Below are 56,541 nucleotides of genomic sequence, written 5' to 3'. Positions count from 1 at the left end.
GCGGGACGTGGTGGCGTGGTGGGCGGCATCGCCGGCGCATTCTCCGGCGGCGCCGCCGGTTCCTCTCCCACCACGATCATCTTGTTTGCGGACTGGTCGGGCTGAGCGGAGCAGGCGGCGAGCAGAAGGCTGGAGAGCAGGATCAGGCGTTTCATGACTGCCACGAACGGACCGACGGAAGGCCAGTTCCTCCCTTTCCCCCTGCGCGGCTTTCTGCAACAGCGGAGCGAACATCAGACCGTAAGGGGCGTCATGGACTTCGACCTCACCGACCGCCAAGCCCACTTCCGCGACCGGGTTCGCGCCTTCATCGAGCGCGATGTCCGGCCGGCCGTCCCGGAGCTCGCCGCCGAGCTCAACTCGGGCGATCGCTGGCATCATCTGGAACGCCTCGAACCCTTGAAGGCCAAGGCCAAGGCCGAGGGCCTGTGGAACCTGTTCATGCCGCCGGGCGGGGCGCTGCGCCATGTCGACGAAAGCTTCCCGTTCGAAGGCGAGCAGCTCACAAACCTCGAATATGCGCTGTGCGCGGAGGAAATGGGCCGGGTCGGCTTTGCGAGCGAAGTGTTCAACTGCTCGGCGCCCGACACCGGCAACATGGAAGTGCTGCACCGCTACGGCACGCGCGCGCAGAAGGACCAGTGGCTCAGCCCCCTGATGCGCGGCGAGATCCGCTCGGCCTTCCTGATGACCGAGCCCGCCGTGGCGAGTTCGGACGCGACCAACATCCAGTGCGAAATCCGCCGTGACGGCGATCATTACGTCATCAACGGCCGCAAATGGTGGTCGAGCGGCGCCGGCGATCCGCGCTGCAAGGTGGCGATCGTGATGGGCAAGACCGACCCCGAAGCCCGCCGCCACGCGCAGCAGTCGATGGTGCTGATGCCGATGGACGCGGCCGGGATCACCGTCGAACGGGCGCTTACCGTCTACGGCTATGATGATGCGCCGCACGGGCACATGGAGATCGAACTCAAGGACGTGCGGATCCCGGCGGAGAATTTGCTGCTCGGCGAGGGCCGCGGGTTCGAGATCGCGCAAGGGCGCCTCGGGCCGGGCCGCATCCACCATTGCATGCGGACCATCGGCGCCGCCGAAGAAGCGCTCGAACTGATGGTCCGGCGCCTCCAGTCGCGCACCGCCTTCGGCAAGAAGATCAGCGAGCAGAGCGTGTGGGAACAGCGCGTCGCCGAAGCCCGGATCGAGATCGACTGCACCCGCCTCCTCTGCCTCAAGGCCGCCGACCTGATGGACAAGGCCGGCAACAAGGCGGCCAAGGCCGAGATCGCGATGATCAAGGTCAAGGCGCCGCGGATGGCGCTGCAGATCATCGACGATGCGATCCAGGCGCACGGCGGCATGGGCGTCAGCCAGGACACCAGCCTTGCGCACAGCTGGGCCGGAATCCGCACCTTGCGCCTCGCCGACGGGCCGGACGAGGTCCACAACCGCAGCATCGCGATGATCGAATATGGCAAGTTCCCGCCGATCGATCCGATGGTACCGTGAACCCACTCCCATCTCGTTCGTGCTGAGCGAAGTCGAAGCACGTTTACGCCAAGGCCCTTCGACTTCGCTCAGGGCGAACGGAGTTCAAGAATGAGCAATCTTTTCGACCTGACCGGCAAGACCGCCATCGTCACTGGTTCCTCGCGCGGGATTGGTCGCGCGATCGCCGAGGAGATGGCGGCGCACGGGGCCAATGTCGTCATTTCCAGTCGCAAGCAGGACGCCTGCGAGGAAGTCGCCGCCGCCATCAATGCCCGCGGCGCCGGAAAGGCGCTGGCGATCGCCGCGTCCATCTCCGACAAGGAAGCGCTGCGCGAACTGGTCGATCGCACCGTCGCCGAGTTCGGGCAGGTCGACATCCTCGTCTGCAACGCCGCCTCCAACCCCTATTTCGGGCCGATGGGCGGAATCAGCGACGAGCAATTTCGCAAGATCATGGACAACAATGTCCTGTCCAATCACTGGCTGACCAGCTTCGTCGCGCCCGGCATGGTCGAGCGCAAGGCGGGCTCGATCATCATCGTGTCGAGCGTCGGTGGGCTGACCAGTTCGACCGTGATCGGCCCCTACAACATCTCCAAGGCCGCCGACCTCCAGCTGGTGCGCAACCTCGCGGTCGAGTTCGGCGAGTCTAACGTCCGGGTCAATGCGATCGCCCCGGGGCTGGTACGGACCGATTTCGCCAAGGCGCTGTGGGAAAATCCCGACATTCTCGCCAAGGTGACCAAGGTGTCGGCGATGCGCCGCATCGGCGAACCGCGCGAGATCGCCGGGGCGGCGCTGTTCCTGGCGAGCGAGGCGGGCAGCTTCGTCACCGGCCAGACCCTCGTCGTCGATGGCGGAAGCACCATCGGCGCGGGTTTCTGACCCGTGAGCGTCGAGCCCGAACATCGCCATCACCCGCGCCTTGAAGGCAAGGTCATCATCGTCACCGGCGCCGGTTCCGGCATCGGCAAGGCGAGCGCGGATCTGTTCCTGGCGCATGGCGCGACGGTCATCGCGGCCGACCTCAAGGGCGCGCAGCACCAGGCCGACGCCGGGCGCGAAGAGGATGTCGTCCGGCTGGTCGAGATGGCCAAGCGGCAGCATGGCGCTCTGCACGGCTTCTTCGCCAATGCCGGCGTGTCGGGCGGGCTCGCCTCGATCTTCAACCAGTCGGTCGAGGACTGGCAGGAGATCCTGCGGATCAACCTGATCGGCCCCTTCCTGGCGATCAAGCATGCCGCCCCCCTGATCAAGGAGCAGGGCGGCGGGTCGATCATCTGCACCGCCAGCGTCGCGGGTCTGCGGTCGGGCGCCGGCGGGCCGGCCTACAGCGCGAGCAAGGCGGGCGTGATCAGCCTGGTCAAGACCGCCGCGCAGCAGTTGGCTGGGTCGAACGTCCGGGTGAATGCGATCTGCCCGGGCCTGATCGAAACCGGGATGACCGAATTCGTCTACGAACGGGCGCGGGCCAAGGGGCAGGAGGACCGCCTCGGCCACCTCAACCCGCTGCGCCGCGGCGGCGTGCCGGACGAGATCGCCCAGGCCGCGCTGTTCCTGGCGTCGGACGAAAGCAGCTACGTCAATGGCCATGCCCTCGTCGTCGACGGCGGCCTGTCGAGCTCGCATCCGTTCAACCGGCAGGAGTATGGCCGCACCGCCATCTAGCTCGCCGCCCCCTTTTCTTTCCCGGTCCCGCGATTAGGGACTGGCCTTACATTCTTGTCAGCGAAGGACCGCTCATGACCTCGCCCATCAGCACCGAAAAGCACGGCCACGTCCTCATCATCCGCTCCAACAATCCACCCGTGAACGCGCTCGGCGCGGCGGTGCGGCAGGGGCTGGTCGCGGGGATCGAGGAAGCCGAAGCGGCCGAGGACATCAAGGCGGCGGTGATCATCTGCGAGGGCCAGACCTTCTTCGCGGGCGCCGACATCACCGAATTCGGCAAGCCGCCGGTGATGCCGTGGCTGCCCGAAGTGGTCGACCGGATCGAAGCCTGCAGCAAGCCGGTGGTCGCTGCCATCCACGGCACCGCGCTCGGCGGCGGCCTCGAGGTCGCGCTCGGCTGCCATTACCGCTGTGCGGTGGCGTCGGCCAAGCTCGGGGTGCCCGAAGTGAAGCTCGGCCTGCTCCCGGGCGCAGGCGGGACCCAGCGCCTGCCGCGCGTCGCGGGCGTCGAGAAGGCGCTCCAGATGGTGACCACCGGTACCCCGATCAGCGCCCAGGAAGCGTTCGAGATCGGTCTTGTCGACCGCATGATCGAAGGCGACCTGCTGCAGCATGCCGTTGCCTATGCGACCGAGGTCGCCGACGTGCGCCCCCTTCCCCGCTCGTCCGAGCGGCAGGGCAAGATCGAGGAAGCGAGCCCGACCGCCTTCGACGATTTCATCGCCGCCAACCCGCGCACCTTCAAGGGCTTCGAAGCGCCGATGAAGAACCTCGAAGCCGTGCGCGCCGCCACGCTCAAGCCTTATGCCGAAGGCGTGATGGACGAGCGCAAGCTGTTCATGGAGTTGATGAGCGGCACGCAGGCCAAGGCGCAGCAATATTTCTTCTTCGCCGAGCGCAAGGCAGCCAAGATCGAAGGCGTCGACGAGACGGTGAAGCCGCGCGAGATCAAGCGCGTGGGCGTGATCGGTGCCGGCACCATGGGCGGCGGCATTTCGATGAACTTCCTGTCGGCGGGAATCCCCGTCACGATCGTCGAGATGAGCCAGGAAGCGCTCGACCGCGGCGCCGGCGTCATGCTCCGCAATTATGAAGCGAGCGCCAAGAAGGGTCGCTTCACCGCCGAACAGGTCGGCCAGATGATGGGTCTCCTCAACCCCACGCTCGACTTCGACTCGCTCGCCGACTGCGACCTCATCATCGAGGCCGTGTTCGAGCAGATGGAGATCAAGAAGGACATCTTCGGCCGCCTCGACAAGATCGCCAAGCCGGACGCGATCCTTGCGTCCAACACCAGCTACCTCAACGTCGACGAGATCGCAGCGGCCACCAGCCGCCCGCAGGACGTGGTCGGCCTCCACTTCTTTTCGCCAGCCAACGTCATGAAGCTGCTGGAAGTGGTGCGCGGCGCCAAGACCGCCGACGACGTGCTGGTCACCGCCATGGCGCTGGCGAAGAAGATCAAAAAGGTCGCGGTGGTGGCAGGCGTTTGCTACGGCTTCATCGGCAACCGGATGCTGATCCCGCGCCAGACCGAGGCGACCAAGCTGCTGCTCGAAGGCGCCACCCCGGCGCAGATCGACAAGGTGCACACTGACTTCGGAATGCCGATGGGCCCGTTCCAGATGGCCGACCTCGCCGGTGTCGACATCGGCTGGCACCGCGACGTCAACCGCATCGAGAACATTCGCGACGCGCTCTGCTCGGCAGACCGCTGGGGCCAGAAGAAGGGCGCCGGCTTCTACGATTATGACGACAAGCGCCGCCCCTCTCCCTCGCCAACGGTGCAGGGGATCATCGAGGAATTTCGGACCAAGGCCGGTGTGACCCCGCGCGAGATCAGCGACGAGGAGATCGCCCAGCGCACGCTCTACACCATGGTGAACGAGGGCGCGAAGATCCTCGAGGAAGGCATGGCTCAGCGGGCGTCCGATATCGATGTGGTGTGGGTCTATGGCTATGGCTGGCCGGTCTATCGCGGCGGGCCGATGCACTGGGCCGATGCCGAGGGCCTGCAGAAGATCGTCGACGGGCTGAAGGCTGCCGCGCCTCACATGGGCGACGACTTCTCCTTCTCGCAACTGCTGCTCGACAAGGCAGCCAAGGGCGAGAAGTTCACCGGACGGTAGGCGCGCATCCCGTCATCGCGGGCGCCAGGCGAAGGGATTGGTTCGCCTGGCGCTCACGATCACGCGGCGACCGCTTTTCGGAAGCACTGGACAAGCTGCAAGAAACCGCTGAAAACCCCGCCTCGCCGAATTGCTCCGGCGGGGAAACCGACATGTTCGTGGATCGGGCTGTGCATGAGGCCGAGCTGGCCTTCCTTAACGCTCCCTTCGAAGCCGATGGCTGGATGCACGCGCTCCGCCTCCTCGCTGCCGCGACCGGAAGCTCGATCGCACAGCTGTGCGGGGGCGGCGGCGGACTGACGCTCGATTTCAGCCTGTTCAGCGAGGACCGGCACGATCCGCACGGCCACCTCGTGAACCCGGCGCTCTATGGCCCGGAAAACTGGCGAATCAATTCGAGCGGGGGCGCCCGAAGCATCCAGGACGAGCGGCATTATGCGGCCTATCGCAGCAAGCGCCCGTGGAGCTTCTATGACGACGCCGTCAGCGACCTCGACCTGCCCTTTGGTTGCCAGTCGCCGCTGATCCTCGAGCAGAACGGAGGCTTCGTCGGCCTTTCCCTGCTGCGGTCGAGCCGCAACGGCCCGTGTTCGGCCGACACCGTGGCCGCCTTCGCGCGGGTGGCGCACCAGGCGCACCGGTCGACGCGGGTCGAGATCGCGCTCGGCCAGGAGCGCGGCGAGAACATGCTGGCAAGCCTCACCACCAGCAGCGAGTTCACGCTGCTGCTCGACCGCTACGGACGCCTGGTGGCGATGACCGCGGCGGCCGAAGCCCTGTTCGACGGCGACATCGGGCTCCGGCTCGAAGGGCTGGAAGTGCGGCTTTCGAACCCCGGCGAAGACCGCAGCCTGCGAGCCGCGATGACGCGGTTGCTGGCCGGCGACGCCATCGACGGGCCGGTCGTGCACGAATGCCGGGCGGGCGCGACCGACGTGCGACCGCAGGGCCACTGGCGACTGTTCCTCACTCGCCTTCCCGCCAATCGCGACGTGATCGGCGTGGAGGCCCAACTGGCCATCACCTTGCGCCCATTGCTGTCGGCGTGACCTTTAGCCGGTAATCGCGTTGCGAACTTTCGGGCGATCCGGTCGTTACCGGTGCGAAAGGGAATACCAACGATGAGCAGTGCAACCGCCGCCGTGCACCAGGATCCGGTGCGCCGTTATTCCAATGTCGCCGCCACGATCCACTGGATCACCGCGGCCGCCGTGCTGTTCCAGATCTGGCTCGGCTTCAGCATGGGTGAACCGCCCCAGGCCAATCCCTTCAACTGGCACAAGACGGTGGGGGCGCTGATCCTGCTGCTGACCCTCGGTCGGCTGACCTACCGCCTGTCCAATCCCCCGCCGCCCTTCCCAGACGACATGCCGCGGTGGGAGCGGGTGGCCGCGGTGTGGAACCACCGGCTCTTCTATCTGCTGCTGCTCGGCCTTCCGCTCGGCGGCTACCTCGCTGTCTCGGCCTTTTCGGGCGGCAAGCCGATGACCCTGATCGGCGGCATCACGTTGCCGACCATTCCGGGCATTCCCAAGGCCTATGGAGAAGTGTTCGGCGAGATGCACGCCGCTGCCGCGTTCGGCCTGATCGCACTGCTGGTGGTGCACGCCGCAGCCGCGCTCAAGCACCGTTTCGTCGACAAGACTCCAGCCTCGGGCCGGATGCCTCCGTTCGCCCTCCCGCACGAGGAGACGGTCGTCGGCCAGGGCGGCAGCGCGCGCTAGCCTTCGATCACTACCTCGGTGCCCATCTGGGTCAGGCCGTAGAGCTTCTTCGCGAATTCGACCGGCAGGCGGACGCAGCCGTGGCTGGCGGGATAGCCCGGCAGCGCGCCGCCGTGGAAGGCGATACCCATCTCGTCGTACATCTGCATGTAGGGCATGGGCGCATTGTCATATTTGCGGCTGAAGCCCTTCACCTGCTTGCGGAACACCTTCCAGAAACCAAGCGGCGTTTCGCGGCCCTTCTTGCCCGACGAAATGGTGCTGACCCCGACCAGGGTATCGCCCTTGTAGACGAACATCAGCTGCTGCAGCCGGTCGATCACCACCTTGGCCGGCGCATCGGGAATGGTCGCGGCCCAGCGATATTGGCCGGGCTTCAGGGCAACCGTGCCGAACTGGGCCCGGGCCTGCTCGGTGGCCTTGGGCGCGAACCCGTTGGTCCACTCATACGGAAGCTGCGGCGCCGTGACGGGCTTGGGCGGCGGGGCCTCCGCGACCCTGGTCGGCGTGGTGGCACAGGCAGCGAGCAGAGCTGCGACAAGGGCGACGGATGTAAAGCGCGAAGCGGTACGGCGATCCATGGCCGTTTGCCTTGGGGAATGCCGGTCATCAGTCAAGTTATTGGTAAACGGCAGTTTAGCGCTCTCGCTTCCCCCCGCCCCGCCGCAGCCATTGCGCGCCCGGCGCGGCGAACTTATGCAGAGCGCGTCAGTGAAGCCGATCGACGGCGGACGGCCAATTGGAAGGCTCGATGCGGTTAATTCTGCTTACCGGAACCAGTCCGGAGGGGGAGATCCAGCATCGCCATGTGGCGCAGCGGCTGGCCGAAGCTTATCCCGACGCACTGAAAGCGATCATCGTCGCCACCGGCGTGCAGCGTTCGCTTCCCGAGAAAGTCCGCCGCTGGCGCAAGCGCCTTTCCAACCGGGAGATCGCTTCCCGCCTGCTGGTCCGTGGGGTGCACCAGCTGACCTCGGAAGCGGCGGCCAAGCAGGCTGACCTCGAGCGGGTGCTGTTTCCCGCGGGTGATCCGCAAAAGATGCCGAGGCAGGACCTCGTCCGGAACGTGGCCTCGCACAATTCGCCGGAATGCCGCGCGCTGGTCGCCGAACTGAAGCCCGACATCGCCGTCGTGTACGGCACCCTGGTCATTGGCAAAGCCCTGATCCAGGCGCTGCCGCGAACGCTCAATCTCCATACCGGCCAGTCGCCCCGCTATCGCGGGTCGGACACCAACTTCTGGCCGATCTACAACCGCGAACCCCAATATCTCGGATCGACCGTCCATCTCCTCGACCCGGGCATCGATTCGGGCGCCATCCTTGCTCGGGGCCGGGCGGCAATCGAACCGGTGGAAACGGTGCACAGCCTGTTCGGAAAGGCGGTCGCGGTCGGTGCGGAGCTGCTTTGCCGCGCGGTCGGGCGGGTGCACGACGGTTTGGCCGAGCCGCAGCCGCAGGATTTGTCGCAGGGACGGGAATATCGATCGGTCGAGCGCAGCTGGGCCGCCGAACGTAGGGTCAAGCAGCTCATCGCCGGCGGCATCCTTGGGAAAGGATTGCCGGCATGGCGGGAAGAATTCTGACCCTCGGGCTCACCTGGATCGGGCTGCTGCTCTTCTACCTTGGCGCAGGACCGCTCGTGCGGCGGATCGGCCGCAGAAACCCGAAGATCCTGCTCTATCACGATTGCGCCCCGGCCGAGGACAGCTTCACCGCTGGCCTCGACTGCACCACCCCGCCAGGGCAGTTCGCTGCCCACCTCGATTACCTGAAGCGGCACCACCGGGTGGTCGACGTCGATGTGATCGCACGGGGCGAGGCGCCCGAGGGAGCGGTCGCGATCACCTTTGATGACGGCTATCGGTCGGTCTTCGGCCACGCCTTCCCGCTCCTTGCGGAACGCGGATTTACGGCGCGGACCTATCTCATCAGCGACGTGCTCGACAATGCGGGGCTGGTCTGGGTCAACGAACTGAACCACGCGCTGCGCACCCGTCCGGACGTGACGGTCCCCCTGCTCGACGAGTATTTCCCAGGCTGTCCCGCGGACCCCTCGACCGCGATCGACCATTGCCGGGTGAACTTCGGCGCGGAGGCGATGGACAATCTGCTCGGGCGGCTGCGCGCCTCGCTTGGCTACGACCCGGCCGAAGTCGCAGCGGAGGCGCGCCTCTACATGCGCTGGTCCGAGATCGAGCAGATGCTCGGCGCCGGCATGACCTTCGGCAACCACACCAGGACCCACCCCAATCTCGAGCGCCTGTCCCCGGCGGAGCAGCAGCGGGAGATTGCCGGGGCGCAGGAAGTGCTCGCCGCTCGCCTGCCCTGCCATTCGCTAGCCTATCCGTTTGGCCATCACAGCGCAGAAACGGCGGAAATCGCGCGCAAGCTCGGGCTTGGCAGCGTGGTCGAGGTGGGTGGCGGCAACCGGCCGGTCGACCCGCTTGCGCTTGGCCGGGTGCACCTATCCGATCAGTCGGTCGCCGGCCTGTTCGCGCGGATGGAGGTGGTCGAGCCGATCAAGGCGGCGCTGCGCCGGCGCCTGCGGAAGCCCGCAATCGCCGCCTAGCCGCCGATCCCGGTCGTCGCAGGCGGCGGCGCGTTGACGTGTGACCAGATGGCGCTGACCACGACCGATCCTTCGCCCACGCTTGACGCCACCCGCTTGACCGAGCCCGAGCGGACGTCGCCCACCGCGAAGATCCCGCTGCAGGACGTGGCGTAGCTCGAATCGGCACCGACCTCGGCCCCCGTGCGAACAAAGCCGGCGCGGTCGAGCTCGACGAGCCCCGAAAGCCAGTCGGTGTTGGGAGCGGCGCCAATCATGATGAACAGCGCGCGGCAGCCCACGTCCCAGTCACCCTGGGGCCCGCTGACGGTGACGCGTTCCAGATGGCCGTCACCGTCCAATGCGCAAAGCTGGCTGCCGGTGTGGATCTCGATCCGCGGATCGGCTTCCAGCCGTTCGCGCAGGTAAGCGCTCATCGTCTCGGCAAGGCCCTTGCCGCGGACCAGCAGATGCACCTTCCGCGCGACGCGGGAGAGATACATGGCGGCCTGACCCGCGCTGTTCCCGCCGCCGACCACTACCGCTTCGGTTTCGTGGCAGAAGCGCGCCTCCATCTCGGTTGCGGCATAATAGATGCCCGCGCCCTCGAACTCCCCGATCCGCGCGATCGGCAGCCGGCGATACTGGACCCCCGTCGCGACCAGCACGGCGCGGGTGCACAATTGCTCGCCGTCGTCGAGGGTGACGCAAAAGCCATCGTCGCGCCTGACCAGCCCTTCGACGCGGCGCGGCATGGCAAAGCAGGTCCCGAACTTCATTGCCTGGATCTGCCCCCGGAAAGTCAGGTCGGCGCCCGAAATGCCGGTCGGAAAGCCCATGTAATTCTCGATCCGGCTGCTGGTCCCGGCCTGCCCGCCGATCGCATTGTCCTCGACAACCAGCGCCCTCAGCCCTTCCGACCCGGCATAGACCGCAGCGGCGACCCCGGCCGGACCGGCGCCGACGATGATGAGGTCGAGCGCTTCGGCCGGACGGGCCTTGAGGTCGAGGCCGAAGTGCTGGGCGACCCGGCGCGGCGTCGGCTCTTCGAGCGGCACGCCGGCGATGCTGACCCCCGGCTCGCCCTCGGCGATCTCACGGAAGGGCAAGCGGTTGCGGCTGAGGAAGCTTGCGACCCGTGCGACCGCAGGGTCGTGCTCGGCGCCGGTCACGACGATGCTGCTGTCACCGGCTTCGAAGATGCGGCGGCGGCGCGCGGCGAACACGGTGAGGATATGGTCACCGATCTCCGGCACGTCGCTCATCAGTCGCAGCATGGCGGTCCGCGGCACCTCGCTCGCGACCGTGTCCACCGCGGCCCGCATGGTGAGCGTCATCGGCCCGCCATTCAGGAACGAAAGCTCGCCCATGAACTGGCCGGCACGCAACGAGCCGGGCAGCAGTCGCTCGCCGGTGACCGGATCGGCCACTTCGACTTCGCCGTCTTCGACCAGCACGAAGCGCTCCTGCGGGGAGCCTGCCTCCAGCAGGACCTCGCCGGCCGCATAATGGCGCCGGGTCGCGATACCGCGAATGGCTGCCAGCTGGTCGTCCGCGAACGGACGAGGGGTCATGGTGTCGAGGTCGCCGCCGATGGAATCCATTGCGCCACTCTAGCCCGCCCTAGGGCCGATGAAAGCAGCTTCGTCGCGCCTCGCGAACGCAACGGCTGATCGCAACCTGAAGCAACATCGCCATCCGACTGCATCCGATCGGTCCGGCCGAACGTAGTTAATTTTTGTTAATATAGCGTTCACGCCCCGTCGAACGTCTTTCCCGAAGGAAGGTAACCCTTGATGCGACATGCCTTTGCCGCCTCCCTGCTGCTCGCCGCCACGCTCGCCGCCGCCCCGGCATCGGCCGAGACGGTCTTCGGACTGACCTCCACGAGGATCGTGACCTTCGATTCCACCACCCCGAGCAATATCTTGTCCAGCAGCCCGATCACGGGCCTCACCGGCAACGTGTCGCTGCGAGGCATCGACTTCCGGCCGGCCGACGGCCAGCTCTATGCCTTGGGCACCAACGGCAATTTGTACCGCCTGACCGCCAACGGGAACACCTACCAGGCGACCGACCTCGGCGCCCTCACCACCGCGCCGCAGGGCACCTCCGCCGGGTTCGATTTCAACCCGACCGTCGACCGCCTCCGCGTCACCTCGGACACCAACCAGAACCTCCGGGTCAATCCGAACACCAACCCGCCAGCGGTGACCGTGGATGGGGCGATCACCCTCAACGGCAGCAGCAACATCGACCTGGTCGGCTCGGCCTATACGAACAGCTTCGTCGGCGCACCGGGCACGACGCTGTACGGCCTCGACGCCTTCACCGATTCATTGGTGCGTGCCACCGATGCAAACCTGGGCACCTACGTCAACACGAACACAGCCGGAGGATTGTTTGGGCCGCTCGGCGTGACCTTCAGCAATGCCGACCTGATCGGGTTCGACATTTCCGGCACGACAGGGGCCGGCTTCTTCAACCTCAACGACGGCTTCTTCAGCGTGAATTTTAGCACCGGAGCGGCGACCCGCATCGGCACGATCGGCGCGGGCAGCTTGATCGGGCTTTCGGTCGCGCCCACGGCGGCCGTGCCCGAGCCCGGCACCTGGGCGATGATCCTGCTCGGCTTCGCGGCGATCGGAACCGCCATGCGCCGCCGCCGCGCGGTGCGACCGGCTCAAGCCGCCGCCTGAGCAATCTTCGGTATCAGCGGCCCCGTCGGCGCCTGGCGTCAGCGGGGTCGCTTATTCCCATTCGATCGTGCCCGGCGGCTTCGACGTATAGTCGTAGACCACCCGGTTGATGCCCTGGACCTCGTTGACAATACGGGTGGCGACCCGGCCGAGGAACTCGGGCGTGAAGGGATAGACGTCGGCGGTCATGCCATCGACGCTGGTGACCGCACGGAGCGCGCAAACGCTGTCGTAGGTGCGCGCGTCGCCCATCACCCCGACGGTGCGGACCGGCAGCAGCACCGCGAACGCCTGCCAGATCGCGTCGTAGAGCCCGGCGTTACGAATTTCCTCGAGATAGATGGCGTCGGCCTTGCGCAGGATGTCGCAGCGCTCCTTCGTGACCTCGCCCGGGATGCGGATGGCGAGGCCCGGCCCCGGGAAGGGATGGCGGCCGACGAAGGCGGGCGGCAGGCCAAGCTCGACGCCAAGCTCGCGGACCTCGTCCTTGAACAGCTCGCGCAATGGCTCGACCAGCTTCATGTTCATGCGCTCGGGCAAGCCGCCGACATTGTGGTGGCTCTTGATCGTGACCGAAGGGCCGCCGGTGAAGGATACGCTTTCGATGACGTCGGGATAGAGCGTTCCCTGCGCGAGGAAATCGGCGCCGCCGATCTTGGCGGCCTCGGCCTCGAACACCTCGATGAAGGTCTTGCCGATGAACTTTCGCTTGGCCTCGGGGTCGGTGAGGCCGGCGAGCCCCGACAGGAACAGCTCCTCGGCACGGACGTGGACCAGCGGGATGTTGTAATGGCCGCGGAACAGCGAAACGACCTGGTCCGCTTCGGCCGAGCGCATCAGTCCGTGATCGACGAAGACGCAGGTCAACTGCTCGCCGATCGCTTCATGGATGAGGACCGCGGCGACTGCGCTGTCGACGCCGCCGGACAGCCCGCAGATGACCCGGCCGGTGCCGACCTGGGCGCGGATGTCGGCGATCTTCTGGTCGCGGTAGGCGGCCATCGACCATTCGCCCGAGCAGCCGCAGATATGCCGCGCGAAATTCGCCAGCAGTTTGCCGCCGTCCGGGGTGTGAACCACCTCCGGATGGAACATCAGGCTGTAGCGGCGGCGTTCCTCGTCGGTGGCGATGGCGAAGGGCGCGCCCTCGGACGCGGCGACGACCGAAAAGCCGGGCGCGAGGCTGTCGACCCGGTCGCCGTGGCTCATCCACACCTGGTGGCGTTCGCCGACCTGCCACAGCCCATCGAAGAGCGCGGAGGGCGCCATCACTTCGATGAAGGCGCGGCCGAACTCCTTGTGGTCGGAAGTGACGACCCGGCCGCCCAGCTGCTGGTGGAGAGTCTGCTGACCGTAGCAGATGCCGAGCAGCGGCAGCCCGCTGTCGAACATCACCTGCGGCGCGCGCGGGCTATCCTCCCACGTCACCGAGGACGGACCGCCCGAAAAAATGATCCCCTTGGGCTGGAGACGGTGGAAGGCTTCTTCCGCCGCGTTGAACGGAGCGATCTCGCAATAGACACCGGCTTCGCGGATGCGGCGGGCGATGAGCTGGGTCACCTGGCTGCCGAAGTCGACGATGAGCAGGGTTTCGGCCGGTTGCATGGGTCGGGCTGGCTCCGTTCGCGGGCATAGGTAAAGGCGCCGAAGCCCTATGGCTCCGGCGCCTTCCTGTCCACCGGGGTGGAGCTAGCGCTGGTTAGGCGCGGTTGACCTTCAGGTCGGTGATCTGGCCGTTCCGGCTGAACTTGCAGTCGAAGCGGAAGTTGGCACCGGCCCGATTGTAGCCGTTGTTGTAGGGCTGGTTGTAACCACCGTACGGCTGGTTGTACCCGCCGTTGTAATAACCGCCGTAATTGCCCTGGTAGGCCGCGTTGGTGGCAAGACCGTAGACCCGCATGTTGCCGTTCTTGGTCCGGTTCACGCGGTCGATCTGGGCAACGCGATAGCTGCCCTGGGCATAGGCCTGGTTATAGCCGCCATAGCCCTGGTTGTAGCCGCCGTAGCCACCACCGTAGCGCCCGTTGATGCGCTGTTCGGCCGCAGCCGCACACTGCTGCACCGCTGTACGCTCCATATCGTAGTTGTTGGTGCCGTAGTACGGGTTGCCACCGTAGGGGTTGCCGCCGCGCAGGATCGAATTGAGGATCGCGCCGGTGATGACGTCACCGACGCCGCCACCGTACGGGCTCGGATAATATTGCGCCGAAGCCGGAGCCGACGCGCCGACGGTAACCGCAGCAACCGCTGCCGCACCCGCGAGGATTTTCGAAACAGCCTTCATGGCCACTGCCTCCTGGTCATTCTCGAAGCGAGACTTTCCCGCTTGTTGGGATCGTTATCGGCCTTGTGCGCTGCATCGGGTCTGAATGACGTCGTATGCTGGTGTTCAGCTACCCCGCCAGGGCAGACCCAAGTCGAACAGACGAACTTGCCGTATCGCGCCAGAAAACGCTTGACTTTGAAAAAGGGCGCATCGGCTCCTTCTGAAAATTCGGAACCTGACTTCGGCCGGCACGTTTTGAGGGCAAACGGAGTCATGTGAAATGAAACGCTTAGCAGTCTTCGCGGCGGCGATTGCCGTGGCGGTGGCGAGCCCTTGCGCCGCCACGTCCTCCACCCTTGCGCCCGATGAAAGCCCCGCGGCGCTGATGGCGGCGTCGGCGGCGGTGGCGACCGCCCGCGACCATGCCGAGGAGATTGGCGCCAACCGTCCGCTCAAGCCCGGCGGCTACTGGTGGTCGTCGGACATGCCGGCCGACGGCGATACCGAAGTGGTCGTCAGCCTCGAGGACCAGCGCGCCTATGTCTACCGCGCGGGCGAACTGATCGGCGTTACGACCATCTCGAGCGGCAAGCCCGGCAAGGACACGCCTCCGGGGATCTTCCCGATCCTCGAAAAGAAGAAGATGCACCGCAGCCGCAAGTATGACGATGCGCCTATGCCCTTCATGCAGCGCATCGATCAGTATGGCATCGCGCTTCATGCCGGTCACATTCCGGGTGAGCCGGCCAGCCACGGCTGCGTCCGCCTGCCGGCCGCCTTCGCGGCAAAGCTGTTCAACATGACCAAGGTCGGTGACCGGGTCGTGATCGGCTGAGCCCGGCGGAGTTGAAACACCAGGCCGGCGAGGGCTCCCCTTCCCTCGCCGGCCTTGCGCTTACTTGATCTCCAGCCCCGTGAAGCGCGCCATGAAGGCGGTAACGTCGCTGGCTTCCTCGATGATCTTGTCGGTCGGCTTGCCCGAGCCGTGGCCCGCGCGCGTCTCGATCCGGATCAGCTGTGGATTGCCGGTCGGGTGCGCATACTGAAGCGCCGCGGCATATTTGAAGCTGTGCCCCGGAACCACGCGGTCGTCGGTGTCCGCGGTCGTCACGATCATCGCCGGATAGGCCACGTTCGCCTTGATGTTGTGGTAGGGCGAATAGGCCAGCAGGGTGCGGAAATCGGCTTCCTTGTTGGGATAGCCATAATCGTCGACCCAGTAGCGACCCGCGGTGAAGCGGTCGAAGCGCAGCATGTCCATCACGCCGACCTGCGCATTGGCCGCCGCGAACAGGTCCGGCCGCTGGTTGACGACCGCGCCGATCAGAAGGCCGCCGTTGGAGCCGCCCTGCACCGCGAGCCCGCCCTTGGGGGTCACCCCTTGCGCGATCAGCGCTTCGCCCGCGCCGATGAAATCGTCGAACACGTTCTGCTTGTTGTTGAGGCGTCCGGCGTCGTGCCATGCCTTGCCATATTCACCGCCGCCGCGAATGTTCGCCAGCACCCACGCGCCGCCCTGTTCGAGCCACGCGAGGCGCGTCGCCGAGAAGCTCGGGGTCAGCGAGACGTTGAAGCCGCCATAGCCATAGAGAAGCGTCGGCACGGGCCCGGTCACGCCCTTCTTGCGCACCACGAACATCGGCACCCGGGTGCCGTCCTTGGACGCGAAGAAACGCTGCTCGACGGTGAAGTCGTCGGGGTTGAAGAGCAGCTTGGGGGTGAACCACGCGCTGCTCGCATTGGAGCGGACGTCGTAGCGATAGACGGTGGTCGGACGGTTGAAGCTGGTGAAGGCGAAGAAGGTCTCAGGATCGTCGAGATCCCCCGAGAAACCGCCCGCCGTGCCGAGGCCCGGAAGTTCGACCACCCGCTCACGCGTGCCGGCCAGGGTGTGAACCCGGACCTCGGTCGACGCATCCTTGAGGTAGGAAAGGATGAGCTTGCCGCCGACCAAGTTCGACCCGCTCAGCGTTTCGGGCTGCTCGTCGACGATCACCTTCTTGTTGGGCCGGGCGGCGTTGACGTCGATCGCCACCACCTTGAGCCGCGGGGCGCCGTCGTTGGTCTGGAAATAATAGGTCGAGCCGCGATTGCCGATGTAGCTATAATCATGGGTGAAGCCGGGGATCAGGGTCCGCGGCTTGGCGCCCTTGCGCTGCCAGTCGAGCAGGGTGACCTCGTAGCGCTCGTCGGTGCCGCTCGAGGAGGTGATGACGATGGTCGAACCGTCGTCGCTGACCTGCGCCCCATGGTTGAGGTCGGGGCGGTCCGGCGTCGCATAGATCAGGCGGTCGGCCGCCTGAGCGGTTCCGACCTGATGGTAATAGACCATCTGGTTCTTGTTCAGCGAGACGAAGTCCGCGCCCGAAGCGCTCTCGGGATAGCGCGAATAGACGAAGCCCTTGCTGTCCTTGGCCCACGACAGGCCGGAGAACTTCACCCACTTGATCTCATCGCCGATGACCTTGCCGGTGGCGACGTCGAGCACCTTGAGGGTGCGCCAGTCCGAACCGCCGTCCTGGATTGCGTAAAGCAGGTATTTGCCGTCCTCGCTCGGCACCCATTCGGCGAGCGCGGTCGCGCCGTCCTTGCTGAAGCCGTTGGGATCGACCAGCAGCCGCTCGGGCCCGTTCAGGCTGTCGCGGACGTAGAGCGGCGACTGGTTCTGAAGACCGGCATTGCGCGCGTAGAAGTAGCGCCCGCCCTTCTTCACCGGAGTGCCGACACGCTCATAATTGTAGAGCTCGGTCATCCTTTTCTTGAGGATGTCGCGGCCCGGCAGCGTGGCGAGATAGGCGTTGGTGACCTTGTTCTCCTCGGCCACCCATGAGGCGACCGCGGGGTCCTTGCGGACGTCGTTCTCGAGCCAGCGATAGGGATCGGCGACCGCCACTCCGAACTGGGTATCGACGACATTGTCGCGGCGGGTCTGCGGGTAGGCGAGCGCGGGAGCGGCGGGCGCCTGTTCGGGCGCCAGCGCGGCCTCGACCGCGGGCGGCGCGGGAAGTGGTGCAACTGGCGGGGTGGTCGAGCAGGCAGCGATGGGAAGCGTCATCAGAATCAGGCTCTTACGCATGTTTGACCCTTGATCGGGAGAAATGGTGCGCGAGTGCTAGCAGGCGCTGCGCCAAGGGCAAGCAGGTCGGCGCTTGCCTCTGTCCCCAAACCGTCGCATCCCGCTCGCCATGACCCTAGTCAACACCGACTTCCACGCCGCAGCCGAAGCCGAGTTCGACGCGATGGTCGCGCTGCGCCGCGCCATCCATGCCGATCCCGAGCTGGGGCTGCACTGCACGCGCACCACGCAGAAGCTGAAGGCCTCGCTCGATGGCCTCCCGCTCGAAATCCGCGATTCGAAAAGCACCAGCGGGTTCGTCGCGATCCTGCGTGGGAGCCGTCCGGGCCGGACCGTGCTGCTGCGCGGCGACATGGACGCGCTTCCGATCCACGAGGAAACCGGTCTCGACTTCGCGAGCCAGACCGCCGGCAAGATGCACGCCTGCGGACATGATTCGCACTCGGCGATGCTGTCGGCCGCCGCGCGCATCATGAGCGCCCAGCAGGCGAGCCTCGAAGGCACTATCGTCTTCATGTTCCAGCCGGGCGAGGAAGGGCACCACGGCGCCCGCTTCATGATCGAGGACGGCCTCCTCGATGATCCGGCCCCCGACGCGGCCTTCGCGCTGCACATCTGGCCGACGATCAAAGGCGGTCAGGTGACCAGCCGGCCGGGCGCGCTGCTGGCGTCGACCGATGCGCTGAACGCGACCATCCGCGGCCGCGGCGGACATGCCGCCATGCCCTATCAGGCGGTCGACCCGATCCCTGTCGCCTGCGAGGCCGTCGGCGCGCTTCAGCAATGGATCGCGCGGCGCGTGCCCTTCTTCGACGCGGCGGTCATCTCGATCACGCAGATCAACGCCGGCACCGCCTACAACATCATCCCCGAGACGGTGGAACTGAAGGGCACCCTGCGCACCCTTTCCGACCAGCGCCGCGACGCCGGGCGCGCCGCCTTCGAACATATCGTCAAGGGCGTTGCCGCCACCCACGGCTGCAGCGCCGAGGTGCGGGTCGACCATGGCTATCCCGCCACCCGTAACGACCCCCGCGCGGTCGCGATGGTCGAAGCCTTGAGCGCCGACCTGTTCGGCGAGGGCACCTTTGAGGAAATGCCGAGTCCGATCATGGGCGGCGAGGACTTCGCCTATGTCCTGCAACGGGTGCCCGGCTGCATGGCCTTCCTCGGCGTCGCGCCGCACAGCGACAGCGCGCCGGAGGATCGCCCCTCGCTCCATCATCCGCGGATGACGCTGGAGGAGGAGTGGCTGAGCCGGGGGGTCGCGCTGCATTGCGCCTTCGCGACCCGGTTCCTCGCCCGCGGGTGGGAGTAAAGCGCATGAAGGAACTGACCCTTCGCGGAATCATCCTCGGCGCGCTGCTGACGGTGCTGTTCACCGCGGCGAACGTCTATCTCGGGCTCAAGATCGGAATCACCTTCGCCACCTCGATCCCGGCCGCGGTGATCTCGATGGCGGTACTGAAGCTGGTCCGCGATTCGACGATCCAGGAAAACAACATCGTCCAGACGATCGCCTCGTCGGCGGGCACGCTGAGCGCGATCATCTTCGTCCTGCCGGGCCTCATTATGGTCGGCTGGTGGACTGGCTTTCCCTACTGGCTCTCGGTGGCGGTGATCGGCATCGGCGGCATCCTGGGCGTCATGTATTCGGTGCCGCTTCGCCGGGCGCTCGTCACGGGCAGCGACCTTCCCTATCCCGAAGGCGTTGCCGCGGCCGAGGTGCTCAAGGTCGGCGCAGGCATCGGCGGCGCGGAAGAGAACAAGCGCGGGCTCAACGCCATCGTCATCTCCTCGGTCGTGTCGGCCTTTTATTTCATGTTCGCCAAGACCCGGGTGGTCGCCGAGAGCGCTGAGAAGAGCTTCCGCTTCGGCGGCGGGGCCACCAGCGCTTCGGCAAGCCTGTCGATGGCGCTGATCGGGGTCGGCCACCTGGTCGGCATGGCCGTCGGCATCGCGATGATCGTCGGGCTGCTGATCGCCCGGCTTGGCTTGCTCCCGTGGCTTACCGCCGACCAACTTGGGTCGGGCGAGCTGGACGAGATCGTCTCGAACACCTTCCGTCAGAAGGTCCGCTTCATCGGTGCCGGGACCATCGGCGTGGCGGCGATCTGGACCCTGCTCAAGATCATCGGCCCGATCGTGAAGGGCGTGACGGCGGCCCTTGCGGCCAACCGCGCCCGCCGCGGCGGACAGGAGATGGAGCTGACCGAGCGCGATCTGCCGATCACGATCGTCGGCGGCACCATCCTGCTGTCGATGATCCCGATCGCCCTGCTGCTCGCCGCCTTTGCCCAGTCCGGGCCGATCGCGGCGGCAGAAGGGACGACCCTCACCCTTTCGATCCTCTACATCCTCGGCGCGGGCATCGTGATCGCGTCGGTCTGCGGCTACATGGCGGGCCTGATCGGCGCGTCGAACAGCCCGATCTCGGGCGTCGGCATCCTTTCGGTGCTCGGCATCTCGCTGATCCTCGCGGCACTGTTCGGGCAGGGCGCGGCGGACGGCGAGGCGACGAAGAGCCTGGTCGCCTTCGCGCTGTTCGTCACCGCCATCATCTTCGGCGTCGCGACCATCTCCAACGACAACCTGCAGGACCTGAAGACCGGGCAGCTGGTCGGCGCGACCCCGTGGCGGCAGCAGGTCGCGCTGATCCTCGGCGTCATCTTCGGCGCGCTGGTGATCCCGCCGATCCTCGAGCTTCTCAACAGCGCCTTCGGCTTCCAGGGCGCGCCGGGCGCCGGCCCCAATGCACTGGCCGCCCCGCAGGCCGCACTGATCTCCGCGATCGCACAGGGCGTGCTCGGCGGCAGCCTCGACTGGGGGCTGATCGGCACCGGCGCGATCATCGGCGTGGTGGTCATCATCATCGATGAAGTGCTGCGCGGCACGACCCGCAAGTACAGCCTGCCCGCGCTGGCGGTCGGCATGGGCATCTACCTGCCGATGGACCTGACCCTGCTGATCCCGCTCGGCGCGCTGCTCGGCTGGTTCTACAACCGCTGGGCCGAGAAGCAGCGCAATCCCGGTTTCGCCGAGCGGATCGGAACGCTGATGGCGACCGGCCTGATCGTCGGCGAAAGCCTGATGGGCGTGCTCTACGCCGCCATCGTCGCGGGCGCCGAGCGCGCCGGCAGCGAGAATGCGGGCGAGGTGCTGGCGCTGGTCGCGGATTTCCCGTGGGCGGTCCCGCTTGGCATTCTCCTCTTCACCGCCCTCGTGCTCGGCCTTTATGGCTGGACCCGCGGTGCCGCGAGGACCGCGCCGGCGCTGGATGACCCGCGTGAACCGTCGGAGGCGACCTACCGATGAGCGTGACGCCCCGATATCTCGGCCAGAACAGCGGCCTTCCCGCCTCTCCTGAAGAGGCCGAGCTCGACTATGTGCCCAACCCGCGCGCCGGCTCGCTCTACCTCGTCCGCTTCGCCGCGCCGGAGTTCACCTCGCTCTGCCCGGTGACCGGCCAGCCCGATTTCGCGCACCTCGTGCTCGACTATGCGCCGGGCGAGACGATCGTCGAGAGCAAGAGCCTGAAGCTGTTCCTCGGCTCCTTCCGCAACCATTGCGGCTTCCACGAGGACGTGACGGTCGGGATCGGCCAGCGCCTGTTCGACGAGATGAAGCCGCGCTGGCTTCGCATCGGTGGCTACTGGTATCCGCGCGGCGGCATTCCGATCGATGTGTTCTGGCAGTCGAGCGCCCCGCCCGAGGGGCTGTGGGTGCCGGATCAGGGCGTGGCGGGCTATCGCGGGAGAGGATGATGGACGACCTGGTATCGGCAGGATGGCTGGCGGCGAACCTCAAGGCGGCCGACCTCGTCGTGCTCGATGCCAGCTGGCACCTGCCCGCCGCCAACCGCGACCCGCGTCAGGATTATGAGGCGCGGCACATCCCCGGCGCCCGCTTCTTCGATATCGACATGCTGGCCGACCATGATGCCGCCACCTCGCACATGCTGCCGGGCGCGGACGCTTTCGCCGCGGGGATGGAAGCGCTGGGCGTCGGGACCGACGATCGCATCGTCATCTACGACGACAGCGCGCTCCACACCTCGGCCCGGGCATGGTTCATGCTCCGTCACTTCGGCGCACGGCAGGTCGCGATCCTCGATGGCGGGCTGCGCGCTTGGCTGGCCGAAGGGCTGCCCACCAGCGACGAAGCTCCGCCCGAGCGCCCCGCCCGTTTCGATGCGGTCGCCGCCGGTGGGCAAGTCGTCAGCAAGGCGGACATGCTGCGCGGCGTTGGCGTGCCGGTGGCCGATGCGCGCGGAGCGAGCCGCTTTGCCGGGACCGAGCCCGAACCGCGGCCGAATGTCGCGCCGGGGCATATCCCGGGCGCGCGGAACCTGCCGTTCAGCGCTCTTTACGAAGAGGATGGCCGGTTCAAGCCGCCTGCCGAGCTGCGCCGTGCCTTTGCCGACGCCGGCCTCGACCCCGACCGGCCGTTCGTTGCGACCTGCGGGTCGGGCGTGACCGCCAACAGCCTGATCTTCGCCGCCCGCCTGCTCGGCAATCGCGACACCCGGCTCTACGATGGCAGCTGGGCTGAATGGGGCTCTGACCCGCTGACCCCCAAGGAGCGCGGGTAGAGGAAATCTAGGCGCGGCCCGCGAACAGCGCTTCGATGCTTTCAAGGTCGCGGCGCAGGGTCTCGCCAAGCACGGCCAGCGCGGCGGGGTGCGTAGTCTCGCCATCGCTGTTGGCGCCGACCAGCGTCTCGATTCCGGCGGCGGCGGCCCCGGCAGCCTCGATCGACCAAACGTCGGCACACGCCTGGACCGCCGGCGAGGCGAGCGGAAGCAACGCTTCGAAGGTGATGCTGTCGAGGTCGCGGCGCGGGCGGCCCTCGAACATCTCGACCAGGCCAAGCGCCTTGCGGACGCTGCGCAGGCGGTTCACCGCATCGGCATAAGGGGCCGTCTGGGTCGGCTGGTCGAGCTGGAAGTGGATCATGCGACTCAGGAGTAAAGCCGCATGGTTGAGAAAGTTTGAATCCCACGCTCCCCGCCGCCGTTCGACGGCGGGGAGCGGGAAGGTCAAGCTGCCGAGGCGTTATCCAGGTCGCGCAGGATCCAGCCGCGCTGCGGGATGGTCTCGATGAACTCGGCCCCGCCGCTGGCGAGCCGCAGCTTCTTGCGCAGCTTGGAGATGAACACGTCGATGATCTTGGGCTGCGGCTGATCGTCGGAGCGGCGATACAGATGCTTGAGCAGCATCGTCCGGGTAACGACGTTATTGCGCGCAAAGGCGAGCAGTTCGAGCACGCGATATTCCATCTCGGTGATGGCGATCGGGTGCCCGTCGATGCGGATCAGGCGTTGCACCTGGTCCACCGACATGCGCCCGCCGCACAAGGTCGGCGGAAGCTCGGACCCTTGCGCCTTCAGGCTGGCAAGCAGCTTGGAAGCGACATCGTCGGCATCGTCGCGCGGCCCAAGGCGGGCTGGCGCACCGATCAGCTGCTGCTGAAGCTCGGCCACCATGGCGTGCGCTTCCTCGGCGAACTTGCTGCCCTCCTCGAAGCGCTTGCGCGATTTCTCGAGCAAGGTTTCGACTTCGACCAGTCGGGCGGAAATCGTATCGTCGGCCATTCGTCCCCCGTCCTCTTGTTCTTGCTTTACGGCGTCTGGACCGACGCTTCCTGCCCGTCGCCGGCCGGCGCGGAAAGGATGGTCTGGGTAAGCGCGCCCTTGTCGACGACCGCCGTGTCAGGGCTTCCAGCAACCGAGCGGGCGCCAACCGCGGCGCGGTCGGCACCGGCCTTGTCGAGCAGGCCCGTCTCGCTCGACGAGCGCGGCGCCGGCCCGCCGAACAGCGCCTGGACCGCCTGGCTCTGCGCGCCTTCCGCGCTCAGCGAGGCTGTGCCCGGCTTGGGCGGGGTCAGGCTGTAATCGGGCGGAATCACCAGCGGCGCGTTGCGGGCAACGCGGAATTCATCGAGCTTCGCACCCCCACCGCCGCCGCCGAACAGCGCGCAGCCGGACAGGGCAAGGCCCGTGCCGAGGATGGTGAGAAGGGAAAGCTGCTTACGCATGGTCAGGCTCTTTCGAAGGCTTGTGCTCGCGGACCAGGAAGGCGCGCAATATCAGGATCACGACGCCAATGCTAATGCATGCATCGGCAACATTGAAGACCAGGAAGGGCCTGAACTCGCCGATGTGAAGGTCCAGAAAGTCGAATACGTATCCAAGGCGCGCGCGATCGACGATATTGCCGAGCGCGCCGCCCAGCACGAGGCCGAGCGCAAGCTGGTCGCCGCGCTTCTCTTCGCGGGTCAGCCACCAGCCGACGACGCAGGCGATCACCGCGGTCATGCCAACCAGCAGCCAGCGGCCATGGTCCGATCCCGCCGTCAGCAGGCCGAGCGAAATGCCGCGGTTATGAACGCGCGTCAGGTCGAAGAAGGGCAGCAGGTGAAGGTTCTGCCCCTCCACCGTCAGCCCGAGGGGACCTGCCGCCAGCCACTTGGTGAACTGGTCGAGGACGAACATCCCGCCTGCAAGCGCGAATCCGGCCCTGCCCCTCACGCGACCACCTCGGTGCAGCGATTGCACAGGTCCCCGTCCTCGGCGACTTCGGGCAGGTGCCGCCAGCAGCGGCCGCACTTCTGATAGTCGACGCGGTGCGCGACGACGGCCGGACCATGTTCGACCCGGCCGGTGTCGACCAGCACCTCCGAAACGATGAATAGCTCGGCAAGCTCATCGGCGGACAGCATCGGGCGGTCGGCATCGTCGGGCAGGCCGATGGCGACCCTCGCTTCGAGGCTGGATCCGATGACCTTCGCGCGCCGCATCGGCTCGATCTCGGCGGTGACCTGCTCGCGAAGCGCGCGGTAGGTCGCCCAGATTTCGAGCAGTCGGGCGTCGGCGGCGTCCGGCAATTCGGGCCATTCGCTGAGGTGCACGCTGGGTGCTTGCGGATAGCGGGTCGCCCACACTTCCTCGGTGGTGAACACCAGGATCGGCGCAAACCAGCGAACCAATGCATGGAACAGCGTGTCGAGCAGGCTGCGATAGGCGCGGCGCTTGGGATCGTCCGCTGCGTCGCAATAAAGGCAATCCTTGCGGATATCGAAGTAGAAGGCGCTGAGGTCGTTGTTGCAGAAGTCGGTCAGCGCGCGGGCATAGCCGTTGAAGTCATAGGCATCGAGCGCCGTCTTCAGCTCCTCGTCGAGCCTCGCCAGAAGCGCCGCCATGTAGCGCTCCAGCTCGGGCATCTCGGCGATGTCGGTCACCCGCTCGGTTTCTTCGAAGCCCTCGAGCGCGCCGAGCAGGTAGCGGAAGGTGTTGCGGATCTTGCGATAGGCGTCGCTCACGCCGGCGAGGATCTCCTTGCCGATGCGGTGGTCCTCGGTGAAGTCGACGCTGGCGACCCATAGGCGAAGGATGTCGGCCCCGGTTTCCTTCATGAGGTCGAGCGGGTTGACCGTGTTCCCCAGGCTCTTGGACATCTTCATGCCCTTGGAATCCATCGTGAAGCCGTGGGTCAGCACGGTGTCGTAGGGCGCCCGGCCACGGGTCGCGCAGCTTTCGAGCAGCGAGGACTGGAACCAGCCGCGATGCTGGTCCGAGCCTTCAAGGTAAAGGTCGGCGGGCCAGCGCTGCTCGGGCCACTTGCCGCTTTCCAGCGTGAAGACGTGGGTGCAACCGCTGTCGAACCAGACATCGAGGATGTCGGTGACCTGCTCGAAATCGTCGGGGTTGCGGCCTTCGCCCAGGAAATGCTGAACGGCGCCTTCCTCGGTCCAGGCGTCGACACCCTTTTCGCGCACGGCAGCGACGATGCGGGCGTTGACTTGCCGGTCGACCAGATACTTGCCGGTCTTGCGGTCGACGAACAGGGTGATCGGCACGCCCCACGCGCGCTGGCGGCTCAGCACCCAGTCGGGGCGGCCTTCGACCATCGACCCGATCCGGTTGCGGCCCTTGTCGGGGACGAAGCGGACGCGGTCGATTTCCGAGAGGGCGCGTTCACGCAGCGTGTTGGTGCCCTCGATCGGCCGGTCCATCGCCACGAACCATTGCGGGGTGCAGCGATAGATGACGCGGGCCTTGGAGCGCCACGAATGCGGATAGCTGTGGCGGAAATCGCCCGCGCTCAGCAACGCGCCCACTTCGCGCAGGTCGGTGCAGATCGGGCCGTCCGGGCCGTTGAACTTGGTGTTGATGACCGAGCCCTGCCCGCCCAGCCACAGCCAGTCCTCGCGATACTTGCCGTCGCCCTCGACCGCGAAGACGGGGTCGATGCCGACCGCCTTGCACGCCTCGAAATCCTCCTCGCCATGGTCGGGCGCCATGTGGACGAGGCCGGTGCCGGCGTCGGTGGTGACGTGCGGCGCGGGGATGAGCGGGCGCGGCTTGGCGAAGAAGCCGCCAAGGTGGTGCATCGGGTGGCGGGCGATGGTGCCGGCGAGGTCGGAGCCTAGAAAGTTACCCTCGCCCGACAAAGTCACGGCGCAACCATAAGTGCGATCTAGCCGCTCATTGAACTGCTTCCACAACGGACGCGCGATGACAAAGCGTTTACCCGCAAGCGCGTCAACGGCAGGATTAACTGCTGGACCCGCCGCGCCCGTGACCTGTGCGATTGAGTACCGAACATCCTCACCAAACGCGATCGCCTGGTTGACCGGGATCGTCCACGGCGTCGTCGTCCACACCACCGCATGGGCGCCGACCAGCTCGGGGATCGGGCTCTCGACGATCTCGAAGGCGACGTCGATCTGAGTCGAGACCACGTCCTCATATTCGATCTCGGCTTCGGCGAGCGCGGTCTTCTCGACCGGGCTCCACATCACCGGCTTGGCGCCGCGGTAGAGCTGGCCCGACTCCGCGAACCGGCAAAGCTCGGAGACGATGGTCGCCTCGGCCTCGAAGCTCATCGTCAGATAGGGCTTCTTCCAGTCGGCGAGGATGCCGAGGCGCTGGAACTGGCCGCTCTGCACGTCCACCCAATGCTGGGCATAGGCGCGGCATTCGGCGCGGAATTCGGCCGGGGGGACCTCGTCCTTGTTGCGCTTCTTCTTGCGATATTGCTCCTCGACCTTCCACTCGATCGGGAGGCCGTGGCAGTCCCAGCCGGGGACGAACGGTGCGTCCTTGCCGAGCAGCGACTGGGTGCGGACGGCGAGGTCCTTCAGCGTCTTGTTGAGGACGTGGCCGATGTGGATGTCGCCGTTGGCGTAGGGCGGGCCATCGTGGAAGATGAACTTCTCCCGGCCTTCACGCGCCTTGCGGAGCTGGCCGTAAAGGTCGGCTTCCTTCCAGCGGGCCAGGATCGCCGGCTCCTTCTGCGGCAGCCCGGCCTTCATCGGGAAGCCGGTCTTGGGCAGGAACACGGTGTCGCGCCAATCGCGCTTGGATGCAGGTTGCTCGTCGGACATGTCGCGCCGGGCTCTAGCGGTCGGAAGGCGTTTCGCAAACCACCCTCTCGTTCGCCCTGAGCGAACTCGAAGGGCGTTGGCGCTTACGTGCTTCGACTTCGCTCAACACGAACGATCAGGGCGCTAGGCGAGCAACCCCCGCGCCTCGGCCTCGTCGCTGCGCATCTGCGCCGCCAGCGCGTCCATGCTCTCGAAGCGTCGCTCGGGGCGGAGGAAATGGTGCAGCGCGACCTCGATCTCCTGCCCGTAAAGATCGCCCGACCAGTCGAACAGGTAGGTTTCGAGCAATTCGACCGGCGGCTTGAAGGTCGGGCGGACCCCGACGTTCGCGACCCCGGCCACCTCGCTTCCGTCGGGCAGGCGCACGCGGACCGCATAGATGCCGTAGGCCGGCCGCTGATAGTCGCCCAGCACCATGTTGGCGGTGGGATAGCCAAGCTCGCGCCCGCGCTTGTCGCCGTGCTGGACCACGCCGCGAATGGCGAAGGGGCGGGTCAGCAGGCGGGTGGCGGTAGCGGTGTCCCCTTCCGCCAGCGCGCGGCGGATGCGGCTGGAACTGACCGGCTCCTCCCCCAGCACCACCGGCGCGACCGCTTCGGCGGCAAGCCCGTATCGTGCGCCAAGCTCCCTCAGCGCGGTCGCATCGCCGCCGCGCCGCGCACCGAAGGTGAAGTCCTCGCCCGTCACCACCGCGGCCGCGCCCACGTCGCGGGCCAGCATGGCGACGAAATCCTCGGCCGAGGTGGCGGCCAGCGCGGCGTCGAAGCCGAACACCAGGCACGCGTCGGCCCCGGCCCCGGCGAACAGGCGCTCGCGCTGGTCGAGGCTGGTCAGGCGGAACGGCGCCGCATCGGGCTTGAAAAAGCGCACCGGGTGCGGATCGAAGGTCGCGACCAGCGCGGGCCGCCGCTCGTGTGCCGCGCGCGCCACGGCCCGCCCGACCACCGCCTGGTGGCCAAGGTGAAAGCCATCGAAATTGCCAAGGGCCACGACACTGCCCCGGAAACCTTCCGGAATGCCGTCGGCCAGGGTAAGGCGCTGCATCTTGCGCGCGGCTGTAGGGGAGACTGGCCTGCGCCGCTAGTGAGCCGTTGACTCTCTCGCACTCGCAGCATATCTGGCGCCCATCCCGTTCCTCCGGTCCCGGCGGCGCCCTCGTTGCGTCCGCCGTTTTGGCGTTAGCCTGGATCGGAATGCGGGGTGCAAGCGACGAGATGGGCTGGCACCAACGCTGGCCCGTGGAGCTAACACAAGGAAGAACGCACCTTCATGGCACGTATCGCCGGGGTCAACATCCCCACCAACAAGCGCGTCGAGATCGCGCTTACCTACATCCACGGCATTGGTCGCACCAAGGCCAAGGCCATCACCGAAAAGCTGAACATCGCTTCCGAGCGCCGGGTCCAGGACCTGACGGACCAGGAAGTGCTGTCGATCCGTGAGACGATCGACGCCGATCACACGGTCGAGGGTGACCTCCGCCGCGAGACCGCGATGAACATCAAGCGGCTGATGGACCTCGCCTGCTACCGTGGCCTGCGCCACCGCAAGGGCCTTCCGGTCCGCGGCCAGCGCACGCACACCAATGCGCGCACCCGCAAGGGCAAGGCCAAGCCGATCGCTGGCAAGAAGAAGTAAGCTTCTTCGCCAACGCAGCTTCACGTCCTTCGCAGCTTCGGCTCGGGACGAACGGATAAGGATAGTAGGATATGGCACGCGAACCCCAGCGCCTTCGGCGCCGCGAGCGCAAGAACATCTCGGCGGGCGTTGCCCACGTGAATGCGAGCTTCAACAACACCATGATCACCATCACCGACGCGCAGGGCAATGCGATTGCCTGGTCGAGCGCCGGCATGATGGGCTTCAAGGGCAGCCGCAAGTCGACCCCCTACGCCGCGCAGGTCGCGGCCGAGGATGCCGGCCGCAAGGCCGCCGACCATGGCGTCCGCACCCTCGAGGTCGAGGTCAAGGGTCCGGGGTCGGGCCGCGAAAGCGCGCTTCGCGCCCTTCAGGCCGTCGGCTTCCAGATCACCTCGATCCGTGACGTGACGCCGATCCCGCACAACGGTGTCCGTCCGAGCAAGCGTCGCCGCGTCTAACCGACGCGCCGACCTTCTCGCACTCACCTCACACTCCAGGGGGCCGGACGCGGCCCCCGCTGCCAAGGAAGACAAATGGCCGTCAACGCAAAGAACTGGCAGGAACTGAAGAAGCCCAACGCGCTCGAGCGCAAGGTCACCGGCGATGCGCGCCGCAAGGCCGTGTTCGTCGCCGAGCCGCTGGAGCGTGGCTTCGGCATGACGCTCGGCAACTCGCTGCGCCGCGTGCTGCTCAGCAGCCTCCAGGGCGCCGCGATCACCTCGATCAAGATCGAGGGCGTGCTGCATGAATTCTCGAGCCTCGCCGGCGTGCGCGAGGACGTCACCGACATCGTTCTCAACATCAAGCAGGTTGCGCTGAAGTTCGAGGGCGAAGGTCCCAAGCGCCTCCACCTCACCGCGACCGGTCCGGGCGCCGTCACCGCCGGTCAGATCCAGACCACCGGCGACATCGAGATCACCAACCCCGATCTGGTCATCTGCCATCTCGACCAGGGCGCCACGCTCAACATGGAACTGACCGCGGACGTCGGTAAGGGCTATGTCGCGGCGGCCGCCAACCGTCCGCTCGACGCGCCGATCGGCTTGATCCCGGTCGACGCCCTCTACAGCCCGGTCCGCCAGGTCGCCTACAAGGTGGAAAACACCCGCGTCGGCCAGGAACTGGACTATGACAAGCTGACCCTGACCATCGAAACCGACGGCACCGTCAGCCCCGAGGAAGCCGTCGGCTATGCCGCGCGCATCCTGCAGGACCAGCTGGCCCTGTTCGTAGGCTTCGACGACAGCAGCTACCGCGCGGCTTCGCCGATGATCGGCCAGGCCATCCCGTCGGCGGCCCCGATGGGCGGCGGCGCGATGCCGGAGACCACCGACACCAACCAGCTCAACCGCTACCTTCTCAAGAAGGTCGACGAGCTCGAGCTGTCGGTCCGTTCGGCCAACTGCCTCAAGAACGACAACATCATCTACATCGGTGATCTCGTCCAGAAGACCGAGGCGGAAATGCTTCGCACGCCGAACTTCGGCCGCAAGTCGCTGAACGAGATCAAGGAAGTTCTCGCTTCGATGGGCCTGCGCCTCGGCATGGACATCCCGGGCTGGCCGCCCGAGAACATCGAAGAGATGGCCAAGAAGCTCGAGCAGGAAATGCTTGGCTGAACCATTCGCCCCGGCTTCGGCCGGGGCAACAGGGTTCAGGGCAGCCCCTCAAGTCTGCCTGGTCCGGGGTACCTCACACGGCCCCCGAACGAACGAAGAAGGACGATTAACATGCGACATCGCGTTGGCGGCCGTAAGCTGCAGCGTACCTCGGCCCACCGTGCGGCCCTGTTCCGCAACATGGCCGCGGCCCTGATCAAGCACGAGCAGATCACCACCACCCTCGCCAAGGCGAAGGAGCTTCGCCCCTACGTCGAGAAGCTAGTCACCCTCGCCAAGAAGGGCGGCCTGTCGAACCGGCGCCTCGCCCACGCCCGTCTGCTCGACGACGCGCAGCTGGTGAAGCTGTTCGACGTGCTGGCCGAGCGTTATGCCGGCCGCAACGGTGGCTACACCCGCGTGGTCAAGGCCGGCATCCGCCAGTCGGACGCCGCGCCGATCGCGATCATCGAATTCATCGACCGCGACGTCTCGGCCAAGGGCCAGGATTCGGGTCCGGTGATGACCGACGACGAGGATGATCAGCTGGCCGCCTAAGCGCGCGCGGCAGTTCGCTCGACAAAGAAAAAGGGCCGCTCCGGACTTCCCGGGGCGGCCCTTTTCTTTTGCTGGCTCACCGTGATGACGATTAGCGCGGATACCCCGGCTGCGGGATATTCGCGGTCGCCCGCGCGATCTCGTCACCCGCGCGATTGAGTGCGTCGCGGATCACCGGGAGGGACCGCGCGATCGCCTGCCCGCCGGACTTCACCGCGACCTTGCTCTCCTCCACCCCGGCCGTGATATCGCGCTCGCTCATCCCGCTTTCGGTGCCGACGGTGCGGCGCCGGTCCTCGCGGGTAACGGGACGGTTCTCGACCGCGGCTTCGACCTCGCCAATCGGCAGGTTGAGGAATGCCTTGGTCACCGCGCCGACCATCGACCCCAATTGATCGATCATCCGGCCGTCGGTGATTTCCGGCGGCAAGTCGGCCGGGCGCTGCGGCTCGGGCGGACGGGACGGCACCTGCGCCGCGACCGGGGCGGCACTGGCGAGCAGGGCGACAAACAACAGCTTACGCATGACAAGGCCTCGTTTTACGACAACGACTCAGCCCCGCCCTATAGCATCGCAAGCCTAAGCCTGCCTGAACGGGCGTTCAGCGCAGCGAGAGCCAAGCCAGCGCCGCGGCCCCTGCGACGATCCGGTACCAGGCGAACGGCGCAAAGCCGTAGCGGGTGACGATCGCTATGAAGGCCTTGATCACGATCACCGCGACCACGAATGACACCGCGGCGCCAAGCGCGATCCATTGCAGCATGTCGCCGCTCAGCTGGTCGTGGTGCTTGGCCAATTGCAGCACGGTCGCGCCGGTCAGGGTCGGGACCGCCAGGAAGAAGCTGAATTCAGCGGCGGTGCGGCGATCGACGCCGAAGCTCATCGCCCCAAGGATGGTCGCGCCCGATCGGCTGACGCCCGGGACCATCGCCAGGCACTGGACGAGGCCGACCGCGACCGATTGCTTGAGGCTGACCCCGCTGATGCCGCCAGTCGGGCTGGTCTTGGCGAACCGCTCCACCGCGAGGATGCCGAAGCCGCCGATGATCAGCGCCCAGGCTACCACCGCCGCATTGCCGAGCATCGATTCGATGATGTCGTCGAGCGCGAGGCCGACCACCACCGCGGGAATGAAGGCGACCAGCAGGTTGCGGGTGAAAATCACCGCCCCATGCTCCCAGCCGAGCAGCCCGCGGGCCACGGTCCAGAAGGTCCGCCAGTAGAGCACGATGATCGCCAGGATCGCACCCGGCTGGATCGCGACGTTGAACAGCGCCCAGCGATCGGCGTCGAAACCGAGCAGCTCGGTCGCCAGGATCAGGTGCCCGGTCGAGGAGACGGGGAGATATTCGGTAAGCCCCTCGACGATGCCGAGGATGACGACCAGCCAGAGGATCGGCATTACGGCCTAGCCGGCGGCGGCTTGCGAACGGCGGCTGGCGAAGCGCCCGCCCTCGTGGAAGCGGTCGAGCCACTCGGGCGCGACGGCGGCGAGCGGGGTCGGCTGGATTCCGAACGCCTCGAGCCCCGGCCCGCTTGCGACATTGTCCTTCTGCAGCATGATCCACTGGTCGCGGGTGATCGGCGCGCCCGGCAGGAAGCCGAGCCGGCTCATCGCGTCACCGACGAAGTCGGGAAGATCGACGAGCCCAGGATTGCGCCCCGCAGCCTCGGCGATCACGCGGTTCAGTTCGTGCATGGTGAGGACGTCGGGCCCACCCAGTTCGAAGGTCTGGCCTGCGAAGCGCTCGGGCTCCTGCGCGGCCTTGGCGATCGCTTGGCCGAGGTCGCGCACGAAGATCGGCTGGAACCTGGTCCTGCCGCCCAGCACCGGCACCACCGGCAACCGGCTCATGCCCGCGAAGCGGTTGGTGAACTGGTCTTCCTGGCCGAACACCACACTGGGGCGGATAATGGTCGCGGCGGGAAACGCAGCGCGAACCCTGGCCTCGCCTTCCGCCTTGGTGCGGGCGTAGAAGGATTCGCTGTCCGCATTGACCCCGATGGCGGAGACATGGACCAGGCTCGCCGCGCCATTGCGGGCGGCAAGCTCGGCGATCCGGCCGGGCGCCTCGCCATGGACGGCATTCAGCTTGCCGTCGAACGCTCCGACGAGGTTGATGACGCCCCACGCGCCCTCGACCGCCGCCTCGAGGCTGGCCGGCTTGGTGAAGTCAGCCCGGACGAGGTCGACCTGCCCGACCGCGGCCAAAGGCTGCAGGAAGAAGGCGTTGCGCGGCGTGCGCTGGGCCACGCGGACGCGCACGCCGGTCTTGAACAGGGCTTCGCAGACATAGCGGCCGATGAAGCCGCCGCCGCCGAAAACCGTGATGATACGTGTCTGCCACTCGCTCGCCGTCATGCCGCTCGCCCTAGCCCCGCCACGGCGAAGCGACAAGCGGCGCGAGAGGAGTGTTGACAGCGGCGCCGCCCGCCCCCTAGAGGCGCCCTCCTACCGGCGAGACTTCTCGCGAACAGCTCCTGTGCCCAGGTGGCGGAATTGGTAGACGCACCAGCTTCAGGTGCTGGCGCTCGCAAGGGCGTGGAGGTTCGAGTCCTCTCCTGGGCACCACTGCTGAGCAATCCTGAAATCATCTGGCGACCAACTCCGCAGCGCGGTCGGCGGTGGCGAGGGCGTAGGTCCAGCCGAGGCCGCCATGGCCGATATTGACGGTGACGGTCCCGCGTCGCTCGACGATCGGGAGGCTGTCGGGGGTGACCGGGCGGAGGCCCGCCCAGCGCTCGCCTGGCGCATCGAAATCGGCGGCGTCGGGCAGGCTTTCGCGGGCGGCGGCGGTCATGGCCGCCAGGCGCCGGGGGTCGACCGCCGCGCTGTCGAAACCGACATCGGCAAGGCCGGCGATGCGCATCCTTTGCCCGAGACGGCAGAAGACGAGCTTGCGGGCGACGTCGGTGATGCTGGCGCGCGGCGCGCTCGTCCCCAGCGGCAAGGTCACCGAATGGCCGCGCACGGGCATGATGGGAACGCGCCATCCGATGGGCCGCAGAAGGCTTGCCGCCCCGGGGCCCGCCGCCACCACCAGATGCCGCGCGGCGAGCCGTTCCCCGCTTTCCAGGAGAACGGCCGGGTCGGCCCCCTTCTCGATCCCCGTCACCCTGCTGCCGAAGCGGGTTCGCAGCCCCTCGCCCGCCAGTGCCTCGACCAGCGCGGTGCAGAAGAGATGCGGGTCGCCGACCGCGTCGCCGGGGGCGTAGATGCCGCCGGCGAGCCGCTGACCGATGGCCCCAAGCGCGGGCTCTACCTCCAGGACCTGCGAGGGCGAAAGCGCACGGACGTCGATCCCCGCGCGGCGCTTGGCATCGGCATGGGCGGCCGCGGCACGGAAGCCCGCGGGATCCTCGTGCAGCAGCAGTTTTCCCGGCACCATGTGCGCGAACTCGATCGGCCGGCGCGCCAGCAGTTCCTCCATCAGCGCCCGCGACCGAAGCGCGATCTCCAGTCCGGCAAGGCTGTTGGCGGCGAACCGCCCGGCGCTGCCATTGGCAAAGAAGGCGAGGCACCAGCGCAGGTAAGCGGGGTCGAACCGCACCGCGACGCGGAACGCCGGATCGGTCGCTGCGAGGATTCCCGGCAGGCGCTTCAGCAGGCTCGGTGACGACAGCGCGTCCGTATAGGAATAGCTCAGCTGCCCGCCATTGGCGAAACTGGCCCCCTCGCCCGGTCCGTCCGCCGCATCGACGAGGGTCACCGTCAGGCCGCGCCGGATCAACGCCTCGGCAGTCGCCACGCCGACCACGCCGGCGCCAAGGACGAGGATGTCGGTGGTCAAGGGCGAGGCGGGAATTGCATGCTGCCGCCGACCTTAGCAGCCCCCCGCGCTGCCGCCAGCCACGCTCCATTGCACTCTCGTCGCTGGCGCTTATCGTCCGCGCCGATGAGCATGATGCAGCGACGCGAAGCCCTGGCGACCCTTGGTGCGGCGGGGTTGGCGATTGGCCTTCCCCTTCCCGCGCCGGCCGCACCCGCCACCCGCAAGCCGCCGCGGCTGCGCGCCGGAGACCGCGTCGCCCTGGTCTCGCCCGCGGGCATCTACAGCGACCCGTTCGATTTCCAGCTGGTGACCGAGGCGATCACCGCCATGGGGCTGGTGCCGGTGCCCGGGCCGCACTGGAAGGACCGTTTCGGCTATCTTGCGGGGACGGACCAGGGCCGCGCGGCGGATATCAATGCCGCCTTCGCCGATCCCGCCATCCGCGCCATCTTCGCGGTGCGCGGCGGCTGGGGCTCGGCCCGCGCCCTCCCCTTTCTCGACTGGAAGACCATCGCGGCGAACCCCAAGCTGCTGGTCGGTTTCAGCGACATCACCGCGCTGCACCTCGCGATCCAGGCGCGCGCGGGCTTCGCCACCATCCATGGCCCAACCGCCGGAAGCAGCTGGACCAAGTACAGCTATGCCGCCTTCCGCGACCTCGTGTTCGATGCGAAGCTGCCGCTCTACCGCAATCTGCCCGGCGACCAGGACCGGCTGGTGCAAAAGGAAGGCCGCTTCCAGACGCTTCGCCCGGGCAAGGCGACCGGCAGACTGCTCGGTGGCAATCTGACGGTGCTTACCAGCCTCGTCGGAACGCCCTGGCTACCCGATTTCAGCGGCGCGATCCTGTTCATCGAGGACACCGACGAGGCCCCCTATCGGATCGACCGGATGCTGACGCAGCTTGGCCAGGCAGGCGTCCTGCGAAAGGTGGCGGGCGTGGTGTTCGGCCAGTGCACCAACTGCAAGCCGTCGGACGGATCGACCAGCCTGTTCACGCTCGGCGAGGTGCTGCGCCAGCACCTCGAGCCGTTGAACGTGCCCATCTATACGGGCGCCATGTTCGGCCACATCGACGACCAGTTCAGCCTGCCGGTCGGGTGCCGCGCGGAGATCGACGCCGACGCGGGAACGATCCGCCTGCTCGAAGCACCGGTGGCGTGAGGCGCGGGCTAAGCCTGCTGCTTGCCGCGCTGCCGCTTGCCGGCTGCGTCACCGCCCCTCTTGCGCCGCGCTACAGCCCGCCGCCCGAAGTCGCCTGGGCCTGGGCGAGCTTCGATGCCAACGCCGTGCGCGCACAGGGTGCCGGCGGAATCGCCGATCGCCGCACCGGTCGCCCGATCACCCCGGACGATCCGATCCGGGTCGCTTCGGTCTCCAAGATGGCGACCGCGCTCACCGTCATGCGCCTGGTCGAGAAGGGCCGGCTCGACCTCGATGCCGACGTGGCGCGCTACCTTGGCTGGTCCTTGCGCAACCCGGCCTTTCCCGACCGCCCGATCACCCTTCGCCAGCTGCTGAGCCACACCGGCAGCGTGCGGGACAATGGCGAGAATTACGTCGTCCGCTTCGGCAAGCAGATCCGCCCGCAGGCGCAGGACGCCGGCTCCTTCGATCAGGCCCACGCGCCGGGGACCTACTTCCATTATTCCAACCTCAATTTCGGTATCATCGGATCGGTCATCGAAAGCGCCACCGGCGAACGGTTCGACCGGGTCGCCCGGCGCGAGGTGCTGGAGCCGCTCGGTCTCGATGCCTGTTTCAACTGGGGCACCTGCAGCGAAGGCGCCGCCGCCCGCGCGGTGGTGCTCTATGCTGAGGACGGCAAGGCGATCCTCGACGATCTGCAGGGCAAGCTGCCAGCCTGCCCGGTGTTCGTGGAGCCGGGCGCCGATTGCACGCTCGACGACTACGTGCCCGGCAGCAACGGCGCGCTCTTCTCGCCCCAGGGTGGGCTGCGCATCTCCGCCACCGGCCTCGGCGTCATCGGCCGAATGCTCCTTAACGACGGCAGGCACCAGGGCCGCGCCTTCCTGTCGCCGGCCAGTGTCCGGACGATGATCACCCCCGTCTGGCAATATGATGGCCAGAACGGCGTGACAGACGAGGGCTTCTATTGCTCCTACGGCCTTGCCATCCACCTGGTGCCGGGGCCCAACGCCGCATGCCGCGACGACCTGATGGGTGGCCGGCGCCCGATGCTCGGCCATGCGGGAGAGGCCTACCGCGTCCGCTCCGGCCTCTGGCTCGACCCGGCGCGCCGCACCGGTATCGCCTTCATCGCCGCCAACAACGGCACCGATCCCCCCGCCGGACGCACCAGCTTCAAGGCGATCGAGGAATGGCTCGCCGCCAAGCTACGCTAACGCCGCCGGCCCCTTTTTCGTCATTGCGAGCAAAGCGAAGCAAGCCACCGGACCGAACCGGTGGATTGCCTCACTTGTGCCCGGACGACGTTGGAGGCGCCGCCTAGAACAGCTTCCAGTCGAGGCTGAGCAGGAAGGCCCGGCCGCGCGGGTCCGCAACGCGCGGTTCCCAGCTCGACCCGGCGCCGCTGTTGCTGTCGTAGGTGATGGCGAAGGGCGGGTCGGTGTCGAAGACGTTCTTGACGCCCGCCGTCAGGCGCAGGTCCTTCCACGGGGTGAAGCCGATCGACGCATTGTAGGTGATATAGTTGTCGACCCGCGGGTTGTAGAACAGTCGCGTGGTGCTCGCCGGCAGGGCGAAGTTCCTGTAACCCTTACGGAAAATCTGCGAAACGTTGAAGTTCCACTTGCCGGTCGTGTAGTTGACGAAAAGGTTGTGCTTCCACTTCAGGCCAAGGTCGCCGGTCAGGCTGAACACCCCGACCAGGTCGGTGTAAGGCAGGTTCGGAAGCAGCTTTTCCTTCTTCTTGGTGAGGTACGTGCCGTCGATCCCGGTCGACAACAGTCCACCGGGCGCATCGAAGGCCGCCCGCCCGGACAGCTCGATGCCGGCGGTGCGGCGCGACCCGAAGTTGCCGGTGCGCAGGTCGAGCAGGGTGATGATGCCATTGGTGCGCTGGATCCGTTCAGGGAAGGCGCCGATATTGGCGAGCAGCTGCGAGATGGTGATCGAGCCGATCGTGTCGTCGACCGCGATGTTCCAGTAATCGGCCGACAGGCTGAACCGGCGGCTCGGCTGGAGGACCACGCCGACCGTCCACTGCTTGCTCGTCTCGGGCTTGAGCGTGAGGTTGCCGCCGTTCAGCGAATCCGGGGTGATCGGGTCGCAGGCCGGGCGCGGACCCGCGGTCGTGCCCTGCGCGCAGAGCGTCGGGTCGACCACGTTGTTGCCCGGGTTGGGCGAGATCGTCGTGCCGTTGAAGATCTGGTTGAAGGTCGGGACCCGGAAGCCCGTGTTGTACGATCCGCGGAACATCAGCGCGTCGATCGGCCTGAACTTGGCCGAAATCTTCGGGTTCACCGTGCTTCCAAAGCCGGTGTAATCGTCGATGCGGATCGCCCCGGTCAGCTCCAGTTCCTTGATGATCGGGATCAGCACTTCGCCGTAGGCCGCCTTGACGTTGCGCTTCTTCCGGTTGAGCGCGTTCACATTGTCGAAGGCGACGTTGAAGATGTCCGGCGCGGAAGTCGCACCGGCCGCGGACCCGTTGAAGCGATAGGTCTCCTGCCGATAGTCGACGCCGAGCGCGACCTTCACGGTGCCGCCGGGCAGGCGGAACAGGTCACCCGAAACCGACCCGTCGAATTGCTTCACCTCGTAGATGCCGCCGTAAAGCTCGACCCCCTTGGCCGAGATGGCGTCGAGCGCGGCCAGCGCCTGCGGCGTCTGCTCGAGCGAGAAGGGGTTGAGGATGCCGCTGTTGAACAGGCCGACGATGCCCGGCGCGGTGGCCCCTGGCGCAGTGGGAGCGCGCGGATCGGCGGTGCCGATGCCGGCGCCCGCAATCCCCGAGGCGGCCGCCGCGGCCGCGCTCGCGAACACCCCACGATAGTGATAGCCGGTGCCAAGCGTCGACTTGGCTTCGCTTCGGGCGAAGGACCCGCCCGCGCGATAATCCCAGGTGCCGAACAGCGGGCCGTCGATGCCCAGCGCCGCGCGCAGCGTCTTGGTATTGGTCTCATACTGGCGCGGGCCGCAGGCGATGCAGCGGTAGCGGAAGGCGATCGGCTTTCCGTAGTTGCCGACATTGTCGACCGTCCGGTCGCCCACCGCGCCGATCGCCGGAAGCACCGCCGCGAACCGGTCGTAGATGCTGTTGTAGGTCGATGCCGTCAGCGCGTTCAGCGGATAGGCGATCGGCAGGCTGGTGTTGTTGCCCGTGTACTGGTTGTTCGAGAAGGTCTTGGTCGAACTGGCGTCGGACCCGGTGACCTCGGCATAAAGCTCGTGCCGGTCGGCCAGCCGCACCGTGGCGCGGGTGTAATAGGTCAGCGTGTCGATCGGCTGCTGGATGGTCGCCGCCCGGCCGGTGTCCCACGCGCAGGCAAGCGCGGTGTTGGGGGCCGCCCACAGCACCGCGTCATAGTCGAGCCCGCCGTCGACCGACGAGCAGCCCGCGCCGCCCGGGAGGCGCAGCGGATTGACGCCGCCCGACGCCGGGACGGTGGTGCCCGGAATGAAGAAGCCCGGATTGGTCAGCAGCGACGTCGCGCCGGTGGTCCCGCCGAGCAGGGTCCCGCCCTGCGTGATGCCGACATTGGCGGCGGTCGGGTTGATCGGGAAAGCGGTCGCGATCGGCGTTCCGCGGGTATCGATCGACAGGCCGCGCAGGGGCTGGTTGCCGTTGACGAAGTCGCGCTGCGACCCGCGCAGGATGCGGTTCGAGCTGTAGGCGACCGCGCCCATCACGTTGAAGCCCTGGTTGGCCAGGTCCCCGTAACCGGCGACCCCCGACACGCGGTAGATGTTGCCACCGCCGGCCTCGGTCGCGTCGACCATGCCCTGGACGCTCAGGCCCTTATAGTCCTTGCGGGTGATGAAGTTGATCACGCCGCCGATCGCGTCGGTGCCGTAGATGGCCGACGCGCCGTCCTTCAGGATCTCGACCCGCTCGATCGCCGAGAAGGGGATCTGGTTGACGTCGACCGCAGAGCCCTGAAGCCCGTGCGCGGCGACGCGCCGGCCGTTCAGCAGGATCAGCGTCGATGCGCTGCCCTGGCCGCGCAGGTTCGCCGCCGACAGGCCGTTGGTGCCGCGCTGGGCGCCCGACACGACGTCCGAGTTGGACGCGAGGTTGTCCGCGCCATTGCCGTTGGTGCTGAGGAAGCTGATCAGCTGCTCGGGGTTCTGGATGCCCTCGCGGACGATCTCCTGGGTGGTAATGATCTGCAGCGGCAGCGCGCTGTTGTTGGGATCGCGGCGAATGCGCGAACCGGTGACGATCACCTCGCCCGAATCCTGCTTGGTGGTGCTGGCATTGGCCGGCGCGATCGGGGTCTCGGCTCCGGTCGGGGTGGCCGCCGGGTCGGTGGTGTTCCCTGTCGTGCTCTGCGCGGCGGCCGGAGCCGCCAGTGTCAGCGCCAGTGCCAGCGCGCTTCCCATCGACAGCAAGGCCGTCCGCGTGCCCAGTTCGTTCATCATTGCCCCCAATTGCGACTTAAATTCCTGTTGTGCGCGGATAGGAGGCAAGTGGACTGTCACATGCCAGTCTTTTTTCGCGTCGGGGGCCCCGCAGCCCTGCGATTGCGCACGAGAGGCGAGGCCCTGTTGCGTTGCTGCAACAAACGTCTCGGGTCAGCGGCTCGCCGCGACCAGTTCGAGCGCCTGGTCCATGATCGCGGTCGCGCGCACTTCCTCCGGCACGTCGCTGGCGAGGAGCGAGAAAACGAGGGTCTCGCCGCTGCGGGTCAGGAGATAGCCCGACAGCGCATTGGCCGCGGTGAGCGATCCGGTCTTGGCGAACACCCGGCCCTTGAGCCCGCCATCCTTGAACCGGTTGCGGAGCGTCCCGTCGACGCCGCCGATCGGCAGGCCGGCCCGCAACTGCGTTCCCCACGGCCGCCCCGCCGCCCAGCGCAGCAAGGTGACGACCCCGCGTGGGGACACCCGGTTGTAGGGTGACATGCCCGACCCGTCGGCCAGCGTCGCCGCCCGTTCCGGCACGCCGGCCCGGTCCAGCACCTCGCGCACCGCCTCAAGTCCCCCGGCGACGCTCGGCTTGCCCCGCGCCGCGCCCAGCCGCCGAAGCAGCAGTTCGGCGTGAAGGTTCTGGCTCGACTTGTTGATGGTGACGATGTCCTCGCCAAGCGGCGGCGGCGTGAGCGCGGCCAGATCGGCGCTCAGCGACGGAGGCGCCGGCACGTCGGCCAAAGTCCGATAGCGGCCAACGCTGTGGCCGTTCACCCGAACCCCGCGTTCCCTCAGCATCTGACCGAAGCGCCACGCCGCATAGTCGGCGGGATCATCGACGCCGAGCCGGATGAGCTCCTCCGGCGCGCCCGCCTTGATGGTTCCGGTCAGCACGATCCGCTTGCTGCCCGGAAGGCGCTGCACCTCGAGGGCGGTCTTCCCTTCGCTGACGGTCCTGGCGAAATTCAACACCTGCACATAGTCCGGGGTCGAGACCTTCGGCGCCTGGTTCAGCTCGCCTGGCGTGACGCGCAAGCCAATCTCATTGTCGTCGATCATCAGCGCCGCGATCGCCGTTCCGGAGCGGGTCGGGATGTTGTTCCAGCTCATCCCGAAGCTCCACCGCTCATCGGCAAAGGCCTGGGCATTGCCGATGACGGTACGAACGCGCCTGGTCCGGGCCGCCACGGCGTCGGCGAGCGCCGACAGGCAATCGACCTTGCAGTTCGGCGCGCTCGACAGCCGTGCGTCGCCACCGCCCTCCAGCACGACGTTCGGCTCGCCGGGCAACCCCTCTTCCAGGTGGACCCGCGCGCCGCCGGCCGCATCCGGCTGGTCCAGCCCCGGCAGCAGCTCAAAGGCTGTGATGGTGGTGAACAGCTTGGTGTTGGACGCCGGCACGAAGCGCCCATCCGGGTTGATCGCCAGCACTTCCTTGCCGTCCAGCGTCGCCACCACCAGGCCGAACCGCACGCCCGGCCCGGCCTCGGCGAACTTGGCTTCGACCTCCTGCTGAAGCGTCGCCGGAACCTGCGCGCCGGCCGGTGACGCGGCGAGCAGGAGGGCGAACAGACCGGCCCTCATTTCGCCTGCCCTTCCCCGCTCGCCAGCCGCCGCATCAGCCGCGGCCAGAAATCGAACGCGCCATACAGGCTTCGCTCGGGAATCCGCTCGTTGAGGCCATGCACGCCCGCCACCTCGCCGCCGATGGTGAAGTCCGCGCTGAAGCCATAGGTCGGGATGCCGAGCGCGCGGAAATGCTTTCCGTCGGTCGCGCCGGGGGTCATGTAGGGGACGATCCGGATCCCCGGCGCATCGGGCGCGATGGCTTCCTGCACCGCGGCGAACAGCGCCGGATTGACCGGCGAGGGCGGCGCCGAGGTCGGTTCGCCCACGATCTTCCATTCGGCCGCCGGATTGCCGCCGACCTCGGCCAACGTCCGCCGCACCTGCTCGATCTCGACCCCCGGAAAGATCCGGCAGTTGATCGTCGCCGTCGCGCTCTGCGGCAGCGCATTGTCGGCATGCCCGCCTTCCAGCAGCGTCGGCACGCAGGTCGTCCGCACCGCATAGCCCAGCCGCGGCTCGCGCCCCAGTTCCGCCAGCAGCGCCGCATCGCCCGGCTTCGCCTCGATCGCCGCCACCTTGGCCTTGAGCTCCGGCGTGGCACTCGGCGCATTGGCCGCGTCGCGCAGCATCGCCCGGGTTAGGTCGCTGTCGACCAGCGGAAAGGTATAGCCCCGCACCCGCCCGAGCAGCTCCGCCAGCTCGTAGATCGCGTTATCGGCCCGCGGACGCGCGCTGTGGCCGCCCGGATTGCGGACGGTGACCGCGATGTTGGCAAAGGTCTTCTCGGCGACCTGCACCGAGAACGAGGTCGGGTTGCCGGCGGCATCGGCCCGGCCGCCGCCCGAATCGGTATTGATGGCATATTCGGGCCTAAGCGCCGCCAGCCGCGCGGCCAGCACGCGGCTCGAGGCCATGTCGGTTTCCTCGTCGCCGCTGAACCCGATGACGAGGTCGCGGTCGGGCTTGAAGCCCTGCTTCTTCAGCGTGATGAAGGTCGCGACCAGGTGCGCGACGCCAAGCTTGTTGTCGCTCGCGCCCCGGCCATAAAGAAAGCCGCCCTCCTCGTGCAGCGTGAACGGGTCGCGCTCCCAATCCTCGCGCTTGGCCTCGACCACGTCCATGTGCGCGAGGAACAGCAGCGGCGGCCGGGCCCCGGTGCCACGATAGCGGACGGTCATGATCGCGGTCTCGCCGACCGGCACGATCGCGATATCGCGCGCTGCAAAGCCTGCATGCTTCAGCCTCGCCGAAAGCAGCCGCGCCATCTTCGGCACCTGCCCGCGTCCCTTGACGGTGGGGGTCTCGACGATCGACTTGAACAGCTCGCCGAGCAGCTTGCCCTCGGCACTGTCGCGGGGCGCCGCATGGGCCGGGGCTGTCGCCACCAGCGCCGCGGCCATCATCAGAACGCGCGTCATCATCCCGCCATCAAAGCAGGACCGTGAACGATAAGTCCACTTCGTCCGAGAATCTCTCTACCGCATGAAGTTGATCAGGCTGAGGTTCGAAAGCCGTGAAAACAGCGTATAGCTCGCCTCAAGCGAGGACTTGCGCTGCATCAGCTGGCTGGCGACGTCGGCCATGTCCGCATCCTCGTTGCGCGACACCAGTTTCTCGAGGATCAGGGTCCGGTCCGCGGCGCGATCGGTCAGGCTTTCGACCTGGGCTTGGCGCCGCCCGTTTTCGGCATGGGCCGCGCGCAAGATCTTGAGCCCATCGTTGAGCTGCCCGATCGCATTGTTCATCGCGCTCAACTGCGCCGCGGTCGGCACCGGGCCCACGGTCCCCGCATCGGCGAGCGTGCGGAACGCCTCGAACAGTTCCGATCCCATCGCGCTGGCGGTGGTCCCGTAGGTGACATCGAGGCCGTCCGCGACCCGCGCCTCGGCGGTGACGTTGTCGTTGCGGAACGCGTTTGCGGTCGGCAGTCCCGCGGTCGCCGCCAGCGTTGCGGGCACGAACGGGGCGGTATCGGTCTGCGAACCGGCGAACAGATATTGCCCCGCCTCGTCGCTGTTCATCCCGGTGCGAAAGCGCTGGAAGGCTTCTTCCATCACTTCCTGAAGCCCGTCGGCGCGCTTGGTCCCGACCGCTGACAGCAGGCCGTCGCGCAGCTTGCTGAGCGATTCCTCCATCCCCGCCATCTGCGTGTCCATCAGCGCCAGCGTGGTGCCGATCCGGTTGCCGACCGCCGCATGGGCTTCCTGCCGCGCAAGCATGGTTCGCGCCGACAGGTTGCGCATCGTCTCGATCCCGAGTGAGGCGAAATCGGGTGCCTTCTTGCCCGTCGCCATCTGCTGCTGCACCTCTGAAAGGCTTCGCTGCGACTGGGCGATACTGGCGAACAAGGTCCGCTGCATCGGCACGCTCGCCACCCGGTTCCAGCCGCTCATCGTCCCACCATCCCGATCAGGGTGTCATACATTTGCGTCGCCGTGCTCATCACCCGCGCCGCCGCCGAATAGCTGTTCTGCAAGGTGACCAGGCTGGCCAGTTCCTCATCGATGTTGACCCCCGAATAGCTGTCGCGGCGGTTGATCGCGTCGTCGCGTCGCGCCGCCATGTCGGTCAGCCGGTCGTTCGCGCCCGCGGCATCGAGCCCGGTCTGGCCGAGCACGAAGCTCGCATAGGCTTCCATCCCCGCGACCCGTCCGCGGCCAAGATCGACCGCGGTGCGCAGCTGGTCGACAAAGGCGTTGGCGCCGCGGCTGTCGCCCGGACCCACGGCCTTGGCCCCGACCGCGGCAGTGATGTCGAGCCTGGCCAGCGGCAGCGCGCGTCCGGTGGCGGCGATGTCGGCCCGGACCTTGGCGCCTTCCAGCCCCGTCTCCATGCCCGACGGCACCAGCAGCGACGACATTGATCGCCCGGTTCCGAACCGGCTGGTCGTGTCCGACACCACCGACAGCGTCGCCGTCGGAAGGTTGGCAACCGGCGTGAAGGCCAGCCGTCCCCGGGCATCCAGCGCGACGCTGCCGAACGCGCTCAGCGGACCTGCGTTGAGCGAGGTCACGAGGTCGCCGAACGTCCCGCCCGCGGCCGGGGTGACATTGTCCTGCGCCAGCACGCGCCCGTCCGGCCCGCGCAGCACGAATTCGGCCTGTTCGGGCGGCGCGAAACCGTGCGGATCGCTTGGCGTAAAGCCCGCGGGGCCGAAGGTCCGGGTGCCCGACACCAGGTCGTTCAAGCCGAACATCTGCGCAAAGCCGAGACCCGCGCGGTCGCTCGGGCTGGCCGGATCCTGCGCCACCGCGACGCCGAGGCTGCCGCTGCCCTCGATCGTCAACCGGCCGCCCGAAAAGCTCGCGGTGGCGTTGCCGCCAAGGCCCGCATTGATCGCGTTCACCGCATCCTGGATGGTGGCCCCGGGACCAAGCGCTGCGAAGTCGAGCACCATGCTCGCCGCAAGCGCGCCGTCCGGCTGCAGCGCGGCGATGACCGTGCGCCCGGTGAACCCCAGCCGGTCGCTCGCGGCAAAGCCGGTAAGCGCGCCTTCCAGCTTGTTTGGCGCAGGAACGGTCGTTCCCGCATTGCTGACCGCGTTGAGGCTTTCGGCGAGTCCGCCGAACAGGCTTCCGATCTCTTCCGCAAAGGCCGGCAGACGCCGGTCGCGCAGGTCCATCAAGCCGCCAAGCCGCCCGCCCGCCGCCGAGGAATCCAGCTTCTCGCCGGTCTCGGGTCCAAGGCTCCCGTCCGCCGCGACGAAGCGCAGCTTTACCGCGGGGTAGAGCGGCTGGACCGAGCCTTCGCTCGGCGGATAGTCGAGCAATCGCAGCCGCCGGTCGAGCAGGGTCGCGCCGCCTGCCGTGTCGATACTGAGCCGCCCGTCGGCGCCCTCGCGCACCTCGATCTTGATCAGGCCCGACAATTCCTCAACCGCGCTCATCCGCTGGTCGATCGCGCCGTTGCTGGCCTTGCCCCCGGCCGCCTGACGAGCGACGCTGTCGTTCAGGCTGTCGATCCGCCGCAGCAGGGTGTTGATGGTGTCGACGGTATAGCTGAGCTCGCGCTCGGCATCGACGCGCAGCGAGGCGACGTCGCTGTCCAGCGTCTGCAGCGCCGACAGCGCCTGGCCCACCGCCCCGACGAACCCGCGCACGGTGGGCTCGCTCCCGGCCGCGCCGGTCATCGCCACGGCCGCCGCCCCGATCGCATCGAGCCGTGCCGGAAGTCCGCTCTGTTCGCCCGGCGCCCCCAGCAGCGACTGCAGCCGGTCGAGCGAATTGGCGACCGCCTCGGCCTGGCCCCAGTCGCCCGCGCGGCGATAGACGGTCGCCTCGAGGAAGCGGTCGGCGACCCGCACCGCTTCCTGCGCGCGGACGCCGCTGATCTGTCCTGCGGTGACCCCCGTCTGCAGCGGCACGCGCTCGCGGGCGTAGCCGGGGGTGTTGACGTTTGCGATGTTGTTCGAGGCCGAACGCAGCCCCGCCTGGGACGCGTTCAGCCCCGACAGGGCGCTGCCAAGGATGTCGGACAGGCTCATCGCCGATAGGTCGCCTTACCGCTTCAGGTTGGACAGTTCCTGCAGCATGTCGTCGACCGTAGTGATGATCTTGGACGACGCGCTGTAGGCCCGCTGGAAGCGGATCATGTTGGTGAATTCCTGCGCCAGGTCGACGTTCGACCCTTCGAGCGAGGAGCTGGAGATCATCCCCGCGCCAAGCGCCCCCGGCTGGTTGATCGCCACCGACCCGCTCGCGCTCGACAGGCCGAAGGCATTGCCGTTCAGCCGGGTCAGGCCATCGGGATTGAGAAAGGTCGCGACCGGCAGCTGGAACACCTTGCGGGCGGTGCCGTCGTCGAAGATCGCGCTGACCACGCCCTTTTCGTCCACCTCGATCGACGCGAGGTTGCCGAGCAGGCCGCCATCGACGCTGGAACTGATCACCGCGCTCGGCCCGCTGAACTGGATCAGCCCGTCGAGTTTGCCGTCCGACCCGAACTGCAGGTCGATCGGCTGCGCCCCCGCGCCGTTGGTCCAGGTCGGCGTAAGGTCGGCGAACAGCGCCGCGGTCGAGCCGGCCAGGTCGAGGCTTCCGTCGGGATTGAACTTGACCGTTCCGCTCGCCAGCACGCCGCCGGCCGCGGTGACGTCGGCGGCGGGGACCGCGAAGATCTCTGCCTGCCATTCGTTGGCGGCGGTCTTGACGAAGCCCATGCTGATGCGGTGCGCGGACCCTTGCGCGTCATAGACGTCGAAGCTGCGCTGGAACTGCGGGGTTGCGGTGCCCGCCGCCATGTCGCCCGCGGCATAGGGGCCGGTCAGCACCGCCGCGTCCGACTGGAGGTTGGCGCGCAGCTGCAGCTTGGTCGTCGCGCTCGCCGACCCGGTCAGGTCGCTCAGCCGCACCGGCTCGAGCGAGCCGAGGCCCGTATCGGTATAATTGCCCGACGTGTCGAGCCGCCAGCCCTGCAGGTAATAGCCGCTGGTGTTGCGCAGGAAGCCCTGCACGTCCGGCTTGAACGCACCCGCGCGGGTAAAGGCGACATCGCTGCCCGCGCCCGTCCCGCTCCGCACCACGAAGAAGCCCGCGCCGTCGATCGCAAGGTCGGTCTGGCTGCTGCTCGCCTGCAGCAAGCCTTGCTTGCTGATCAGCGCCTGCGGAGAGGCCGCGACCCCGCCCGCCGAATAGGCCGATTTCATTCCGCCAGACGTCACCAGCGTGCGGAATTCGGTCGACACCCCCTTGTACCCGATGGTGTTGATGTTGGTGATGTTGTCGGCGACGCCGGCCATCGCGGTCGACTGGGCACCGAGGCCGGATGCACCGGCATAAAGGGCGGAATAAAGGCTCAAGGGTCGTGGCTCCCGGATGAGGACGCGGCCCGCTGCCGGTCCTTTCCTTGCCTTATAGGAGGCCCGCGCCAACTCGCTCCGACACGGCAACTTTTGCCGCCTGTCCCACCGCTGCCCGGCCCCGTCCTCTAGAGTGGAGGCAGGAACAGCAACGGGAAACCGACCAATGACGCTCAGGATTTCGCTTCGTGACGGGGAAAAGGTGGTGATCAACGGGGCGGTGATCCGCTCCTCGGGGCGCACCGACCTCGCTATCGAAAGCAAGGTCACCATCCTGCGCGGCCGCGAGATCATGGGCCCGGCCGAAGCCACCACCCCGGCCCGCGCGCTCTATTTCCACACCATGATGGCCTATCTCGATCCCGATGGCGTGTCGCGCCACCACGACGCGATCATCGAAACGCTTTCGACCGTCGGCCGCCTCGCCACCTGCGAAGCCGGCCGCGCCGCGGTCGCCGGTTTCGCAAGCCGCGCGGCAGCGGCCAATTATTATCGCGCGCTTGGCGAATGCCGCACCCTGATGCGCCTCGAACAAGAGGCGCTCGCCGCGGTGGCGGAGGAAGCGGCCTGAGCGCGCTCGCCGCCCTTGCCGCGCTTCCCGCCCGGGTCCGCGCCGCCGATCCGCACCGCCGCTTCGGAACGCTGACCCGCGTACAGGGCGCGGCGCTCACCGTGTCGGGCCTCGGCGGCGCTGCGCGGATCGGCGCGCGCCTGCACCTGGCCTCGCCAGCCGGGCCGATCGCCGCCGAGGTCACCGCGCTCGACGGGGAGCGGGCGACCGCCATGGCCTTTGCACCGACCGAGCACCTGACCACCGGCACGCCCGCCGAACTGGTCGCGGCCGAAGCCTTCCTGCGCCCCTCCCCGCGCTGGCTCGGCCGGGTGATCGACGGGCTCGGCACCCCGCTCGACGGGCTTGGCCCGCTCGAACAGGGTTTCTCCCCCGCCCCCTTACGCGCCGCGCCACCGCCTGCCGCCGAACGCGCCCGGGTCGGTGCGCTCCTCGCCACCGGGGTCCGCGCGCTCGACCTGTTCGCCCCGCTCTGCGACGGCCAGCGGCTCGGCCTGTTCGCCGGCTCGGGCGTCGGCAAATCGGTCCTTCTCTCCATGTTTGCCCGCTGGGCCGACTGCGACGTCGCGGTGATCGGCCTGATCGGCGAGCGCGGGCGCGAAGTGCAGGAATTCATCGCCGACGACCTCGGGCCCGAAGGCCTCGCCCGCTCGGTCGTGGTGGTCGCCACCTCCGACGCCCCGGCCCTGATGCGCCGCCAGGCCGCCTTCGCGACCCTCGCGGTCGCCGAACATTTCCGCGGCCAGGGCCTGCGCGTGCTGTGCCTGATGGACAGCGTCACCCGCTTCGCCATGGCCGGGCGCGAGATCGGCCTTGCCGCCGGCGAGCCGCCCGCCACCCGCGGCTACCCGCCTTCGGTGTTCGCCGACCTTGCGCGGCTGCTCGAACGCGCCGGCCCGGGCCGCGTCGGCGAAGGCAGCATCACCGGCCTGTTCACCGTGCTGGTCGACGGCGACGACCATGACGAGCCGGTCGCCGACACGGTCCGCGGCATCCTCGACGGCCACGTCGTGATGAGCCGCCGGATCGCCGAGCGCGGGCGCTACCCCGCGATCGATCTCCTCAAATCGGTCAGCCGGACCCTGCCCCACTGCCTTCCCGCAGCCGACAATCTGACCCGCCTCGACGCGCGCCGCCTGCTGTCGACCTTTGCCGACATGGAAGAATTGGTCCGCCTCGGTGCCTATACGCCCGGCGCCGATGCCGAGGTCGACCGCGCCATCGCGCTCGCGCCCCGGATCGAAACCCTGCTCACCCAGACCAAGGACGACCGCGGCCACCCGCGTGATGCCTTTGCCGCGCTTGCCGGGCTGATGGCATGAGCCGGCTTGCCCCTGCCCTGCGCCTGCGCCGCCGCCAGCTCGACGCGCTGGCGGTCAAGCTCGCGGCCGAGCAGGCGGCCATCCACGCCCTCGCCGAGGAAGCCCACGGCCTTTCTCAGCGCCGGACGGTGGAACGCTATTTCGCCGCCGCCGCGCCCGCCGCCAGTGATGCGTGGTTCAGCCACAGCGCACGCCGCATCGCCGGCCTCACCCAGGATCGCGCCGCCGCCGAACTGCGGCTGGCCGAACTTCGCCACCAGGCGGTCCAGGCCCGCGCGCGCCTCCAGCTCCTCGAAGATGCCGACCTCGACGCCCGCCGCGCTGAACGCAGCCGCCGCCTCGCCAGGGCCGATGCCGCGCTCGATGACCGCACTGCCGCCGCCTGGCCCCGCGCATGACCGGCGCTTCCGCCATTTCACCGGCCCAGCGCGCCGACCTCATTTATCGCGCGGCCCGGTTCGAGCTTGATGGCCGCCTGTGGCGCGCCGCGCTCGGCAGCAGCACGGACAGCCCACGCCCCGCCGAGCCCGCCACCGGCGGCCTGCTCCGGCTCGATACATTGGTCGAGGCCCTCAGCGCCGAAGACCGCCTGTCGCCCGCGTTGACGCCCGGACCGGTCCAGTTTCCGGACGTAACCGACACCGGCACCGGCCCGCTTCGCCTCGGCCCCAACCAGCCCCTCGCCCCGGCGCTGCAGGCCGCCGCGGAGCGCACCGGGCTCGATCCGGCCATGCTCGCCTCGATCATCGACGCCGAAGCGGCGCGCCGCCCCGACGGCAGCTGGAATGCCGCCAGCCGCAACCCGCGCTCCTCCGCCACCGGGCTCGGCCAGTTCCTCGACGGGACCTGGCTCAGCGAGGCGCGGCGCCGCGGCAGCTGGCTGCATAACACGGCGCAGGCGCGCGGCTGGCTCGCATCGGACGGGTCGGTCCGGCCAGACGCCAGGGCCGCGCTTCTCGAACTGCGCTCGGATCCCTCCGCCTCGATCGAGGCGATCGCCGACCATGCCGCGGCCAACCTCCGCTTCCTTCGCGCCCGCGGCATTGCGCCGGGCAGCCTCGCCGAGACCGCGCGGGCGGCCTATCTCGCCCATCATCTCGGGCTTGGCGATGCGATGCGCTTCCTCGGCACCGGCCTTGGCGAGGAGCGCGCCGGGCGCCTGCTTGCCGCGCAGGTCGGCGGCGCGGCGGCCGGGCGACACATCGCCGCCGCTGGCAGCGCGGTCGAAGCGCACCGCGCCTGGCTTTCCCATTACGTCGATCGCCGCATCCAGCCGCAGCAATTCCTGACCGCCTGAGCCTCGGCGATTAACTCCACTTTGGCGTGACCCGGGCCCGCCGCCCTCTCCGCTCCCTTCCCGTTCACCGCCATTAACTCCGAAGCGGAGGATCAAGTCCCTCCCGGTTAACCGCGCGAGCGCTTCGTCATCGGGCAAGGTGCGGCGGGATGGTCCCGTCGCTGGAACCGGGGGGTTCAGATGTCGAAGACCACTGCCGCGCTCGAGAGCGTCGTCGCCGAGATAAAGCAATTGCATGCCGCCGCCGACGGCCGCCCGACCGCGCGCCAGCGCCGCGACGGCGACCTGCTCTTCTCGAAGCTGCTGCGCCTGCTCAGCCCGCGCTTCCGCCATTTCATCCGCCAGTACGGCCTTGGCGGGCATTGGGACGATGCCGAACAATGCTGCGCCATCGCGGTCCACCGCGCGATCGAGGCCTATGACCCCGAAAAGGCGCAGTTCACGACCTNTACGGCCTTGGCGGGCATTGGGACGATGCCGAACAATGCTGCGCCATCGCGGTCCACCGCGCGATCGAGGCCTATGACCCCGAAAAGGCGCAGTTCACGACCTTCGTGAACTGGCAGATCCGCGGGGAACTGCAGTCGCTCCGCTTCCGGGTCATGACCGACCAGCGGCCCTCGGCGCAAAAGGTCAGCGCCACCACCGTTTCCCTTCACAGCGTCACCGCCAACACCGACGGCGAGGAAGCCTCGCTCGAATCCCTGATCGAGGACGAGGACGCGCTGGAACGCACCGAATCCGCCGCCAGCGACTATCTCGCCCGCGCTGCGGCGCAGTGCCTGATCGAGGAATTCGTGATGAAGGGCCGCCATGCCGCGCTCGAGGGTCTGCGCCGCAAGCAGCCCAAGCGCGAACTCGCCCGCGCGCTCAAGGCCGGCGGCCGCGCCGGGCTCGACGAAGAGCAGGTTGAAGCCATCGAAGCGCGCCTCGAACGCGACCGCGACATCCTAGCCAACCGGGTGTTTGGCGAACTCGCCGACTATGACGCGCCCGAAGGCAGCGGGCTCAGCCGTGAACAGGTCCGCCAGATCGGCAAGCGCGCCGCCAAGGTCATGGCCGAACTCGCCGAGGTCCATCCGCGCTTCCAGGTGATGGCCGACTATGCCCCGACCATCGCCAGCCGTTCTGCCCGCGCCGACGCGCCGGCCGGTATCCTCCCCGATGCCGCGGCCACCCCGGCCACTCGCGTGGTCGCCGTCCGCGACCTCGACGATGCCGCCACCGTGACGCCGCTCCGCCAGCCCCGCCCCGGCCAGATCGCGGCCTGACCAAGGGAGGGGGCGCCGCTCCCTCTCACGCTTTCGTCTCGTTCTCTCCCCCCCCCCCCACAAGAAGAAGGCCCGGCGACAGTATCCTGTCACCGGGCCTTTTGCCGACCCCCGTGGGGGCAGTCGGGTCGGCTTTCCCTAGAACTCGTTCCAGTCCGCCTCGGACGACTGGACCATCGCTCCCAGCGCAGCCGCCGCAGTAGCCTGGAGCGGCCTCACCGGCGACTGGTAGAAGCCTTCCTTGCCCTTGCGCGGAAGCTTGGCCGGCGAGGCTGCGGCAGACGACGCCCTGGACGAATCCGGCGCCGCCTTGTGGACCGCGGCCTGCTCGCAGCGGAATTGCGCGGCCTGGTCGGCCAGCCCGTTCACCTCGTTGAGGAGGTTGCGCGCCGCCGCCGAGGTCTCTTCCACCATTGCCGCATTCTGCTGCGTCGACTGGTCCATGCTGGCGATCGCGGTGTTGATTTCGGTGATCGCAAGCGCCTGCGCCTGGTTGTCCGACGCCATCTGGCCAAGCAGCTGGTGGACCTCGCCGACGTCCGAAAAGATGTTCTGCAGCGCCGTGTCGACCTGTCCCACTGCGTCCACAGCGGTGACGATGTCGGTCTGAGTGACGGTCAGCTGGTCGCGTGCGCGCTTGGCCTCCTCCTCGGCCCGCATCGCTAGCGCGCTGACGAGGTCGGCAACCACCGCGAACCCACGCCCCGCTTCCCCCGCCCGGCCGGCTTCGACCGCCGCGTTCATCGCCAGCACCCGCGTCTGGAACGCGATCTTGTCGAGCCCCTCGATCACGCTGTCGATGCCCTTGGCGCTGTCGCTGACCCGGCCCATCGCCTGCACCGCTTCGTCGGCGAGGCTGCGCCCGCCGGTCACCGTGGCGATCGCCTGGTCCGCCCGGCCGACCGTCTGGCCCGCGGCTCCTGCGCTGGCCTTCAGCCGCTCGTCCATCTGCACGATCGCGGCGCTGGTTTCCTCGAGGCTCGCGGCATTGCTTTCGGTCCGCCGCGCGAGATCCTCGCTCGCCTGCGCGATCTCGCTCGAACCGGTGCGGATTTCCGACGCGCTTTCGGTGACCGAGCGGATCAGCTCCGAAATTGCCGACACCGCTTCATTGTAGGCGCTCTTCAGCCCTTCATAAGCCTTGGGCGCCTCGGCCGTGATGCGTACCGTCAGGTCGCCGCCGCGCAGGGCCTTCAGCGCATCGCCGAACAGGTCGACCACCGCCGCCTGCTCTTCGGCCTGCGCGACGAGCTGCTTGCGGGCGGTATCCCGGAAGACGAACATCGCCTTGGTCATGCGCCCGACGCAATCGGTGTAGTTGGTGAATTCGATCGGCGAATCGAGGTCCCCGGCCGCCAGCGCTTCCATCCGGACTACCGTGGCAACATAGGGCTGCGCGATCGCTTCGCGGTACCACGCGCCGAGCACGGCTGCGCAGACGGCAGCGGCGGCACCCACGCCGGCCGCATAGAAGTCACCCCGGACCAGCGCGACGACCGCAGGGATCAGGACGATCGCCGTCATCGAGGCAAAGACCGTGAAGAGCTTGCTGCGGATCGGCGCGCTCTCGCGGAAGGACGTCATCATTCACTCTCTCCTTGAGCCGGTCGAAGGAGACCCGGACGATCAGCTTTCCACGAACTGCTGCCGCCCCTGGCCCGCCCCTTCGACCTTGAGATCCGGCGCCACGAGAGAACTTCCCTTCCCGTGCGCGGCGTCGTTGCTTGCCTTGTAGAGGGATGCGCCCCCCGCCCGGACCAAAGCCCGCCATTCAGGACTCTCCCCGGCCCGGAGCCTCGCGCGCTCCCGGCTCGTTTGTCGCCGCACATGGACCTCGCCACGCCTCGACCACCGCGCCTGCGCAACTGGCGGCCGCGGCTGCTCCTCATCACCCGCGCCGCCCGCGAGCATGCCCACGGCCGCGCCATCGCCGAGCGCGCGCGAACGCTCGGCATCCCGGTCACCGAACTGACCGGCAACCAGCTGCGCCTTTCGGCCCCCGACGACGACCGCCGCGCCTATGCCGAGGCCAAGGCGACGCTGGCCGTCGTCACCGCCCCGCCGTCACGCCTCCGCTTCCAGCCGATCGCGCCCAGCGCCGACTTCCGCGTCGACCTCGCCGAAGGCTGCCCCGCCCACTGCGCCTATTGCTACCTCGCCGGCTCGCTCAGGGGCCCGCCGATCACCCGCGTCTATGCCAACCTGGACGAGATCACCGCCGCGCTTCCCGCCTTTCTCGGCCAGGGCCGGATTACCTCACGCTCGGCTGCCCGCGCCCATGAAGGCACCACTTTTGAAGCAAGCTGCTACACCGACCCGCTCGCGCTCGAACCGCTGACCGGCAGCCTTGCCGCCCTGATCCGCCATTTCGGGCAATGGGAGGCCGACGTGCAGTTGCGCTTCACCAGCAAGTTCGCGGACGTCTCCTCGCTCATCGACCTGCCCCACGCTGGCCGCACCCGGATGCGCGCGTCGGTGAACCCGCCCGCCTACCACCGCTTCGAAGCCGGGACCGATCCGGTCGCCGCCCGCCTCGCCGCGCTTCGGGCGATGGCGCAGGCCGGCTACAAGGTCGGCCTGACGATCGCCCCGATCATCGCCGCACCCGGCTGGCGCGAGGCCTATCGCGACCTCATCATCGCTGCCGCCGACCAGATCCGCGATATCCCCGGCCTCGACCTCACGGCCGAGCTCATCACCCACCGCTTCACCCCTGGCAGCCGCGAGGTGCTGGCCAGCTGGTATCCCGGTTCCGACCTCGAAATGGACCCCGCCCGGCGCGCCGAGAAGCGCACCAAATTCGCCGGCACCAAATTCGTTTACCCGCCCGAGCTGATGAAGGAGCTCAAGGCCTTCTTCCACGAGGAACTCGCGGCAAGACTTCCCGAAGCACGCATCCTCTACTGGACGTGAGCGCGCGCACAGGCACGCACGCGATCAGGCCGAGACGGCGTCGTCCCCGATCGGTGGGATTATGCCCATTCGTTCCTCGCGATAGATCGACCAGCCGGCCAGGAACAGGCCGCCGACCACCGGACCGACGACCACGCCGCTCAACCCGAAGGCCGCGATGCCGCCAAGCGTGGTGACCAGCACCAGCCAGTCGGGAATGCCGGTGTCGCGTCCGACCAGGATCGGCCGCAGGAGATTGTCCGCAGAGCCGATTACCAGCGCGCCCGAGGCGATCACCACCACCCCCTGCCAGATGCTTCCAGTCAGCAGCAGATAACCCGCGATCGGCAGCCAGACGAGCGCCGGTCCGACCGCCGGAAGAAGCGATACGATCGCCATCAACACGCCAAGCAGCACGGCCGAGGGAAAGCCGACGATCCAGAAGGTGATCGTGCCAAGCAGGCCCTGCACCAGGCCCACCACCACCGACCCCTTGATGGTGGCACGGATGGCGGTGACGAAGCTGCGGGAAAGATGGTCGGCCGACCGTGCGTTGAGCGGGAGGGTTTCCTTGACCAGGGCGCCGATCGCGATGCCGTCGCGCAGCAGGAAGTAGGTGACGTAAAGCCCGACCGCGAACACCAGCAGCGAGGTGAAGGCGTTGCCGCCGATCTGCAGGGCCTGCTTGGCGATCACCGTCAGGCTGTCGCGAACGATCGCGGTTACGCGCTCCTCGATCACCGCGAAATTGCCGTAGCCCGACCCCTCCATGATCTGCTGCAACCGCGTCGGCAGCCGCGACTGGATCAGTTCGAAATAGCCTGCGGCGTCGAAGCGCCCGCCCTTCACCGCCTCGTAGATCTGCATCGATTGTTCGACGATGACATTGCCGATCGCCAGCGCGGGAACGATCACCGCGCCAAAGATGACCAGCAGGGTGGAGATCGCCGCGCGATTGGCGCCCCCCAGCCGGGCAAGCATCCAGCGGTAAAGCGGCTGGAACATGATCGCCGCCAGCACCGCCCACAGCAAGGCGGAGGCGAACGGCCATGCGATGTAGAGCAGGGCCAGCGAAATCAGCGTCAGGAACAGGAGAAAGCCGCTTCGCTCGTCGGACTTCGGCGGGTCGGCTTGCTGCATCGATGGTTCTCCGGTCGTTCGCACCCGTCCTACAGCAATCGCGGCGGATCGAAAGGCGGCTCCGGGGTGGCGTCGATGCGATCGCCACGGGTGCGGCGGGTCAGGCTCTCGGACCTCTTCCACTTACCGGACGCGGGGGATTGCTGAAGCCTTGCTCGCACCATCGCCGGTGACGCCGCCGACCACGGCTCGTTCAGCGCACCAGCCAGCCTTTCTGCTGCAAGGTGCGCCGCCACGCCTTTTCGAAACAGCCGGTGCCCGCGGATGGCCCGATGTTCGAACAACTGCCGATCCCGCTGTCGCCTTCGGCGATCCAGCCCATGCGCTCGGTCATGGCGCCTTTGACGTTGCCGCCCGGATCGTAAGGCGCCGTCGGATCGGTGACCTGATAACGGTTCTTCTGTTCGCGGCGGCCGCAGACGGTGACGTCCGCGCCTTCGTCCCGCAGCCGGCATTCCTGCCGCGCGACTTCGCGCCGCGCCGCCTCGCCAAGGTCGGGGCCGGCCGCGGCGAGACTGAGGAGCCATAACATGGCGCAACCATGCGCCGTCCCCTCCGGCAC

51 protein-coding genes and 1 tRNA gene (1 of these 52 running past the window's edge) are annotated in these 56,541 nt (G+C 67.8%); 27 read left to right on the top strand and 25 right to left on the bottom strand.

Annotated elements, in window-relative coordinates; translation table 11 throughout:
- Window positions 1-155 carry the 5' end (the start) of a hypothetical protein gene (locus ABD729_RS05075; RefSeq protein ID WP_344709071.1) on the bottom strand. Its footprint begins 406 nt before the window's first position, so only the first 155 of its 561 coding nucleotides appear in the window; it begins with the start codon at window positions 153-155; its stop codon lies off the left edge, out of view.
- Window positions 156-252: 97 nt separating this feature from the next.
- Between ABD729_RS05075 and ABD729_RS05070 the strand changes: the two genes are divergently transcribed.
- The 6 genes from ABD729_RS05070 to ABD729_RS05045 all read left to right on the top strand — a co-directional run bounded on the left by ABD729_RS05070 (window position 253) and on the right by ABD729_RS05045 (window position 7,015).
- Complete coding sequence (locus ABD729_RS05070; RefSeq protein WP_344709070.1) at window positions 253-1,509, top strand: acyl-CoA dehydrogenase family protein; 1,257 nt, start codon at window positions 253-255, stop codon at window positions 1,507-1,509.
- 90 nt (window positions 1,510-1,599) lie between these two features.
- Window positions 1,600-2,376, top strand: a complete 777-nt coding sequence (locus ABD729_RS05065) for an SDR family oxidoreductase (protein WP_344709069.1) — start codon at window positions 1,600-1,602, stop codon at window positions 2,374-2,376.
- Window positions 2,377-2,379: 3 nt separating this feature from the next.
- On the top strand, window positions 2,380-3,159 hold the full coding sequence (locus ABD729_RS05060) for an SDR family NAD(P)-dependent oxidoreductase (protein ID WP_344709068.1): 780 nt from the start codon (window positions 2,380-2,382) through the stop codon (window positions 3,157-3,159).
- Window positions 3,160-3,233: 74 nt separating this feature from the next.
- Window positions 3,234-5,291 carry a 3-hydroxyacyl-CoA dehydrogenase NAD-binding domain-containing protein gene (locus tag ABD729_RS05055; protein WP_344709067.1) on the top strand — a complete coding sequence of 686 codons (2,058 nt, stop codon included), beginning with the start codon at window positions 3,234-3,236 and terminating at the stop codon, window positions 5,289-5,291.
- A 158-nt stretch (window positions 5,292-5,449) separates the two neighbouring features.
- Window positions 5,450-6,340 carry a hypothetical protein gene (locus tag ABD729_RS05050; RefSeq protein ID WP_344709065.1) on the top strand — a complete coding sequence of 297 codons (891 nt, stop codon included), beginning with the start codon at window positions 5,450-5,452 and terminating at the stop codon, window positions 6,338-6,340.
- Between the two features lie 72 nt (window positions 6,341-6,412).
- Entirely contained in the window at window positions 6,413-7,015 is a 603-nt protein-coding gene (locus ABD729_RS05045; RefSeq protein WP_344709064.1) for a cytochrome b, read from the top strand.
- On the opposite strand, the gene ABD729_RS05040 is transcribed toward ABD729_RS05045, so the two are convergent.
- A complete protein-coding gene (locus ABD729_RS05040) occupies window positions 7,012-7,596 on the bottom strand; it encodes a L,D-transpeptidase family protein (protein WP_344709063.1) in 585 nt (194 codons plus the stop codon). The two genes, ABD729_RS05045 and ABD729_RS05040, sit on opposite strands and share 4 nt — an antisense overlap.
- A 170-nt stretch (window positions 7,597-7,766) precedes the next feature.
- On the opposite strand from ABD729_RS05040, the gene ABD729_RS05035 reads away from it, so the two are divergent.
- Together ABD729_RS05035 and ABD729_RS05030 are read left to right on the top strand one after the other, a co-directional pair.
- A complete protein-coding gene (locus ABD729_RS05035; RefSeq protein ID WP_344709062.1) occupies window positions 7,767-8,600 on the top strand; it encodes a formyl transferase in 834 nt (277 codons plus the stop codon).
- Window positions 8,582-9,586, top strand: coding sequence for a polysaccharide deacetylase family protein (locus ABD729_RS05030; protein ID WP_344709061.1), 1,005 nt, complete (start codon window positions 8,582-8,584; stop codon window positions 9,584-9,586). The genes ABD729_RS05035 and ABD729_RS05030 overlap by 19 nt, the downstream gene beginning before the upstream one ends.
- Here ABD729_RS05030 and ABD729_RS05025 read toward each other — a convergent pair.
- Window positions 9,583-11,169, bottom strand: coding sequence for an FAD-dependent oxidoreductase (locus ABD729_RS05025; protein ID WP_344709060.1), 1,587 nt, complete (start codon window positions 11,167-11,169; stop codon window positions 9,583-9,585). The genes ABD729_RS05030 and ABD729_RS05025 overlap by 4 nt on opposite strands.
- 192 nt (window positions 11,170-11,361) lie before the next feature.
- Here ABD729_RS05025 and ABD729_RS05020 point away from each other — a divergent pair, with 192 nt between their 5' ends.
- Window positions 11,362-12,264, top strand: coding sequence for a DUF4394 domain-containing protein (locus ABD729_RS05020; RefSeq protein WP_344709059.1), 903 nt, complete (start codon window positions 11,362-11,364; stop codon window positions 12,262-12,264).
- A 51-nt stretch (window positions 12,265-12,315) separates the two neighbouring features.
- On the opposite strand, the gene guaA is transcribed toward ABD729_RS05020, so the two are convergent.
- Entirely contained in the window at window positions 12,316-13,869 is a 1,554-nt protein-coding gene (gene guaA / locus ABD729_RS05015; RefSeq protein ID WP_344709058.1) for a glutamine-hydrolyzing GMP synthase, read from the bottom strand.
- Window positions 13,870-13,963: 94 nt separating this feature from the next.
- Window positions 13,964-14,548: a hypothetical protein gene (locus ABD729_RS05010; RefSeq protein WP_344709057.1), complete on the bottom strand. Its 585-nt coding sequence runs from the start codon at window positions 14,546-14,548 to the stop codon at window positions 13,964-13,966.
- 262 nt (window positions 14,549-14,810) lie between these two features.
- On the opposite strand from ABD729_RS05010, the gene ABD729_RS05005 reads away from it, so the two are divergent.
- Entirely contained in the window at window positions 14,811-15,365 is a 555-nt protein-coding gene (locus ABD729_RS05005; protein ID WP_344709056.1) for a L,D-transpeptidase family protein, read from the top strand.
- Window positions 15,366-15,425: 60 nt separating this feature from the next.
- Here ABD729_RS05005 and ABD729_RS05000 read toward each other — a convergent pair whose 3' ends face one another.
- Complete coding sequence (locus ABD729_RS05000) at window positions 15,426-17,606, bottom strand: prolyl oligopeptidase family serine peptidase (protein ID WP_344709055.1); 2,181 nt, start codon at window positions 17,604-17,606, stop codon at window positions 15,426-15,428.
- A gap of 109 nt (window positions 17,607-17,715) precedes the next feature.
- On the opposite strand from ABD729_RS05000, the gene ABD729_RS04995 reads away from it, so the two are divergent.
- Genes ABD729_RS04995 through ABD729_RS04980 form a run of 4 tightly spaced genes read left to right on the top strand, consistent with a single transcriptional unit; the run spans window position 17,716 to window position 22,197 of the window.
- The gene (locus ABD729_RS04995) at window positions 17,716-18,924 is read left to right on the top strand and encodes a M20 metallopeptidase family protein (protein ID WP_344709054.1); all 1,209 of its coding nucleotides are present in this window, start codon (window positions 17,716-17,718) and stop codon (window positions 18,922-18,924) included.
- A 5-nt stretch (window positions 18,925-18,929) separates the two neighbouring features.
- Complete coding sequence (locus ABD729_RS04990) at window positions 18,930-20,921, top strand: OPT family oligopeptide transporter (protein ID WP_344709053.1); 1,992 nt, start codon at window positions 18,930-18,932, stop codon at window positions 20,919-20,921.
- A complete protein-coding gene (gene queF, locus ABD729_RS04985) occupies window positions 20,918-21,370 on the top strand; it encodes a preQ(1) synthase (protein WP_344709052.1) in 453 nt (150 codons plus the stop codon). The genes ABD729_RS04990 and queF overlap by 4 nt, the downstream gene beginning before the upstream one ends.
- Window positions 21,370-22,197, top strand: a complete 828-nt coding sequence (locus ABD729_RS04980) for a sulfurtransferase (protein WP_344709051.1) — start codon at window positions 21,370-21,372, stop codon at window positions 22,195-22,197. The genes queF and ABD729_RS04980 overlap by 1 nt, the downstream gene beginning before the upstream one ends.
- Window positions 22,198-22,204: 7 nt before the next feature.
- On the opposite strand, the gene ABD729_RS04975 is transcribed toward ABD729_RS04980, so the two are convergent.
- The 6 genes from ABD729_RS04975 to ABD729_RS04950 all read right to left on the bottom strand — a co-directional run bounded on the left by ABD729_RS04975 (window position 22,205) and on the right by ABD729_RS04950 (window position 28,037).
- Window positions 22,205-22,561: a hypothetical protein gene (locus ABD729_RS04975; protein WP_344709050.1), complete on the bottom strand. Its 357-nt coding sequence runs from the start codon at window positions 22,559-22,561 to the stop codon at window positions 22,205-22,207.
- An 83-nt stretch (window positions 22,562-22,644) separates the two neighbouring features.
- Entirely contained in the window at window positions 22,645-23,199 is a 555-nt protein-coding gene (locus tag ABD729_RS04970) for a winged helix-turn-helix domain-containing protein (RefSeq protein WP_344709049.1), read from the bottom strand.
- Window positions 23,200-23,225: 26 nt separating this feature from the next.
- Complete coding sequence (locus ABD729_RS04965) at window positions 23,226-23,642, bottom strand: DUF3035 domain-containing protein (protein ID WP_344709048.1); 417 nt, start codon at window positions 23,640-23,642, stop codon at window positions 23,226-23,228.
- Window positions 23,635-24,099 (bottom strand): signal peptidase II, encoded by a 465-nt coding sequence (gene lspA / locus ABD729_RS04960; RefSeq protein ID WP_344709636.1) that lies wholly within the window; start codon window positions 24,097-24,099, stop codon window positions 23,635-23,637. Before lspA ends, ABD729_RS04965 begins: the two co-directional genes overlap by 8 nt.
- Window positions 24,100-24,131: 32 nt before the next feature.
- The gene (ileS, locus tag ABD729_RS04955) at window positions 24,132-26,993 is read right to left on the bottom strand and encodes an isoleucine--tRNA ligase (RefSeq protein ID WP_344709047.1); all 2,862 of its coding nucleotides are present in this window, start codon (window positions 26,991-26,993) and stop codon (window positions 24,132-24,134) included.
- Window positions 26,994-27,116: 123 nt separating this feature from the next.
- Complete coding sequence (locus ABD729_RS04950; RefSeq protein ID WP_344709046.1) at window positions 27,117-28,037, bottom strand: bifunctional riboflavin kinase/FAD synthetase; 921 nt, start codon at window positions 28,035-28,037, stop codon at window positions 27,117-27,119.
- A 225-nt stretch (window positions 28,038-28,262) separates the two neighbouring features.
- Here ABD729_RS04950 and rpsM point away from each other — a divergent pair, with 225 nt between their 5' ends.
- The 4 genes from rpsM (at window position 28,263) to rplQ (ending at window position 30,790) form a co-directional block, all read left to right on the top strand.
- Window positions 28,263-28,631: a 30S ribosomal protein S13 gene (gene rpsM / locus ABD729_RS04945; protein WP_344709045.1), complete on the top strand. Its 369-nt coding sequence runs from the start codon at window positions 28,263-28,265 to the stop codon at window positions 28,629-28,631.
- A gap of 71 nt (window positions 28,632-28,702) precedes the next feature.
- Entirely contained in the window at window positions 28,703-29,092 is a 390-nt protein-coding gene (rpsK, locus tag ABD729_RS04940) for a 30S ribosomal protein S11 (protein ID WP_029941296.1), read from the top strand.
- Window positions 29,093-29,167: 75 nt separating this feature from the next.
- Entirely contained in the window at window positions 29,168-30,253 is a 1,086-nt protein-coding gene (locus tag ABD729_RS04935) for a DNA-directed RNA polymerase subunit alpha (protein WP_344709044.1), read from the top strand.
- 111 nt (window positions 30,254-30,364) lie between these two features.
- Entirely contained in the window at window positions 30,365-30,790 is a 426-nt protein-coding gene (rplQ, locus tag ABD729_RS04930; protein ID WP_344709043.1) for a 50S ribosomal protein L17, read from the top strand.
- A gap of 91 nt (window positions 30,791-30,881) precedes the next feature.
- Here the strand turns inward: rplQ and ABD729_RS04925 are convergent, their stop codons facing one another.
- From ABD729_RS04925 to ABD729_RS04915, 3 genes are all read right to left on the bottom strand, one after another.
- On the bottom strand, window positions 30,882-31,316 hold the full coding sequence (locus ABD729_RS04925) for a hypothetical protein (protein ID WP_344709042.1): 435 nt from the start codon (window positions 31,314-31,316) through the stop codon (window positions 30,882-30,884).
- 76 nt (window positions 31,317-31,392) lie between these two features.
- Window positions 31,393-32,193, bottom strand: a complete 801-nt coding sequence (locus tag ABD729_RS04920) for an undecaprenyl-diphosphate phosphatase (protein WP_344709041.1) — start codon at window positions 32,191-32,193, stop codon at window positions 31,393-31,395.
- A 6-nt stretch (window positions 32,194-32,199) separates the two neighbouring features.
- The gene (locus tag ABD729_RS04915) at window positions 32,200-33,153 is read right to left on the bottom strand and encodes a complex I NDUFA9 subunit family protein (protein ID WP_344709040.1); all 954 of its coding nucleotides are present in this window, start codon (window positions 33,151-33,153) and stop codon (window positions 32,200-32,202) included.
- Between the two features lie 123 nt (window positions 33,154-33,276).
- Here ABD729_RS04915 and ABD729_RS04910 point away from each other — a divergent pair.
- A tRNA-Leu gene (locus ABD729_RS04910) sits at window positions 33,277-33,363 on the top strand.
- A gap of 19 nt (window positions 33,364-33,382) precedes the next feature.
- Here ABD729_RS04910 and ABD729_RS04905 read toward each other — a convergent pair.
- A complete protein-coding gene (locus ABD729_RS04905; RefSeq protein ID WP_344709039.1) occupies window positions 33,383-34,582 on the bottom strand; it encodes an FAD-dependent oxidoreductase in 1,200 nt (399 codons plus the stop codon).
- 111 nt (window positions 34,583-34,693) lie between these two features.
- Here ABD729_RS04905 and ABD729_RS04900 point away from each other — a divergent pair, with 111 nt between their 5' ends.
- Together ABD729_RS04900 and ABD729_RS04895 are read left to right on the top strand one after the other, a co-directional pair.
- Window positions 34,694-35,728: a S66 peptidase family protein gene (locus ABD729_RS04900; RefSeq protein ID WP_425564868.1), complete on the top strand. Its 1,035-nt coding sequence runs from the start codon at window positions 34,694-34,696 to the stop codon at window positions 35,726-35,728.
- Entirely contained in the window at window positions 35,725-36,930 is a 1,206-nt protein-coding gene (locus tag ABD729_RS04895) for a serine hydrolase domain-containing protein (protein WP_344709037.1), read from the top strand. Before ABD729_RS04900 ends, ABD729_RS04895 begins: the two co-directional genes overlap by 4 nt.
- A gap of 103 nt (window positions 36,931-37,033) precedes the next feature.
- Here the strand turns inward: ABD729_RS04895 and ABD729_RS04890 are convergent, their stop codons facing one another.
- The 6 genes from ABD729_RS04890 to flgE form a co-directional block, all read right to left on the bottom strand.
- On the bottom strand, window positions 37,034-40,132 hold the full coding sequence (locus tag ABD729_RS04890) for a TonB-dependent receptor domain-containing protein (RefSeq protein WP_344709036.1): 3,099 nt from the start codon (window positions 40,130-40,132) through the stop codon (window positions 37,034-37,036).
- Between the two features lie 153 nt (window positions 40,133-40,285).
- Entirely contained in the window at window positions 40,286-41,704 is a 1,419-nt protein-coding gene (dacB, locus tag ABD729_RS04885) for a D-alanyl-D-alanine carboxypeptidase/D-alanyl-D-alanine endopeptidase (protein ID WP_344709035.1), read from the bottom strand.
- Window positions 41,701-43,110 carry a M20/M25/M40 family metallo-hydrolase gene (locus ABD729_RS04880; RefSeq protein WP_344709034.1) on the bottom strand — a complete coding sequence of 470 codons (1,410 nt, stop codon included), beginning with the start codon at window positions 43,108-43,110 and terminating at the stop codon, window positions 41,701-41,703. The genes dacB and ABD729_RS04880 overlap by 4 nt, the downstream gene beginning before the upstream one ends.
- A 54-nt stretch (window positions 43,111-43,164) precedes the next feature.
- Window positions 43,165-44,082, bottom strand: a complete 918-nt coding sequence (locus tag ABD729_RS04875) for a flagellin (RefSeq protein WP_344709033.1) — start codon at window positions 44,080-44,082, stop codon at window positions 43,165-43,167.
- Entirely contained in the window at window positions 44,079-46,172 is a 2,094-nt protein-coding gene (locus ABD729_RS04870) for a flagellar hook-associated protein FlgK (RefSeq protein ID WP_344709032.1), read from the bottom strand. The genes ABD729_RS04875 and ABD729_RS04870 overlap by 4 nt, the downstream gene beginning before the upstream one ends.
- A gap of 15 nt (window positions 46,173-46,187) precedes the next feature.
- Entirely contained in the window at window positions 46,188-47,486 is a 1,299-nt protein-coding gene (gene flgE / locus ABD729_RS04865) for a flagellar hook protein FlgE (RefSeq protein ID WP_344709030.1), read from the bottom strand.
- Between the two features lie 166 nt (window positions 47,487-47,652).
- Here flgE and ABD729_RS04860 point away from each other — a divergent pair, with 166 nt between their 5' ends.
- The 5 genes from ABD729_RS04860 (at window position 47,653) to ABD729_RS04835 (ending at window position 51,947) form a co-directional block, all read left to right on the top strand.
- Entirely contained in the window at window positions 47,653-48,057 is a 405-nt protein-coding gene (locus ABD729_RS04860; RefSeq protein ID WP_344709029.1) for a flagellar biosynthesis repressor FlbT, read from the top strand.
- Window positions 47,994-49,379 (top strand): FliI/YscN family ATPase, encoded by a 1,386-nt coding sequence (locus tag ABD729_RS04855; protein ID WP_344709028.1) that lies wholly within the window; start codon window positions 47,994-47,996, stop codon window positions 49,377-49,379. The genes ABD729_RS04860 and ABD729_RS04855 overlap by 64 nt, the downstream gene beginning before the upstream one ends.
- Window positions 49,376-49,777, top strand: a complete 402-nt coding sequence (locus tag ABD729_RS04850; protein WP_344709027.1) for a hypothetical protein — start codon at window positions 49,376-49,378, stop codon at window positions 49,775-49,777. Before ABD729_RS04855 ends, ABD729_RS04850 begins: the two co-directional genes overlap by 4 nt.
- Window positions 49,774-50,676, top strand: a complete 903-nt coding sequence (locus ABD729_RS04845) for a peptidoglycan-binding protein (protein ID WP_344709026.1) — start codon at window positions 49,774-49,776, stop codon at window positions 50,674-50,676. The genes ABD729_RS04850 and ABD729_RS04845 overlap by 4 nt, the downstream gene beginning before the upstream one ends.
- Before the next feature lie 554 nt (window positions 50,677-51,230).
- Window positions 51,231-51,947, top strand: coding sequence for a hypothetical protein (locus tag ABD729_RS04835; RefSeq protein WP_344709025.1), 717 nt, complete (start codon window positions 51,231-51,233; stop codon window positions 51,945-51,947).
- A 138-nt stretch (window positions 51,948-52,085) separates the two neighbouring features.
- Here the strand turns inward: ABD729_RS04835 and ABD729_RS04830 are convergent, their stop codons facing one another.
- Window positions 52,086-53,534, bottom strand: coding sequence for a methyl-accepting chemotaxis protein (locus ABD729_RS04830; RefSeq protein ID WP_344709024.1), 1,449 nt, complete (start codon window positions 53,532-53,534; stop codon window positions 52,086-52,088).
- Window positions 53,535-53,774: 240 nt separating this feature from the next.
- Here ABD729_RS04830 and ABD729_RS04825 point away from each other — a divergent pair, with 240 nt between their 5' ends.
- A complete protein-coding gene (locus ABD729_RS04825) occupies window positions 53,775-54,860 on the top strand; it encodes an SPL family radical SAM protein (protein ID WP_344709023.1) in 1,086 nt (361 codons plus the stop codon).
- 24 nt (window positions 54,861-54,884) lie between these two features.
- Here the strand turns inward: ABD729_RS04825 and ABD729_RS04820 are convergent, their stop codons facing one another.
- A complete protein-coding gene (locus ABD729_RS04820; RefSeq protein WP_344709022.1) occupies window positions 54,885-55,979 on the bottom strand; it encodes an AI-2E family transporter in 1,095 nt (364 codons plus the stop codon).
- A gap of 193 nt (window positions 55,980-56,172) precedes the next feature.
- A complete protein-coding gene (locus ABD729_RS04815; protein WP_344709021.1) occupies window positions 56,173-56,511 on the bottom strand; it encodes a hypothetical protein in 339 nt (112 codons plus the stop codon).
- Window positions 56,512-56,541: the final 30 nt, after the last annotated feature.

The sequence above is a fragment of the Sphingomonas humi genome (assembly GCF_039536725.1).
GTDB lineage: Bacteria > Pseudomonadota > Alphaproteobacteria > Sphingomonadales > Sphingomonadaceae > Sphingomicrobium > Sphingomicrobium humi.
This window is presented reverse-complemented; position numbering and strand designations above follow the sequence as displayed.

Bases quoted from the DNA above. Each gene is read 5' to 3' on its own strand.
- ABD729_RS05020 (WP_344709059.1), top strand. From the start codon at position 11,362: ATGCGACATGCCTTTGCCGCCTCCCTGCTGCTCGCCGCCACGCTCGCC.
- rpsM (WP_344709045.1), top strand. From the start codon at position 28,263: ATGGCACGTATCGCCGGGGTCAACATCCCCACCAACAAGCGCGTCGAG.
- ABD729_RS05065 (WP_344709069.1), top strand. From the start codon at position 1,600: ATGAGCAATCTTTTCGACCTGACCGGCAAGACCGCCATCGTCACTGGT.
- ABD729_RS04850 (WP_344709027.1), top strand. From the start codon at position 49,376: ATGAGCCGGCTTGCCCCTGCCCTGCGCCTGCGCCGCCGCCAGCTCGAC.
- ABD729_RS04880 (WP_344709034.1), bottom strand. From the start codon at position 43,110: ATGATGACGCGCGTTCTGATGATGGCCGCGGCGCTGGTGGCGACAGCC.
- queF (WP_344709052.1), top strand. From the start codon at position 20,918: ATGAGCGTGACGCCCCGATATCTCGGCCAGAACAGCGGCCTTCCCGCC.
- ABD729_RS05035 (WP_344709062.1), top strand. From the start codon at position 7,767: ATGCGGTTAATTCTGCTTACCGGAACCAGTCCGGAGGGGGAGATCCAG.
- ABD729_RS05055 (WP_344709067.1), top strand. From the start codon at position 3,234: ATGACCTCGCCCATCAGCACCGAAAAGCACGGCCACGTCCTCATCATC.
- ABD729_RS04815 (WP_344709021.1), bottom strand. From the start codon at position 56,511: ATGTTATGGCTCCTCAGTCTCGCCGCGGCCGGCCCCGACCTTGGCGAG.
- ABD729_RS04875 (WP_344709033.1), bottom strand. From the start codon at position 44,082: ATGAGCGGCTGGAACCGGGTGGCGAGCGTGCCGATGCAGCGGACCTTG.
- ABD729_RS04915 (WP_344709040.1), bottom strand. From the start codon at position 33,153: ATGACGGCGAGCGAGTGGCAGACACGTATCATCACGGTTTTCGGCGGC.
- ABD729_RS05070 (WP_344709070.1), top strand. From the start codon at position 253: ATGGACTTCGACCTCACCGACCGCCAAGCCCACTTCCGCGACCGGGTT.
- ABD729_RS05040 (WP_344709063.1), bottom strand. From the start codon at position 7,596: ATGGATCGCCGTACCGCTTCGCGCTTTACATCCGTCGCCCTTGTCGCA.
- lspA (WP_344709636.1), bottom strand. From the start codon at position 24,099: ATGTTCGTCCTCGACCAGTTCACCAAGTGGCTGGCGGCAGGTCCCCTC.
- ABD729_RS04820 (WP_344709022.1), bottom strand. From the start codon at position 55,979: ATGCAGCAAGCCGACCCGCCGAAGTCCGACGAGCGAAGCGGCTTTCTC.
- ABD729_RS04900 (WP_425564868.1), top strand. From the start codon at position 34,694: ATGATGCAGCGACGCGAAGCCCTGGCGACCCTTGGTGCGGCGGGGTTG.
- ABD729_RS04830 (WP_344709024.1), bottom strand. From the start codon at position 53,534: ATGATGACGTCCTTCCGCGAGAGCGCGCCGATCCGCAGCAAGCTCTTC.
- ABD729_RS04825 (WP_344709023.1), top strand. From the start codon at position 53,775: ATGGACCTCGCCACGCCTCGACCACCGCGCCTGCGCAACTGGCGGCCG.
- ABD729_RS04975 (WP_344709050.1), bottom strand. From the start codon at position 22,561: ATGATCCACTTCCAGCTCGACCAGCCGACCCAGACGGCCCCTTATGCC.
- guaA (WP_344709058.1), bottom strand. From the start codon at position 13,869: ATGCAACCGGCCGAAACCCTGCTCATCGTCGACTTCGGCAGCCAGGTG.
- ABD729_RS05030 (WP_344709061.1), top strand. From the start codon at position 8,582: ATGGCGGGAAGAATTCTGACCCTCGGGCTCACCTGGATCGGGCTGCTG.
- ABD729_RS04925 (WP_344709042.1), bottom strand. From the start codon at position 31,316: ATGCGTAAGCTGTTGTTTGTCGCCCTGCTCGCCAGTGCCGCCCCGGTC.
- dacB (WP_344709035.1), bottom strand. From the start codon at position 41,704: ATGAGGGCCGGTCTGTTCGCCCTCCTGCTCGCCGCGTCACCGGCCGGC.
- ABD729_RS04980 (WP_344709051.1), top strand. From the start codon at position 21,370: ATGGACGACCTGGTATCGGCAGGATGGCTGGCGGCGAACCTCAAGGCG.
- ABD729_RS04845 (WP_344709026.1), top strand. From the start codon at position 49,774: ATGACCGGCGCTTCCGCCATTTCACCGGCCCAGCGCGCCGACCTCATT.
- ABD729_RS04970 (WP_344709049.1), bottom strand. From the start codon at position 23,199: ATGGCCGACGATACGATTTCCGCCCGACTGGTCGAAGTCGAAACCTTG.
- ABD729_RS04935 (WP_344709044.1), top strand. From the start codon at position 29,168: ATGGCCGTCAACGCAAAGAACTGGCAGGAACTGAAGAAGCCCAACGCG.
- ABD729_RS04995 (WP_344709054.1), top strand. From the start codon at position 17,716: ATGACCCTAGTCAACACCGACTTCCACGCCGCAGCCGAAGCCGAGTTC.
- rplQ (WP_344709043.1), top strand. From the start codon at position 30,365: ATGCGACATCGCGTTGGCGGCCGTAAGCTGCAGCGTACCTCGGCCCAC.
- ABD729_RS04965 (WP_344709048.1), bottom strand. From the start codon at position 23,642: ATGCGTAAGCAGCTTTCCCTTCTCACCATCCTCGGCACGGGCCTTGCC.
- ABD729_RS05005 (WP_344709056.1), top strand. From the start codon at position 14,811: ATGAAACGCTTAGCAGTCTTCGCGGCGGCGATTGCCGTGGCGGTGGCG.
- ABD729_RS04920 (WP_344709041.1), bottom strand. From the start codon at position 32,193: ATGCCGATCCTCTGGCTGGTCGTCATCCTCGGCATCGTCGAGGGGCTT.
- ABD729_RS04990 (WP_344709053.1), top strand. From the start codon at position 18,930: ATGAAGGAACTGACCCTTCGCGGAATCATCCTCGGCGCGCTGCTGACG.
- ABD729_RS04870 (WP_344709032.1), bottom strand. From the start codon at position 46,172: ATGAGCCTGTCCGACATCCTTGGCAGCGCCCTGTCGGGGCTGAACGCG.
- ABD729_RS04855 (WP_344709028.1), top strand. From the start codon at position 47,994: ATGCCGCACCCTGATGCGCCTCGAACAAGAGGCGCTCGCCGCGGTGGC.
- ABD729_RS04950 (WP_344709046.1), bottom strand. From the start codon at position 28,037: ATGCAGCGCCTTACCCTGGCCGACGGCATTCCGGAAGGTTTCCGGGGC.
- ABD729_RS05000 (WP_344709055.1), bottom strand. From the start codon at position 17,606: ATGCGTAAGAGCCTGATTCTGATGACGCTTCCCATCGCTGCCTGCTCG.
- ABD729_RS05045 (WP_344709064.1), top strand. From the start codon at position 6,413: ATGAGCAGTGCAACCGCCGCCGTGCACCAGGATCCGGTGCGCCGTTAT.
- ABD729_RS04860 (WP_344709029.1), top strand. From the start codon at position 47,653: ATGACGCTCAGGATTTCGCTTCGTGACGGGGAAAAGGTGGTGATCAAC.
- rpsK (WP_029941296.1), top strand. From the start codon at position 28,703: ATGGCACGCGAACCCCAGCGCCTTCGGCGCCGCGAGCGCAAGAACATC.
- ABD729_RS04890 (WP_344709036.1), bottom strand. From the start codon at position 40,132: ATGATGAACGAACTGGGCACGCGGACGGCCTTGCTGTCGATGGGAAGC.
- ABD729_RS05010 (WP_344709057.1), bottom strand. From the start codon at position 14,548: ATGAAGGCTGTTTCGAAAATCCTCGCGGGTGCGGCAGCGGTTGCTGCG.
- ileS (WP_344709047.1), bottom strand. From the start codon at position 26,993: ATGTCCGACGAGCAACCTGCATCCAAGCGCGATTGGCGCGACACCGTG.
- ABD729_RS05025 (WP_344709060.1), bottom strand. From the start codon at position 11,169: ATGGATTCCATCGGCGGCGACCTCGACACCATGACCCCTCGTCCGTTC.